General features: G+C 36.1%; 38 protein-coding genes (1 of these 38 only partly in view). 36 read left to right on the top strand and 2 right to left on the bottom strand.

The window, feature by feature from the left end:
• Positions 1-108: 108 nt before the first annotated feature.
• Positions 109-732, bottom strand: coding sequence for a lysophospholipid acyltransferase family protein (locus JUD45_RS01995; protein ID WP_034531706.1), 624 nt, complete (start codon positions 730-732; stop codon positions 109-111).
• An 86-nt stretch (positions 733-818) separates the two neighbouring features.
• Here JUD45_RS01995 and JUD45_RS01990 point away from each other — a divergent pair, with 86 nt between their 5' ends.
• From JUD45_RS01990 to JUD45_RS01820, 35 genes are all read left to right on the top strand, one after another.
• Complete coding sequence (locus JUD45_RS01990) at positions 819-1571, top strand: tRNA1(Val) (adenine(37)-N6)-methyltransferase (protein ID WP_203619546.1); 753 nt, start codon at positions 819-821, stop codon at positions 1569-1571.
• Positions 1561-1845, top strand: coding sequence for a GIY-YIG nuclease family protein (locus JUD45_RS01985; protein ID WP_053791840.1), 285 nt, complete (start codon positions 1561-1563; stop codon positions 1843-1845). Before JUD45_RS01990 ends, JUD45_RS01985 begins: the two co-directional genes overlap by 11 nt.
• Before the next feature lie 58 nt (positions 1846-1903).
• Positions 1904-2902 (top strand): D-2-hydroxyacid dehydrogenase, encoded by a 999-nt coding sequence (locus tag JUD45_RS01980; protein WP_187155330.1) that lies wholly within the window; start codon positions 1904-1906, stop codon positions 2900-2902.
• Positions 2903-3060: 158 nt separating this feature from the next.
• Positions 3061-3807, top strand: a complete 747-nt coding sequence (gene rpsB, locus JUD45_RS01975; protein WP_034533994.1) for a 30S ribosomal protein S2 — start codon at positions 3061-3063, stop codon at positions 3805-3807.
• A 113-nt stretch (positions 3808-3920) separates the two neighbouring features.
• A complete protein-coding gene (tsf, locus tag JUD45_RS01970; protein ID WP_053791839.1) occupies positions 3921-4796 on the top strand; it encodes a translation elongation factor Ts in 876 nt (291 codons plus the stop codon).
• Positions 4797-4929: 133 nt separating this feature from the next.
• Positions 4930-5652 carry a UMP kinase gene (gene pyrH / locus JUD45_RS01965; RefSeq protein ID WP_203619545.1) on the top strand — a complete coding sequence of 241 codons (723 nt, stop codon included), beginning with the start codon at positions 4930-4932 and terminating at the stop codon, positions 5650-5652.
• Between the two features lie 3 nt (positions 5653-5655).
• Positions 5656-6219 carry a ribosome recycling factor gene (gene frr / locus JUD45_RS01960; protein ID WP_041152360.1) on the top strand — a complete coding sequence of 188 codons (564 nt, stop codon included), beginning with the start codon at positions 5656-5658 and terminating at the stop codon, positions 6217-6219.
• 18 nt (positions 6220-6237) lie between these two features.
• A complete protein-coding gene (locus tag JUD45_RS01955; protein WP_187155331.1) occupies positions 6238-6636 on the top strand; it encodes a hypothetical protein in 399 nt (132 codons plus the stop codon).
• Between the two features lie 68 nt (positions 6637-6704).
• On the top strand, positions 6705-7463 hold the full coding sequence (gene uppS / locus JUD45_RS01950) for an undecaprenyl pyrophosphate synthase (RefSeq protein ID WP_138727104.1): 759 nt from the start codon (positions 6705-6707) through the stop codon (positions 7461-7463).
• A gap of 15 nt (positions 7464-7478) precedes the next feature.
• On the top strand, positions 7479-8267 hold the full coding sequence (locus tag JUD45_RS01945; RefSeq protein WP_187155333.1) for a phosphatidate cytidylyltransferase: 789 nt from the start codon (positions 7479-7481) through the stop codon (positions 8265-8267).
• A gap of 19 nt (positions 8268-8286) precedes the next feature.
• Positions 8287-9558 (top strand): RIP metalloprotease RseP, encoded by a 1272-nt coding sequence (gene rseP / locus JUD45_RS01940; protein ID WP_203619544.1) that lies wholly within the window; start codon positions 8287-8289, stop codon positions 9556-9558.
• A gap of 22 nt (positions 9559-9580) precedes the next feature.
• Entirely contained in the window at positions 9581-11290 is a 1710-nt protein-coding gene (locus JUD45_RS01935) for a proline--tRNA ligase (RefSeq protein WP_054608230.1), read from the top strand.
• Positions 11291-11348: 58 nt separating this feature from the next.
• A complete protein-coding gene (locus JUD45_RS01930; RefSeq protein ID WP_236018468.1) occupies positions 11349-15674 on the top strand; it encodes a PolC-type DNA polymerase III in 4326 nt (1441 codons plus the stop codon).
• Positions 15675-15789: 115 nt separating this feature from the next.
• On the top strand, positions 15790-16263 hold the full coding sequence (gene rimP, locus JUD45_RS01925) for a ribosome maturation factor RimP (protein WP_034531677.1): 474 nt from the start codon (positions 15790-15792) through the stop codon (positions 16261-16263).
• A 19-nt stretch (positions 16264-16282) separates the two neighbouring features.
• A complete protein-coding gene (gene nusA / locus JUD45_RS01920) occupies positions 16283-17371 on the top strand; it encodes a transcription termination factor NusA (protein WP_053792782.1) in 1089 nt (362 codons plus the stop codon).
• A 26-nt stretch (positions 17372-17397) separates the two neighbouring features.
• Positions 17398-17697 carry an RNase P modulator RnpM gene (gene rnpM / locus JUD45_RS01915; RefSeq protein WP_203619543.1) on the top strand — a complete coding sequence of 100 codons (300 nt, stop codon included), beginning with the start codon at positions 17398-17400 and terminating at the stop codon, positions 17695-17697.
• On the top strand, positions 17687-17989 hold the full coding sequence (locus tag JUD45_RS01910; RefSeq protein WP_034531672.1) for a L7Ae/L30e/S12e/Gadd45 family ribosomal protein: 303 nt from the start codon (positions 17687-17689) through the stop codon (positions 17987-17989). Before rnpM ends, JUD45_RS01910 begins: the two co-directional genes overlap by 11 nt.
• A gap of 20 nt (positions 17990-18009) precedes the next feature.
• Positions 18010-20250 carry a translation initiation factor IF-2 gene (infB, locus tag JUD45_RS01905; protein ID WP_187155335.1) on the top strand — a complete coding sequence of 747 codons (2241 nt, stop codon included), beginning with the start codon at positions 18010-18012 and terminating at the stop codon, positions 20248-20250.
• 14 nt (positions 20251-20264) lie between these two features.
• Entirely contained in the window at positions 20265-20618 is a 354-nt protein-coding gene (rbfA, locus tag JUD45_RS01900; RefSeq protein WP_041152352.1) for a 30S ribosome-binding factor RbfA, read from the top strand.
• A 115-nt stretch (positions 20619-20733) separates the two neighbouring features.
• Complete coding sequence (gene truB, locus JUD45_RS01895) at positions 20734-21645, top strand: tRNA pseudouridine(55) synthase TruB (RefSeq protein WP_138727111.1); 912 nt, start codon at positions 20734-20736, stop codon at positions 21643-21645.
• 17 nt (positions 21646-21662) lie between these two features.
• On the top strand, positions 21663-22601 hold the full coding sequence (gene ribF, locus JUD45_RS01890; protein WP_138727112.1) for a riboflavin biosynthesis protein RibF: 939 nt from the start codon (positions 21663-21665) through the stop codon (positions 22599-22601).
• 104 nt (positions 22602-22705) lie between these two features.
• A complete protein-coding gene (hrcA, locus tag JUD45_RS01885) occupies positions 22706-23746 on the top strand; it encodes a heat-inducible transcriptional repressor HrcA (RefSeq protein WP_041152349.1) in 1041 nt (346 codons plus the stop codon).
• A 14-nt stretch (positions 23747-23760) separates the two neighbouring features.
• Complete coding sequence (grpE, locus tag JUD45_RS01880) at positions 23761-24333, top strand: nucleotide exchange factor GrpE (RefSeq protein WP_171819660.1); 573 nt, start codon at positions 23761-23763, stop codon at positions 24331-24333.
• A gap of 25 nt (positions 24334-24358) precedes the next feature.
• Positions 24359-26218 carry a molecular chaperone DnaK gene (dnaK, locus tag JUD45_RS01875; protein ID WP_034531659.1) on the top strand — a complete coding sequence of 620 codons (1860 nt, stop codon included), beginning with the start codon at positions 24359-24361 and terminating at the stop codon, positions 26216-26218.
• An 82-nt stretch (positions 26219-26300) separates the two neighbouring features.
• Positions 26301-27458 carry a molecular chaperone DnaJ gene (gene dnaJ, locus JUD45_RS01870; RefSeq protein ID WP_203619542.1) on the top strand — a complete coding sequence of 386 codons (1158 nt, stop codon included), beginning with the start codon at positions 26301-26303 and terminating at the stop codon, positions 27456-27458.
• Between the two features lie 127 nt (positions 27459-27585).
• Positions 27586-29424 carry a translation elongation factor 4 gene (gene lepA, locus JUD45_RS01865; RefSeq protein ID WP_054605632.1) on the top strand — a complete coding sequence of 613 codons (1839 nt, stop codon included), beginning with the start codon at positions 27586-27588 and terminating at the stop codon, positions 29422-29424.
• Between the two features lie 177 nt (positions 29425-29601).
• On the top strand, positions 29602-30852 hold the full coding sequence (locus tag JUD45_RS01860; RefSeq protein WP_138727114.1) for a solute carrier family 23 protein: 1251 nt from the start codon (positions 29602-29604) through the stop codon (positions 30850-30852).
• Positions 30853-31004: 152 nt separating this feature from the next.
• Positions 31005-36044, top strand: coding sequence for a bifunctional glycosyltransferase/CDP-glycerol:glycerophosphate glycerophosphotransferase (locus JUD45_RS01855; protein ID WP_203619541.1), 5040 nt, complete (start codon positions 31005-31007; stop codon positions 36042-36044).
• Between the two features lie 360 nt (positions 36045-36404).
• The gene (locus JUD45_RS01850; protein ID WP_053791825.1) at positions 36405-37145 is read left to right on the top strand and encodes a DUF6198 family protein; all 741 of its coding nucleotides are present in this window, start codon (positions 36405-36407) and stop codon (positions 37143-37145) included.
• Positions 37146-37322: 177 nt separating this feature from the next.
• Positions 37323-37652 carry a hypothetical protein gene (locus tag JUD45_RS01845; protein ID WP_034531650.1) on the top strand — a complete coding sequence of 110 codons (330 nt, stop codon included), beginning with the start codon at positions 37323-37325 and terminating at the stop codon, positions 37650-37652.
• Positions 37653-37727: 75 nt separating this feature from the next.
• Positions 37728-38612: a 50S ribosomal protein L11 methyltransferase gene (prmA, locus tag JUD45_RS01840; RefSeq protein ID WP_203619540.1), complete on the top strand. Its 885-nt coding sequence runs from the start codon at positions 37728-37730 to the stop codon at positions 38610-38612.
• Positions 38613-39356 (top strand): RsmE family RNA methyltransferase, encoded by a 744-nt coding sequence (locus tag JUD45_RS01835; RefSeq protein ID WP_203619539.1) that lies wholly within the window; start codon positions 38613-38615, stop codon positions 39354-39356.
• 43 nt (positions 39357-39399) lie between these two features.
• Positions 39400-41628, top strand: coding sequence for a RelA/SpoT family protein (locus JUD45_RS01830; RefSeq protein WP_138727118.1), 2229 nt, complete (start codon positions 39400-39402; stop codon positions 41626-41628).
• Between the two features lie 10 nt (positions 41629-41638).
• Positions 41639-42085 carry a D-aminoacyl-tRNA deacylase gene (gene dtd / locus JUD45_RS01825; RefSeq protein ID WP_187155344.1) on the top strand — a complete coding sequence of 149 codons (447 nt, stop codon included), beginning with the start codon at positions 41639-41641 and terminating at the stop codon, positions 42083-42085.
• 42 nt (positions 42086-42127) lie between these two features.
• Positions 42128-42757 carry an HAD-IA family hydrolase gene (locus tag JUD45_RS01820; RefSeq protein WP_187155345.1) on the top strand — a complete coding sequence of 210 codons (630 nt, stop codon included), beginning with the start codon at positions 42128-42130 and terminating at the stop codon, positions 42755-42757.
• Here JUD45_RS01820 and JUD45_RS01815 read toward each other — a convergent pair.
• Positions 42754-43602 (bottom strand): fructosamine kinase family protein, encoded by an 849-nt coding sequence (locus tag JUD45_RS01815; RefSeq protein ID WP_187155346.1) that lies wholly within the window; start codon positions 43600-43602, stop codon positions 42754-42756. The genes JUD45_RS01820 and JUD45_RS01815 overlap by 4 nt on opposite strands.
• A 351-nt stretch (positions 43603-43953) precedes the next feature.
• On the opposite strand from JUD45_RS01815, the gene hisS reads away from it, so the two are divergent.
• On the top strand, positions 43954-44996 hold the 5' portion of the coding sequence (hisS, locus tag JUD45_RS01810; RefSeq protein WP_138727122.1) for a histidine--tRNA ligase. Its footprint extends 247 nt past the window's final position; the window shows 1043 of its 1290 coding nt (coding positions 1-1043); the start codon lies at positions 43954-43956; its stop codon lies off the right edge, out of view.

Here is a 44996-nt window from a genome sequence, read left to right as displayed (position 1 = left end):
GCAGCTAATTTTAATTCTTTAGAAAACATAAAAGAACCCCTTAGGTTAGATTTCTCCAACTCAAGGGGTTCAGTTCATTAATTTAATGATTAAGTCTTTTTTTATTGCTTATTTTTCTGATGATGGGTCAACATACTTAAAGTCAGGATTAATTTCTTTATCTAACTTATCGAAAGCATCTTGCATTTGTTGTTCGACTGCTTTTTGACCTTCTTCATTTAGCTTGATTGACTTGTCTAAGTAAATAGGGTCACCAAAGTTGATGACAGCTTTCTTACGTGAGAACAAACTCTTAAATGTAAGTGGACCTTGGTAAACAGCTGGAAGTAAAGGTGCTTTAGAAAGCTTAGCGATTAAAGTAGCGCCACCTTTTAGAGCTTGAGAATGTCTAGTTCCTGAAGGGAAAATGATTAGTGACTTATCAGAGTTTTGAAGAATCTTAACAGGTTCCTTAATTACTGATGGACCAGGATTTTCACGATCAACACTTAATACGTTTGCATGTCTCAATACGTATGCTAAAAGTGGGTTTTTGAATAGCTCCTTTTTAGCTATGAAAGCAAATTCTTTAGGACTTGCTGCTAGGGCAAAGTACAATGGATCAAACCATGTACGGTGCGGTGCAACTAATATGTAATTGCCTTCTGGAATTCTTTGTTTGTTTTCAAACTTAGGCATTCCGTTAATTGGATATAAAATGATTCTACATAAGAACTTTAAAAAAGAATACATTAAATAAACTCCTCTCGTACTTTATTATTTAATAGTATTCTATTATTATTAATTTATGCAAGAAAAAAATAAGGTGGAATATTCAAGTGGACGATTTTTTAAAGGAAAACGAAAGAATAGATCAACTATATAGTAATGATATAAAGATAATTCAAAATCCCGAAGTGTTCTCATTCTCATTGGATGCAGTATTTTTATCAGACTTTGCGAAGTTGCCCAAGAAGAGTGCTTCAAAGACTGTCGATTTGTGTGCCGGCAATGGTGCAGTTGGGTTATTTATGTCACATAAAACCAACGGACATATTTACGAAATCGAACTACAAGACAAACTGGCTGACATGGCAAAACGCAGTGTTAGTTTAAATAACTTAGATGACAAGTTGACCGTGATAAACGATGACCTTGATAATACATTTGATTATGTGGAAAAGGATTCTGTTGACGTGATAACTTGTAACCCACCTTATTTTCCAGATTTAGAGGATAGTAAGAAAAATCCAAATCCATACCTAGCAATTGCTAGACATGAAATCACAACTAATCTAGACAAAATCCTAACCGTGTGTGAGGGACTTTTAAAGACAAATGCTAAAGCGTTCTTTGTTTACCGTCCTGATCGGATGCTAGAATTATTTGATGCTATGCAATCTCATAACGTAATGCCAAAAAGGATTCAATACATTTATCCGCGCGAGGGAAAAGAATCAAACATGATTCTAGTTGAAGGAATTAAAGCCGGTAAGAATGGCGGCACCAAGGTGCTACCACCAATTTTTGTTTATAAAGATAATTCAAACGAATATACAGATTTTGTAAGGAAGATTTTATATGGAGAATAAGTTTTATATGTATGTTTTAAAATGTGGGGATGATTCACTATATGGTGGATACACGACCGATTTGAAACATCGATTAGAACAACATCAAAGCGGAAAGGGTGCCAAGTACACACGCAATCATTTGCCAGTCGAAATGATTTATTCCGAAAGTTTTGACAATAAACATGATGCTTTGAGTGCCGAGTATCATTTTAAACATCAAAGCAGAATCAAGAAGCTAGAATACCTAAATGAAAATGGGGTAAATTTATCTAAATACGGTCTAAGTCTTTAAGACACGGTGTTAAGTGTTATAATTCTACTGTAACGATGAATATTTGGAGGTTTTTGTATTGAAAATTATTGCTTATGGAATCAGAAATGATGAAATGCCATATTTAAAAGAATGGGAACAAAAAAATCCGGAAGTAGAAGTAAAGGTTGAAACCAAATTACTTGATTCATCAACTGTTGAAGAAGCTAATGGATTTGATGGTGTGGTTGCTTACCAACAAAAACCATACACTAAAGAAATTTTAGATAAATTAGGTAGTTTTAACATCAAGTATCTATCACTAAGAAACGTTGGGGTAGATAATGTTGATGCTGATGCTGCAAAAGCAAACGGAATTACTGTAACCAATGTTCCAGCATATTCTCCAAATGCAATTGCTGAACTAGCAATTACTGAAATTATGAGATTACTAAGAAATACAAAACGTTTTGAAGACAAGCAACGTTCAGGAGACTTAAGATGGGCACCTGAGATTGGTCAAGAATTAAATTCAAAGACCGTTGGTGTTTTCGGAACGGGTCGTATTGGTCACGTATTAGTTGATATCTGTCGTGGATTCGGTGCAAAGGTAATTGCATATGATCCATTCAGAAATCCTGAACTAGAAAAACAAGGTATCTACGTTGATACTCCAGACGATTTATACAAACAAGCTGATATCATTTCACTTCATGCACCGGCCGTTAAGGAAAATGAACACATGGTAAACGATAAGACTTTATCAGAAATGAAAGATGGTTCATACATTATTAACGCTGCTCGTGGTTCACTAATTGATACTGATGCATTAATTAGGGCTTTAGATTCAGGTAAACTAGCAGGTGCTGCCTTGGATACTTACGAATCTGAAGTTGGGGTCTTCAATGTTAACTTTGATAGTTTCGATGATATTTCAGATGATCGTCTAAAGAACCTAATGAGTAGAGATAACGTTTTGATTACCCCACACATTGCTTTCTACACTGAAACAGCAGTTAGAAACATGGTTACTTTATCAATGGATGCTAACAAAGACCTTATTAATACAGGTAAATCAGATAAGATTGTTAAATTGTAATATTTAGCTTGATAAATATTGTAGTTTAATATACAATAATATTCGGTATTTATTACCAATTCACACCTGTCATGACAACTCAGATAGTGCTATTTCTTGATAGTTTCTGAATTGATAGATTGACGGGGAGGAAAAACTATTTTTGGAGGGCTATTAAAATGGCTGTTATTTCTATGAAACAATTACTAGAAGCTGGTGTCCACTTCGGTCACCAAACTCGTCGTTGGAACCCTAAGATGAAGAAATACATCTTTACCCAACGTAACGGAATCTACATCATCGACTTACAAAAGACTGTTAAGATGATCGATTCAGCATACAACTTCATGAAGGATGAAGCTGCTAAGGGCGCTACTGTACTATTTGTTGGTACTAAGAAGCAAGCTCAAGACTCAATCCAAGAAGAAGCTGTACGTGCAGGTCAATACTACGTTAACCACCGTTGGTTAGGTGGAACTTTAACTAACTGGGACACTATCCAAAGCCGTATCAAGTACCTAAAGGATCTTAAGAAGATGGCTGAAGATGGTACTTTCGAAAGACTACCTAAGAAGGAAGTTGCTCTTCTAAAGAAGAAGACTGACAAGCTTGAAAAATTCCTTGGTGGTATCGAAGACATGCCTAAGATTCCAGATGTTATGTTCATCGTTGACCCTCGTAAAGAACAAATCGCTGTTCACGAAGCTCACAAGTTAAACATTCCTATCGTTGCTATGGTTGATACTAACACTGACCCAGATGACGTTGATGTTATTATTCCATCAAACGATGACGCTATTCGTGCCGTTCGTCTAATTACTGCTAAGATGGCTGATGCTATCATTGAAGGTAACCAAGGTGAAGAAAATGTTAGCGAAAGCACATTCGAAGACACTAAAGATGAAAATGAAAGTGAAGACAAGTAATATTTTTTAAATATTGATTTTGTTTGAACACTTAGGCTGACTCATGTTTTTGGACCGATAAGGCCTGGGATGAGTCGGCCTTTTTTAATATAAAACTTAAGGAGGCCATAACAATGGCAAAGATTACTGCTGCTCAAGTAAAAGAATTACGTGAAAAGACAAGTGTAGGTATGATGGATGCTAAGAAAGCTTTAGTTGCTTCAGATGGTGACGAAAAGAAAGCTCTAGAATACTTACGTGAAAAGGGTATCGCAAAAGCTGAAAAGAAGAGTGACCGTGTTGCCGCTGCTGGTTTAACTCGTGTTGTTACTCACGGTAACGATGCTGCTATCGTTGAAGTTAACGCTGAAACTGATTTCGTTTCAGGTAACGATGACTTCAAGAACCTAATTGATTTAATCGCAGCTAAGATTGTTGAAGCTAAGCCAGCTGATGTTGAAGCTGCTTTAGCACTTGACGTTGATGGTGAAACTGTTAACGACAAGATCATCAACACTACTCAAATTACTGGTGAAAAGATCACTCTACGTCGTTTCGTTGTTTTAACTAAGAACGATGACGAAAGCTTTGGTCACTACCTACACAACCAAGGTCTAATTGGTGCCTTAGTTCAAATCCAAGGTGTTGACGAAACTGTTGCTAAGCACGTTGCAATGCACATTGCTGCTACTAAGCCAGAATACCTAGACAGAAACGATGTTCCTCAAGACAGACTAGAAGCTGAAAGAGAAGAACTAAAGAAGGAAGCCCTACAAGAAGGCAAGCCTGAAAACATCGTTGAAAAGATGGTTGAAGGTCGTCTAAACAAGTTCCTTGCTGAAATTAGTTTAGCTGACCAAGAATTCGTTATGGACTCAGACAAGACTGTTGCTGAATACGTTAAGGAAAACGGCGGTCAACTAAAAGCCTTTGTTCGTTACGAAGTCGGTGAAGGTATCGAAAAAGAAGAAACTAACTTTGTTGACGAAGTTAACTCACAAATCAAATAATTAATGAAAAAGGATACGGATTCGTATCCTTTTTTTATACATATTTATAATTAAATAATTGCGGCTATAAACTGTTTTTAGATTTAATATTATGCTAAAATTAAACTAACGATCATGTAATGGAGGAAATTCGATGTCTGACTTAAAATATAAGCGTATTGTTTTAAAGCTAAGTGGTGAAGCACTTGCTGGTGATGAAGGTCACGGTATTAACCCACCTGTAATCAAGAAAATTGCGCAAGAAGTAAAAAATGTTTACGAACTAGGAATTCAAATTGCTATTGTTGTCGGTGGAGGTAACATGTGGCGTGGAGTAGCTGGTTCAAAAATGGGCATGGAAAGAACACAAGCTGATTACATTGGAATGTTAGCAACTGTTATGAACGGTTTAGCATTACAAGAAAACTTAGAATCACTCGGTGTTCCAACAAGAGTTCAAACCTCAATCGAAATGAGACAAATTGCTGAACCATACATTCGTAGAAAGGCAGTTCGTCATCTTGAAAAGAATCGTGTAGTTATCTTCTCTGGTGGAACAGGTAACCCATTCTTCTCAACAGATACAACTGCAGCTTTACGTGCTGCTGAAGTACATGCAGATGCTATTCTAATGGCTAAAAATGGAGTTGATGGTATTTACTCAGCTGATCCTAACAAGGATCCAAAGGCTGTTAAATTTGATGAATTAACTCAAATGGATATTATTAACAAGAACCTACAAGTAATGGATACTACAGCAAGTTCATTATCAATGGATAATGATATTCCATTAGTTGTGTTTAACTTAAATGAATCCGGCAACATTGAAAAAGTTGTTAAGGGTGAAAAAATCGGAACTACAGTTAAGGGGAAATAAGAAATGGCAACTCAAAATGAAATTTTAGATACTGCAAAAGACAAAATGCAAAAATCAATTGCTTCATTGAGACAAGAATTGGCAAGTATTAGAGCAGGTCGAGCTAATGCCAGTCTTTTAAATGGAGTTACTGCTGAATACTATGGTGCACCAACACCATTAAACCAAATCGCTTCAATCACTGTTCCAGAAGCTAGAGTTATTATGGTTACTCCATATGACAAGTCAGCTCTAGACGATATTGAAAAGGGAATTCTTGAAGCTGATATTGGTATTAACCCAGCTAACGATGGTGACAACATTCGTTTGGTTGTCCCACAATTGACTGAAGAACGTAGAAAAGAAATTTCTAAGAAGGTTAAGGCTGCTGGTGAACAAGGTAAAGTCGCAATTAGAAATGTTCGTCGTGAAGCTATGGACGCTGTAAAGAAGGGTAACAAGAACGATGACTTTACAGATGATGAAACTCACGCACTAGAAGACAAAGTTCAAAAATTGACAGATTCACAAATCAAAGATTTAGATGACGTTATTGCTGCCAAAGAAAAGGAAGTACTAAACGGATAAATAGTTAGGAGGGGCACCATGCAAGTACATGAAGTTACTCCAGGTACTGATGAATTCAATAAGATGGTATTTAAGCTATCTGAAGATATGAATGAAGACACTAAGCAAGCATTATCATTTAATGGTAATCAACTGGAAGAAATTCAAGATGGTGTTTATGTAATGCCAATTTATGTTGATGAAGAATTCAACATCTTTTTAGTGGTTACAAAATTAATTGAAGATGATTGGATTGTCGCATTTACCGAAGCAACATTTGAAAGCGAAGATGTAATAAATGATTTAAGTGATCCGATTCCTACGGGTGAGGGATTAAATCTTTTAGGTGAACACAGTCCAAATGACGCGAACCAATTGTTAAAATACTTCGAAACTTTAGTAGAAGCTAAACGTGGTGAATGGAGATTAATCCAATAAAATAACTTTGCAGATGTGGGATGAGGATTGTTTCTCATCCTTTATTTGTATTAATAGGTGAGGTATAAATGTTTAAGTTTAAGAAAAAAACTACCACAGAACTTGACTACAATAATATTCCCAAACATATCGCTATTATTATGGATGGTAATGGAAGATGGGCTCAACAAAGACATTTGCCAAGAATTGCAGGTCACAAAAAGGGAATGAACGTGGTAAAGGATATCACGAAAGCAGCTAGTGATTTGGGCGTGAAGGCACTTACTTTATATGCCTTTTCTACTGAAAACTGGAAGCGTCCAGATCAAGAAGTTAATTACTTGATGGATTTACCCGAAAAATTCTTTTCAACTTTTGTGCCCGATTTAGTTAAGAATAACGTTAAAGTTAATGTTATGGGATATGTTGACCAATTACCTAAGTCAACGCAAAATGCTATCAATAATGCAATTGAAGATACTAAGGATTGTGATGGTATGATTTTGAACTTTGCTTTAAACTACGGAAGTCAAGATGAAATAGTTACAGCAGTTCAAAACATTGCTAAAAAAGTATCAGACGGTATTCTAAATGTTGAAGATATCAATAAAGAAGTAGTTAGCGATAATTTAATGACTTCATCACTTGGTGAATTTGCTAATCCAGATTTATTAATTAGAACAAGTGGGGAAGAAAGATTGTCTAACTTCTTATTATGGCAAGTTGCATATAGTGAATTCGTTTTTGATGATACTAAGTGGCCTGACTATACTAAAGAAGATTTAATAAATTGTATTGCTAAATTCCAAGGACGTCACCGTCGTTTTGGGGGATTAAAAAACAAGTAACATTAGGAGATTATTATGAAAACAAGAGTATTAACGGCAATTATTGCCTTATTATTATTTGTGCCAATAGTTTTATTGGGCGGAATTTTTATTCAAATTGGTGCAATTGCATTAGGAATTGTTGCGATGTCTGAAGTACTAATTATGAAGAAAAAGTTAGTGATTTCACCGGAAGCAATCTTATCGTTTGTTGGGGTGACGTTATTAATCGCACCAAGTAACTGGTTTAATGGGCTACCATCATTTTTATCAGTTAACTTTTTATTCTATTTAGTATTAATGCTATTGATGCTAAGAACTGTAATTACTAAAAATATTTTTTCATTTGATGATGCAGGAGTGATTACTATCGCAATGCTTTACATTGGAATGGGATTCCATTACTTTGTTACCGCAAGACACGTTGGTATTGCAGTGTTATTCTACGCATTATTTATCGTTTGGTTAACCGACTCAGGAGCCTACATCTTTGGTAAGCAATTCGGTAAACATAAGTTAGCACCACATGTAAGTCCTAATAAAACATGGGAAGGATCAATCTGTGGATCATTATTAGCAACTATTATTGCTACTGCATGGATGTACTATTTCTCAATTGGTCATACATCACTATTTGTTGCTGCTATCGTAACTCTTGTATTATCAATTGCTGGTCAATTTGGTGATTTAGTTGAATCAGCTCTTAAGAGATACTACCAAGTTAAAGATTCTGGAAAGATTCTACCGGGACATGGTGGAATTTTAGATAGATTTGATAGTTTACTATTTGTTTTGCCGCTTCTTCACCTATTTGGCATTATTTAGATGTAAGGGAGTGATTTAATTGATTATCACAATACTAGCTTTCGTTATTGTTTTTGGAATTTTAGTGTTTGTTCATGAATTTGGCCACTTTATCGTTGCCAAAAGATCAGGAATAATGGTTAGAGAATTTTCTATTGGAATGGGTCCGAAGATTTTCTTTTATCGTCACAATCAAACCACGTATACAATTCGTATTCTTCCTTTAGGTGGATATGTTCGAATGGCTGGGATTGCCGATAACGATTCACAGGAACTAGATCCTGGTACTCCAGTTACACTTAAATTTAATGAACAAAATGAAGTTATTTTAATTAATACCAGTCAAAAGCAAAAGACTTTAGATGGACTACCTCTAGAAGTTTCAAATGTTGATCTTGAACACGAGTTATTTATCGAAGGTTACCAAGATAGCAATGAAGAGGTTAAGAGATTTAAAGTTAACCACGATGCTTTAATGGTTGAACATGATGGAACAAAAGTTCAAATTGCTCCAGAAGACGTTCAATTCCAAAATGCACCAGTATTAAAAAAACTATTAACTAACGCAGCTGGAATTGTAAATAATGTTATATTAGCAATTGTTGCATTTACAATTTTGACATTTATGCAAGGTGGAGTGGCTTCAACTCAAAATACAGTTACTCCAATTTCAGGACATTCAGTTGCAAGAGATGCCGGAATTAAGAATGGCGATAAAATTGTTCAAGTCAACAATCAAAAGACTAACAATTGGAATGAATTGAGCTCAGCAATTCAAGATAGACCTGACCAAAAGCTAACCTTGGTAGTTAAACGTGATGGTCAAACTAAAGTAATTAAGCTAACCACTGAATCTCAAAAGAATAATGGAAAAAAATATGGATTAATTGGAATTAAGAATACAGTCGATTCCAGTTTTACAACCAAGTTATTCTCTGGATTTATTAGGACCTGGAACATGACTAAGCAACTTGTTTCAGAATTAGCTTATATGGTAACAGGGCACTTTAGTTTAAATGACTTAGGTGGACCGGTTGCAATTTACGCTAAAACATCACAAGCTACTAAGTTAGGGCTACAAGGAGTTGTTTATTTTATCGCATTCTTATCAATTAATTTAGCGATTATGAATTTAATTCCAATTCCAGTCCTAGATGGTGGTAAAATATTAATGAACATAATTGAGGCCGTTAGAAGAAAACCAACTTCTGAGAAAGTTGAGACAGTTGTTACCCTTATTGGTTTTGCATTCTTAGTTGTATTAATGCTACTGGTAACAATTAACGACATTCAAAGATACTTTATCCATTAAGAACATATTTAAGGAGATTTTTATGAAGCAATCAAAAATGTTAATCCCAACGCTAAAAGAAGCACCTAAAGGTGCTGAAGCTCTTAGTCATAAGTTAATGTTAAGAGCTGGATACATTAAGCAAATTTCAGCAGGGATGTACGCTTACTTACCTTTGGCATACAAAGTAATTTCAAAAATTGAAAACATCATTCGTAAAGAAATGGACGAAATCGATGCGAATGAAACTCTTATGCCGGCAGTATTACCTGCAGAGCTTTGGGAAAAATCAGGAAGATTACAAACTTATGGTCCAGCTTTATTTAAACTAAAGAACAGACATGATACTGATTTCATTCTGGGACCAACTCACGAAGAAACTTACACAGAAATAATTCGTGATTCAGTTAAGTCATATAAAAAACTTCCTTTAGTGTTATACCAAATTCAACCAAAATATAGAGATGAAGAACGTCCAAGAAACGGTTTACTACGTGGACGTGAATTTATCATGAAAGATGGATACTCATTCTCAATTGATGATGCTGACCTAGATCGTATCTATAACCAAATGGAAGATGCTTATCGTAAGATTTTCGACCAAGTTGGTTTAGATTACCGTACTATCATTGGTGATGGTGGAGCTATGGGTGGTTCAGACTCAATTGAATTCTCAGCCCCAGCTGCCGTTGGTGAAGACACAATCGTTTACTCAGACGATAGCGAATATGCTGCTAACCTTGAAATGGCTAAGAGCATGTACGTACCTGAAAAGTCTAACGAAACTCAAAAAGACTTAGAAAAGATTAGTACTCCAAACGTAAAATCAATCGAAGATGATGTTGAATTATTAGACACAGATGCTTCAAATGTTATTAAGAGTGTTCTATTCATTGCTGACGAAAAACCGGTTATGGTTTTAGTTAGAGGTGATCACGAAGTTAACGACGTTAAGGTTAAGGGTCAACTTGGTGCTTCATTCTTTGACTTGGCAAATGATGAACAAATTAAAGAATTTACTAATACATCAAGAGGATACGTTGGTCCATTTAACCTAGATGAATCTGTTACTGTATTAGCAGATAACTACGTTAAAGATATGACTAATGCATTTGCTGGTGCTAACGAAGATGGTTACCACTTTGCTAACGTTAACCCAGAACGTGACTTTGAAAATGTTACTTACGGGGACTTTAGAGAAGTTGAAGAAGGCGAAATCTCACCAGACGGTTCTGGTGTATTGAAGTTCACTCGTGGTATTGAAATTGCTCATATCTTCAAGCTAGGAACTAGATATTCAAAGGACTTAGATGCAAACGTCTTGGATGAAAATGGTCGTCAAAAACCAGTTGTAATGGGTTGTTACGGTATCGGTATTAGTAGATTACTAACTGCTATTGCTGAACAACAAGCTGATGACAATGGTTTAATTTGGCCTAAGTCAATTTCACCATTTGATATTCACTTGATTCCTGTTAACACAAAGGATGAAACTCAAGTTAGTGTTGCTGATGGTATTGAAAAAGAACTTAAGGATGAAGGCTTTGATGTTTTAACTGATGACAGAAAAGAAAGAGCCGGAGTTAAGTTTGCTGATTCAGATCTAATTGGATTACCAATCAGAGTTACTGTTGGTAAGAAGGCTAGTGAAGGAATCGTAGAAATTAAGATTAGAAAAACTGGCGAAACTGTTGAAGTTAAGCAAGAAGAAGTTGTTAACACTGTAAAAATCTTACTTAAAGATTTGAAATAAAAAAGGGTCAGTTGAAGAGACTGACCTTTTTTAGCTGACTTAGGATGGAGGTATTAGATTGTCTAACCAAGAAGAATTATTTACAAAATTATTGAATCAATTACAGTTAAAAGACCAAATTGATTCCGATAATTTTAAAGGCGGTCAGATTGAGAAGATTGATATCCACAAACGTTCCAAAATTTGGGAATTCCACCTTACACTTCCACGAATTTTAGATTACGAAGTCTTCTTGGATTTTTATAGTCGTATGCAAGCGACTTTTGATGAAATCGCTACTACTAAAATTAATATCAAAGCAAACGACAATCAATTTGATAACAAGCAGTTAGGCAATTACTGGGAATGGATTGTTAAACATGCTGATATCACTGATGCCATTAAAAATGAACTATTAAGACGTGATGCACCAAAGATTGTTGATAATAAAATCGAGCTTAGTGCTGATAACGAAATCGTTAAGAACTTTCTTGTGGATAAAGCGGTTAGTCCAATTGAAGATTTGTATGAACGTTTAGGTTTTCCACACTTTACTATTTCTGTTTTTGTTGATGAAACTGCTTCTCAAGAAAAAATCAAAGATTTTAAAGCCGAAAAAGAAAAGAAGGATGCTGAGCTAGCTCAAAAGGCGATGCAAGCAATCCAAGAATCATCAGCTAAACGCCAAAAGAACTCAAAGAATGCAGTTCCAAAGGGTAAAGTACAAATTGGTAAGAAAATTAAGGATGACCTAGAAGTTACTAAACTAGTTGATATTGTTCAAGAAGAAAAACTAGTGATTGTAAATGGTCACATCTTTAGTAAAGAAATTCGTTCATTAAGATCAGGTCGTCAATTGATGATCTTAAAGATTACCGATTATTCATCATCAATCGAAGTTAAGAAGTTCTCTAACAATGAAAATGATGAAGCTAACTTTGCCGCATTGCAAGAAGGTGACTGGATTAAGGTTCGTGGTGGTATCCAAGAAGATAACTACAGTCACGAATTAACATTGAATGCCTATGACATTAATCCATTGCACCATGAAGGTCGTCATGATGATGCAGATGAGAAACGTGTTGAGCTACATTTACACACTAAGATGAGCCAAATGGATGCAACAAACAGTATTGAAGAATACGTGGCTAGAGCTAAAGAATGGGGTCACCCGGCATTAGCAATTACCGATCACGCTGCTGTTCAAGGTTTTCCATTTGCCTATACCGCTGCACAAAAGAATGACATTAAGATGCTATATGGTGTTGAGGCAAATGTTGTAGACGATGGTGTGCCAATTACATTTAACGAAGATGACCGTGATTTAGCAGATGCTACTTATGTTGTCTTCGATATTGAAACAACTGGGCTATCTGCAATTTACGATAAAGTAATTGAAGTTTCAGCCGTTAGAATGCAACACAATAATGTCTTAGACCAATTTGAAGAATTTATTGATCCTGGTTTCCACTTGTCAGACTTTACAACTGAACTTACATCAATTACTGATGATATGGTTAGAGGTTCAAAGTCTGAAGAAGAAGTCTTTAAGCTATTCAGAGAATTCTGTGGTGACTCAATTGTTGTAGGTCACAATGTTACTTTCGATGTTGGCTTTATGAATGTTGGTTATCAAAGATATGGGATGGAAGAAATCCAAAACCCAATCATTGATACATTACCATTGGCAAGATTCTTATATCCAAACTACAAGAGCTATCGTTTGAATACATTAGCTAAGAAGTTTGATGTTGCTTTGGAACACCATCACCGTGCTGTATACGATGCCGAAACAACAGGTCACTTGAATTACTTGTTCATCAAGGATGCCGAAGAACGTTACAACATTACCAAGGTAAATCAACTAAATGAACACATGTCTGATAACGATGCATACAAACATGCTCGTCCATTCCATGCCATCTTGATGGCTCAAACACAAGCCGGATTAAAGAACATGTTCAAGTTGGTATCATTATCCAATGTTGAATACTTCTACAGAGTGCCTAGAATTCCACGAAGCGTGCTTGAAAAGTACCGTGAAGGAATCCTGGTTGGCTCTGCCTGTGCAAACGGTGAAGTATTCACCGCAATGCTACAAAAGGGTAAGGAAGAAGCGAAGAAAAAGGCTGAATTCTATGATTACCTAGAAGTCCAACCAAGTGCTGCTTACCAACCAATGATTGATTCAGAATTAATTCACGGTAAGAAGCATTTACAAGAACTAGTACAAAACATGGTTGATATGGGTCACGAAATGGATAAACCAGTTGTTGCAACTGGAGATGTTCATTACATGGATCCACAAGATTATATTTACCGTAAGATTTTGATTCATTCACAAGGTGGGGCTAACCCATTAAACAGACAAGAATTACCTAAGGTGCCATTCTTAACCACAGACGAAATGTTGAATGATTTTGAATACTTAGGAGAAGATGTCAGCAAGGAAATCGTTGTTGATAATACCCAAAAGATTGCCAACATGGTTGATGATGGAATTCATCCGGTCTTAGATCGACTATACACACCACACATGAAGGGTGCCGAAGATGAAATCAGAAACTCAACAATGGATATGGCCCATAAACTTTATGGTGATCCACTACCTGAATTAATTCAGGCACGTTTGGACCGTGAGTTGAAGAGTATTATCGGTAACGGATTCTCAGTTATTTACTTAATCGCTAAGCGTCTTGTAGCAAAGAGTAACAAGGATGGATATCTGGTAGGTTCCCGTGGTTCTGTTGGTTCCAGTTTAGTAGCCACAATGGCGGGGATTACTGAAGTTAATCCATTGCCACCTCACTATCGCTGTCCAAACTGTAAGTATTCTAAGTTCTTCACAAAGGGTGAATATGGTTCAGGATATGATTTACCACATGAGAATTGTCCAGAATGTGGAACATTAATGATTGGTGACGGTCATAATATTCCGTTCGAAACATTCCTTGGATTTAGTGGTAACAAGGTTCCAGATATTGATTTGAACTTCTCTGGTGACTATCAACCAATCGCCCATAACTACCTAAAGGTATTGTTCGGTGAAAATAATGTATACCGTGCCGGAACTATCGGTACGGTTGCCGATAAGACTGCTTATGGATACGTAAAGGCATACGAAAGAGATACTCAACAAACTATTCGCTCTGCTGAAATTGATCGTTTATCAAAGGGTGATACTGGTGTTAAGAGAACGACTGGACAACATCCTGCCGGAATTATCATTGTTCCAGACGATATGGATATCTTTGATTTCACACCAATCCAATATCCAGCTGATGATCAAAACGCGGCTTGGGAAACTACCCACTTTGATTTCCATTCTATCCATGACAACATCTTGAAGATGGATGTGCTGGGACATGATGACCCAACCATGATCAGAATGCTTCAAGATTTATCAGGTATCGATCCTCAATCAATTCCAATGGATGACCCTGGAGTTATGGGATTATTCTCCGGTACAGATACAATTGGTGTTACTCAAGACCAAATCCAATCAAAGACAGGGACACTAGGAATTCCTGAATTTGGTACTAAATTCGTTAGAGGGATGCTAGAACAAACTAATCCAGCAAACTTCTCACAACTACTACAAATTTCAGGTCTATCCCATGGTACCGATGTTTGGTTAGGAAACGCCGACGAATTAATAAAGGAAGGTAAAGCAACCATCGCCAACGTTATTGGTTGTCGTGATAACATCATGACCGACTTGATTAACTGGGGACTAGACTCAGAAACATCATTCCAAATCATGGAATACGTTCGTAAGGGGCGTGGAATTAAGGACGAATGGCAAAAGAAGATGCACGAAGCCAATATTCCACAATGGTACATTGATTCATGTCTAAAGATTAAGTACATGTTCCCACGTGCCCATGCGGCAGCCTACGTTTTAATGGCCCTACGTGTGGCTTACTTTAAGGTATACTTCCCATTGGTATACTACTGTGCATACTTCTCAGTTAGAGCCGATGACTTTGATATCGTTTCAATGTGTCATGGTAAGGATGCCGTTAAGGCCAAGATGAAAGAAATTAACGATCTTGGAAACGATGCATCTGCCAAGGATAAGAACCTATTAACTGTTCTAGAATTAGCAAACGAAATGATTGAAAGAGGTTTCGAATTCGAAATGGTTGATTTAAATCGTTCCGATGCCGAACAATGGTTAATTGATGGTAACAAGTTAATCGCACCATTTAGAGCCATTCCTGGACTTGGTTTAAACGTTGCTAAACAAATCGTTGCAGCGCGTGAAGATAAAGAATTTATCTCTAAAGAAGACTTATCCAAACGTGGAAAGGTTTCTAAGAAGTTAATCGAATTTATGACAGAAAACCATATCATTGATAACTTACCTGATGAAAACCAATTAAGTTTATTTGATATGATGTAGTATGTATTGAACAATCTCAGATAGTATGGTATGATACATTATGATTTATATCTGAGAGAAAGGAGTGAGCAGAAATGCTCGCTCTTTTTATTGGATTTTTTTAGGAGGCGTATCATTGAGCGAAGTTACAGAAGTGGTAAAAGAAGTAGTAACTCCAATTCTAGATAGTCATGACTTTTATTTATATGACATCGAATTTGTAAAAGAAAGCAAGAATTGGTATTTAAGGGTTTATGTCGATAAGGACGGCGGTATCAATATTGAAGACTGTGCGTTAGTATCTGACGAACTAAGTGAAAAATTAGATTCAATGGATCCGGATCCAATTCCACAAGCTTACTTTCTAGAAGTCTCATCTCCAGGAGCTGAAAGACCTCTAAAGAAACCAGAAGATTATGAAAAAGCTGTTAATGAATACATTCATGTTTCATTGTATGCACCAATTAACGGTGAAAAAGTCTACGAAGGGACTTTAAAAGAATTAAGCGAAGATGAATTAGTTTTGACTGTTAATTTAAAAGGTCGAATTAAGGATCTAACAATACCAAGAAAATCAATTGCCAAAGCAAGATTAGCAATTAAATTTTAGCTAAGGGAGACAATCAAAAATGAGTAAAGAACTTTTAGGTGCACTAGATGCCCTAGAAAACGACAAAGGGATTTCTAAAGAAACTGTTATCGATGCTTTAGAAGCTGCATTAACTTCAGCATACAAGAGAAACTACAACCAAGCACAAAACGTTGAAGTTGCTTTTGACGACAAGAAGGGTAACATCCATGTTTATGCTGTTAAGACTGTTGTTGAAGATGTAGTTGACCCAAGACTAGAATGCAGTCTATCAGATGCATTACAATTAAACCGTGGTTACGAATTAGGTGACGAAATTAAGTTTGAAGTTACTCCTAAGAACTTTGGTAGAATTGCTGCTCAAACTGCAAAGCAAGTTATCATGCAAAGAGTTAGAGAAGCTGAAAGAACTATCGTTTACAACAAGTACAGCAAGTACCAAGACGAACTAATCACTGGTGAAATTGAACGCCAAGATGATCGTTTTGTATATGTTGATTTAGGCAAGGTTGAAGCAGTTATGCCTAAGAACGACCAAATGCCAAATGAAACATACAGACCACAAGACAGAATCAAGGTTTACGTTAACCGTGTTGAAGACGCTACTAAGGGTCCTCAAATCTTCGTTAGTCGTACCGCTCCTGGTTTATTAAAACGACTATTTGAAGAAGAAGTTCCTGAAATTTACGATGGAACTGTTGAAGTCGTATCAATCGCTAGAGAAGCCGGAGACCGTGCTAAGGTAGCCGTTAGATCTAACAATGATGATATTGACCCAGTTGGTACAACTGTTGGACCAAGAGGTCAACGTGTTCAAACTATCGTTAACGAATTAGGTGGCGAAAACATGGACATCGTTCAATGGACTGAAGATCCTGCCGAATTCATTGCTAATTCATTAAACCCATCAGAAGTAGTTGATGTTATCTTTGATGAAGAAAATGAACGTGCATGTACAGTTATCGTACCAGACTACCAACTATCATTAGCAATTGGTAAGCGTGGACAAAACGCACGTCTAGCTGCTAAGTTAACTGGTTACAAGATTGATATCAAATCTGAATCAGAAGCTGATGGCCTAACTGAAGACGTCCAAGAAGATAGTGACGACGCAATAGATAACGAATAATAACAAGTTTAAGGAGTGTTAATTCAATGAGAACAAGAAAAATTCCAATGAGAAAAGATATTGTTACTGGTGAAATGGCTCCCAAGAAAGATTTAGTTAGAATCGTTAAGGACAAAGAAAATAACGTTACTATCGATGAAACTGGAAAAAAATCAGGTAGAGGGGCATACGTTTCAATTGACGTAAAAGTTGCACAAAAAGCCAAGGATGAAAAGAAACTAAACGAAGTATTTTCAGTTGACTTAAGTGATGAATTTTACGATGATTTAATTGCTTACGTAGACCACAAACAAGCCAGAAAAGAACTTTTCAAAAATGACAAATAAAGAACAAATATTAAACTTTATTGGTTTAGCAAAGCGAGCCGGAAAGATAACTACTGGTGAAGACATATTGCTCAACGCAATCAAGAAGAATAAAATTAAATTTCTGATTATCGCTACTGACTCTGGAAAAGCCAGCTTGAAGAAATTTACAGATAAGGCAAATTCATATAACATTCCTACCAATCAAATGTTTACTAAAGTAGAGATAAGTGATGCAATTGGGATGCCGCGGACCATTATTGGGATCGCAGACAATGGATTTGCCAAACGTTTGAAAGAAATGACAAATTAATTGTAAAGGAACGTGATGGTATGGGTAAGAAAAGAATTTATGAGTTATCTAAAGAGATAAATGTAGCTAGTAAGACAATTATTGATGAAGCAAAGAAGAAGGGATATGACGTTAAAAATCATATGTCTGGTTTAGATGCTAACGAAGAAAAGGCTATCAGAGACCACTTTGCTCCAAAGAAAAAGCCGGTTAGTGCAACCAAACCAGCTAACAATAATTCTAAGAAACCTGCCGAAAAGCCACACAAGACTTTAAATAAAAATTCTAACAATAAGGCAAAGCAATCTATGAACAATAACAACAGTAATAACAGTAACAACACAAACAAACCAAACAACAATGGTTCTTCAAACTTCAAAAAGGGTGGTAAGAAGAACAAGAAGAAATTCAACAAGAAAAATAACCGTGGTAACAACAAGTTTGCTGGTATGTACACTAAGAACCAACGTATCAGACAAAACCACAAGAACAACAAAGCACCAGAAAGAAAAGAACGTCCATTGCCAGAAACATTGGTATACACAGTTGGTATGAACGCTCAAGAAATTGGTAAGATTATCCATAGAGAACCAGCTGAAATCGTTAAGAAGTTATTCCTATTAGGAGTAATGGTTAACCAAAACGTTTCATTGGATAAGGATACAATCGAACTTCTAGCTGCTGACTACGGTATTAAGGCTGAAGAAAAGGTTGAAGTAAATGTTTCTGACATCGATAAGATCTTCGAAGAAGAAGCAGAAAACACTGACTACCTAGAAGACCGTGCACCAGTTGTTACTATCATGGGACACGTTGACCATGGTAAGACAACATTATTGGATTACTTGAGAAACTCACACATCACTGCTGGTGAAGCTGGTGGAATTACTCAAGCAATCGGTGCCTACCAACTAGAAAGAAACGGTAAGGTTATCACATTCTTGGATACTCCAGGACATGCTGCCTTTACTGCTATGCGTGCTCGTGGTGCTGATATCACTGATATCACAATCCTAGTTGTTGCCGCAGATGATGGTGTTATGCCACAAACAATTGAAGCTATCGACCATGCTAAGGCCGCTAAGACTCCAATTATCGTTGCAATTAACAAGATTGATAAACCAGGTGCAAACCCTAACCATGTTATCGAACAACTAGCAAGTTACGAATTAATCCCAGAAGACTGGGGTGGAGACACTATCTTTGTTGAACTATCAGCTAAGATGGGTACCAACGTTGATGAATTACTAGACATGATTCTTCTACAATCAGACGTGATGGAATTAAAGGCTAACCCTAAGCAACATGCTGCCGGTTCAGTTATTGAAGCTCGTCTAGATCGTGGTAGAGGTCCAGTTGCAACATTACTTGTTCAACAAGGTACTATGCATGTCGGTGACCCAATCGTAGTTGGTGACACATTCGGTCGTGTTAGAACTATGACTAACGAAAAGGGTAAGGACTTAGATGGTGCTAAACCATCAACTCCTATCGAAATTACTGGTTTAAACGATGTTCCAGAAGCTGGTGACCGTTTCGTAGTATTCGATGATGAAAAGACTGCCCGTGCAGCTGGTGAAGAAAGAGCTAAAGAAGCTCAAATGGAAGAACGTAAGAAGAACAACAGTGTTACTTTGGATAACTTATTCGAATCTCTAAAAGAAGGAGAAATGAAGGAAGTTGCCGTAATTATTAAGGCTGACGTTCAAGGTTCTGTTGAAGCACTTGCATCAAGTCTACAAAAGATTGATGTTGAAGGTGTTAAGGTTAACATCGTCCACAGTTCTGTAGGTGCAATTAACGAAAGTGATATTGCATTGGCTGAAGCAAGTAACGCTATCATCGTTGGATTTAACGTTCGTGCTACTCCACAAGCTAAGGCTCAAGCTGAAACTGATAACGTTGACATTCGTCTACACCAAGTTATCTACGATGCTATTGATGAAGTAGAATCAGCTATGAAGGGTATGCTAGCACCTAAGTACAAAGAAGAAGTTACTGGTGAAGTTGAAGTAAGACAACTTTACAAAGCTTCTAAGATTGGTACAATTGCAGGTGGAATGGTTACCGATGGTGTAATTAAACGTGATAGTAAGATTCGTTTAATTCGTGATAACGTTGTTATCTACAATGGTGAACTAAATAGTTTGAAGCGTTTCAAAGATGATGCTAAGGAAGTTAAGCAAGGATTTGAATGTGGACTTACTATTGAAAACTACAATGACATCAAGGAAGGTGACGTTGTAGAAGCCTACGAAATGAAAGAAGTTCCTGCTAAGTAAAGGAGTGAATTGATATGGCTCAATACAGAGTTGGAAGACTAGAACAAGAAATTCAAAAAGAAGTTAATGACATCTTATTAAAGCGTGTGAGAGATCCACGAGTTCAAGGTGTAACTATCACAGGTGTTGATGTAACTGGTGACTTACAACAAGCTACTATTTACTACAGCATTCTATCTGATAACGATAATGATGAAGAAACTACCCAAAAAGGTTTGGATAAGGCAACATCATTAATCAGAGGTGAATTAGGTTCTCGTTTGAGCATCTACCGTACACCTGAATTAACATTTAAATTGGATGAATCAATTCAATATGGAAGTAAGATTGATCAATTAATCAACAAGTTAAAACGAGAAGATCGTTAATAAAAAAGAACCCGTAACTTATGTTATGGGTTCTTTTTTGTTTGCTCTGATTTAGTGAAAAAAGGCGTCTATGATATAATTTAAGATATAAATAAGATTTGAGGAGTCGTGTAATATGGACGGAATTATCCCATTATATAAAGAAAAGGGTATGACCAGTTTTGCCTGCGTTAGTCAATTACGAGGTATTTTAAAAATGAAACGAATTGGTCACAGTGGAACACTAGATCCAAACGTACAAGGAGTTTTACCAATCTGTCTTGGTAAGGGTACTAAGCTAGTTGAATATCTAATGAAATCAGGAAAGGTATATCAGGGAAGCATTACCTTAGGTTTCGATACCACTACCGAAGATTTAGACGGTGAAGTAGTTAGCACTAAGCCACTAGAAAAACCACTAACAGACGATGAAATTGATGAACTACTTAACAGTTTTGTTTCTGAAGATTTAATTCAGATTCCACCAATGTATTCAGCTGTGAAGGTGAATGGAAAAAGACTTTATGAATATGCAAGAAATGGTGAAGAAGTAGAACGTCCAGAAAGACACGTTCAAATTCATTATTTCAAACAAATTAAAGACAGCGTTTATGATGAAGACAAAAAACAACAAACTATCTTCTTTGAAGTTGGTTGTGGTAAGGGAACATATGTAAGAACACTTGCTGTGGACTTTGGTAAAAAGATTGATATGCCAGCCGTAATGTCTAGTTTGACTAGAATTAAGAGTGGTGGTTTTACCATTGAAGATACTTTTAAGATTAGCGACGTAAAATCAGCCGTAGAAAATGGCACTATCGATGATATCGTCAAATCAATTGATTACGCATTGACAGACTTTAAGCACATCGAACTAAATGAAAGCCAATGGAAAATTGTCCAAAATGGTGGTTTCTTGGATTCAGGTGTTTTAGGTATAAATGACGATAAATGTGTGTTAACGTTTAACAACGAAGTTAAGGCTTTGTACTTCTTTGACGAAAACAAACAAATTTACAAACCAGAAAAAATGTTTAGCAATCAATAATCGAAAGGCATGAAATTATGGAAATAATCAAATTACATCATCCATTGAGTTCTGATTTTCATCAATCAGAAAAGCTAGTTTTAGCGATGGGATACTTCGATGGAATTCACTTAGGCCATCAAAAGGTATTGGAAAAAGCGCGCGATATTGCCATGCAAAAGAACCTACCTTTGGCAGTATTAACTTATGACCATAAACCTGCTGTAGTTTATAAGCAATTATCACCTCATGACAGAAGAAACATCATCATGCCGGAAAGTAAAAATGAAATGTTTGAATCATTGGGTGTTAATAAAGTGTTCGTTGTTAACTACAGTTTTAGTTTTCAAAACCAAACACCACAAGAATTTGTTGATAACTACCTTGTTAGATTTAATGCTGACACCGTGGTAGCCGGTACAGATCATACCTATGGTGCCAAGGATGCGACAATGGATTTACTACCAAACTATGCGAAGAATCGATTTGATGTGGTTTCCGTTGATTTAGCTGATTACCACTTGGAAAAAATCAGTTCAACTAGAATTAGAAAGAATTTAGATGAAGGACACATTCAAACAGTTAACCATTTGATGGGTAGACCATTTCAAACTGGTGGAACCGTTGTCCACGGATTTGCTCGCGGTCGTGAATTAGGTTATCCAACTGCTAACATCGAACATGATGAATTACAATGGCTACCCACTATCGGTGTCTACGTAGTTGATGTCTTTATTGGTGACAAGAAGTTTCATGGGATGGCCTCAATTGGGAGAAACGTAACCTTTGGTGATAAGAACCCAATTACAGTTGAAATTAATATTTTAGACTTTAATGACAATATATATGGAGAAGTATTAAAGGTAGATTGGCTATACCGCATTCGTGGTGAAGTGAAGTTCGAAGGGATTGATAAACTAATTAAGCAGCTTCAATCCGACGAAGATTTTACCCGTCAATATTTCGAAAATAACTAGTCTTTTTCTTGACTTATATAGATGGCTTTGGTAAATTAATAATTGTGGTTAGCACTTAATACAGAAGACTGCTAAAGGTGCTAATCGATAAGGAGTGATCGGGTATGCTTACTGAAAGAGAAAAAATGATTTTGAAAATCATCGTCAATGATTACACAAAATCAGGTGTTCCTGTTGGTTCAAAGGCATTATCCAGTCAATTACCAATACATGTCAGTTCAGCAACCGTAAGAAATGAAATGGCATTTCTAGAAGAAATTGGTTTAATTACCAAAAATCATTCTTCATCGGGACGTGTTCCATCAATCGAAGGTTATCGCTACTACGTTGATAACTTGTTAAATCCAAATCCAATTGATAACAGTGATATGATGATTATTCAAAATTCACTATCAGGGAGATTTAGACAAATTGATGAAATCGTTCAACAATCAGCTGACATTCTATCTAACTTAACAAATTACACTGCATTGACTTTAAAGCCGGAACAAGAAACAACTCCCATTTTGGGGAGCTTTCGTTTAGTTCCACTTGGCAATCATAAAGTGATGGCAATTCTAATTACTGATAATGATGAAGTTGTTAACCAAGTTTTCCATATTGATGGTGACTTGGGCGGTGACAAGTTAGATGCCGTTGTCAGAATGATAAATGACAAGTTAGCAGGGAAGCCTTTAGACGAAGTTATCACTAAGTTGAAGACAGAAATCGTACCTGAAATTCTTAAGTACGTGAAGAACCCTGATAGCTTAGTTCAAACTCTTGATGATGTTTTGATGCAAGCTTCTACTAATCAGTTTTATATCGGTGGTGAATTGAATCTATTGAGTTTTACTGATAATAATGACATCAGTTATCTAAAGCCAATTTACTCATTGTTAAATGATACTGATGATGCTGCGAAGTTCATCAAGAGTTCTGATAATTCGATTTCCGTTCAAATTGGACCGGAATTAAGCAATGATCTATTAAAGGATTACAGTATTATTACTGGTTCCTATGATGTTGGACCATATGGGAAAGGTGTTATCGCCGTTCTTGGTCCTACTAGGATGCCATATTCGAGAGTAATTGGAATCGTTGATGGATTTAGAAATGAATTATCAAAGAAACTGAGAAATTATTATGATAAATATAATCAGTAAAAGGAGGCATTCATTTGGCTAGCAAGAAGGATGATGAAAAAGACCTAGAAAAAGCAACTTCAAAAAAAGAAGCTGCTAAGGACAAAGGCGCCGACAAAAAGAAGGACGCTAAGAAAGATAAAAAGGATTCATTAGAAAAGCAAGTTGAAGAACTTCAACAACAAGTTGAAGATTTCTCTGACAAGTATCTTCGTGCTGAAGCAGAAATGCAAAACATGCAAACACGATTCAAGCGTGAACGTGCAGATATCTACAAGTATGATGGTCAAAAACTAGCAACTAGTATCTTACCTGCAATGGATAACTTGGAACGTGCTTTGGGTGTTGAGGTTTCAGATGATAGTGGAAAGCAATTAAAACAAGGTGTTGAACTTGTTCTAAAGCATTTCAACAAAGCGTTATCTGAAAATGGCATTGAAGAAATTGATGTCTTAAACAAACCATTTGACCCAAGCGAGTGTCAAGCGGTTCAAACAGTTCCTGCAGATGATGATCATCCAGCAGATACTGTTGTAGAAATTTTACAAAAAGGCTACAAACTAGCTGATCGTGTTATTCGACCATGCATGGTTGTAGTTGCTCAATAAAAAATAATCAAGGAGATAATAAATTATGGCAAGTAATAAAATTATCGGTATCGATTTAGGTACTACTAACTCAGCTGTTGCTGTTCTTGAAGGTAAAGAACCAAAAATCATTACTAACCCAGAAGGTTCACGTACAACTCCATCTGTTGTTGCATTTAAAGATGGCGAACCACAAGTTGGTGAAGTTGCTAAGCGTCAAATGATCACTAACCCAAACACCATCGCTTCAATTAAGAGTCACATGGGTGAAGAAGGTTACACTGTAGATGTTGATGGTAAGAAGTACACTCCACAACAAATCTCAGCAATGATCCTACAATACATCAAGGGATTCGCTGAAGACTACTTAGGTGACACTGTTAGCGAAGCCGTTATCACTGTTCCTGCATACTTCAATGACTCACAAAGACAAGCAACTAAGGATGCTGGTAAGATTGCTGGTTTAGATGTAAAACGTATCATCAACGAACCAACTGCTGCATCATTAGCTTACGGTCTAGACAAGCAAGACAAAGACGAAAAAGTCCTTGTATATGACCTTGGTGGTGGTACTTTTGATGTTTCCGTTCTTGAATTAGGTGACGGTGTATTCCAAGTACTATCAACTAATGGTGATACTCACTTAGGTGGGGATGACTTTGATAAGAGAGTTATGGACTACCTAGTAGAACAATTTAAGAATGAAAATGGCATCGACTTATCACAAGACAAGATGGCATTACAAAGACTAAAGGATGCTGCTGAAAAGGCTAAGAAGGATCTATCAGGTGTTTCTGAAACTGAAATCAGTCTTCCATTCATCTCATCAGGTGAAAATGGTCCACTTCACTTACAAACTACACTATCACGTGCTAAGTTTAACGAATTAACTTCTGACTTAGTTGACAAGACTAAGGTTGCTTTTGACAACGCCCTAAAGGATGCTGGTCTAAGCACTTCAGATATTGATGAAGTTATCCTAAATGGTGGTTCAACTCGTATCCCAGCCGTTCAAGAAGCTGTTAAGAGCTGGACTGGTAAGGAACCAAACCACTCAATCAACCCTGACGAAGCCGTTGCTTTAGGTGCCGCTGTTCAAGGTGGTGTTCTAACTGGTGATGTTAAAGACGTTGTATTACTTGATGTTACTCCATTATCATTAGGTATCGAAACTATGGGTGGTGTGTTCACTAAGTTAATCGATAGAAACACAACTATCCCAACTTCTAAGTCACAAGTATTCTCAACTGCCGCTGATAACCAACCAGCCGTAGATATTCACGTACTACAAGGTGAACGTCCAATGGCAGCTGACAACAAGACTTTAGGTCAATTCCAATTAACTGACATTCCTGCTGCACCTCGTGGTGTTCCTCAAATCGAAGTTAAGTTTGATATCGATAAGAATGGTATCGTAAACGTTTCTGCTAAGGATAAAGGTACTGGTAAGGAACAAAAGATTACCATTAAGGATTCAAACGGTCTATCAGATGATGAAATCAACCGTATGATGGATGAAGCTAAGAAGAACGAAGAACAAGATAAGAAGCGTAAAGAAGAAGTTGATTTGAAGAACGAAGTAGATCAATTAATCTTCCAAACTGACAAGACTCTAAAGGATGTTGAAGGTAAGGTTTCTGAAGATGAAATCAAGAAGGCTAAAGAAGCTGAAGATGCATTGAAGAAGGCTAAAGAAGACAACAACTTAGACGAAATGAAGGCTAAGAAGGATGATTTGAGTCAACAAGTTCAAGCACTTGCTGTTAAGTTATACCAACAACAACAAGAACAAGGTTCAGATCAACAAGGTAACGCAAACGATTCATCAGACAACAAGGGTAAAGACGACAACACTGTTGACGGCGATTTCCATGAAGTTCATGATGATGACAAAAACAATAAGTAATTAGATTACTTTAAAAAGGGTCAAAGTCTGACTTGTTGGGCTTTGGCCTTTTATTTCAAAATGAAGGTTATGGGGGATAAAAATGGCAGATAAGGATTACTATTCAATTCTGGGAATATCAAAAGACGCCAGTCAAGATGACATTAAGCACGCTTACCGTAAAATGTCTAAGAAGTATCATCCTGATATCAACAAAGAACCCGGTGCTGAAAAGAAATTTAAGGAAATTAACGAAGCTTACGAAGTACTAAGTGATGAACAAAAACGTAGTAACTACGACCAATTTGGTTCAGCTGATGGCCCTGCCGGTGGATTCGGCGGAGGTGCCGGAGGCTTCGGTGGCGGAGCTGGAGGCTTCTCTGGTTTCGGTGGCGGCGGCTTCGACGACATTTTCAGCCAATTCTTTGGTGGTGGAGCAAGAGGTGCTCAAAGAGATCCAAATGCTCCAGTTAAGGGTCGTGATCTTCAATACCAAATGACAATCAATTTTGAAGATGCCGTTTTCGGTAAGAAGACTACTATCAGATATGATCGTGAAGCTAAATGTGATACCTGTGATGGTTCAGGTGCAAAGCCAGGAACCAATCCAGAAACTTGTCACCAATGTAACGGTAGTGGTTACGTAACATCAGTTCAAAATACACCATTAGGTCAAATGCAAACTCAACATCCATGTCCTACTTGTGGTGGAACTGGTAAAGAAATTAAGGACAAGTGTCCTAAGTGTGGTGGCTCAGGTCACATGCACGAAAGTCACAAGGTAGAAGTAAACATTCCTGCCGGTGTTGATGATGGACAACAAATGAGATTACAAGGCCAAGGTGAAGCCGGTGAAAACGGTGGACCTTACGGTGACTTGTTCATTGTATTTAGAGTAAAACCAAGTCGTGACTTTGAACGTGACGGCTCTGATTTGCATTACTCACAAAACATCTCATTTACTCAAGCTACTCTAGGTAGCACCATCAAGGTTAAGACCGTGTATGGTGATGTTGAAATGAAGGTTCCAGCCGGAACTCAATCAAACACTACCTTCAGATTAAGAGGTAAGGGAATGCCTAAGATTAACAGTAGTTCAAAAGGTGATGAACTAGTTACTGTTAAGATTGTCACTCCTAAGAGTTTAAACAAACAACAAAAACAAGCTCTAAAAGCTTTTGCTGAAGCATCTGGTGAAGAAGAATACAAAAATGGTGGATTCTTCGAAAAAATGAAAGATGCAATGAACGGCAAGAAATAAATTAAGGGTCGCTTATGCGACTCTTTTTTGTTACCTAAAAGAATTTTGATAGCATGATTTAGTTTGTGCATTGTCTTTTTGGTTGTTATAATTGTATTAATACATTACGTTGAAAGTAGGAATAAACATGGACATAGCAAAAATGAAGGAACATCAAAAATACATTCGTAACTTTTCGATTGTTGCTCATATTGATCATGGTAAATCTACTTTAGCCGATCGAATCTTAGAAATGACAGATACTGTCGCAAAAAGAGATATGCAAAACCAATTATTGGATGACATGGAACTAGAAAGAGAACGTGGAATCACAATTAAGTTGAATGCAGTGGAGCTAAAGTACCATTCTAAGGATGGTCATGACTATGAATTTCATCTTATCGATACACCGGGACATGTCGATTTCTCATATGAAGTATCAAGAAGTTTGGCAGCCTGTGAAGGTGCCGTTTTAGTTGTCGATGCCGCTCAAGGTGTTGAAGCACAAACTTTAGCCAATGTTTACTTGGCAATCGATGATGATTTGGAAATTGTTCCTGTAATTAATAAGATTGATTTACCTTCTGCACAACCAGACATGGTTAAAAAAGAGGTTGAAGATATTATTGGTATCGATGCCGAAAACGCCGTTTTAGCTAGTGCTAAAAAGGGAATCGGAATTGAAGATTTATTGGAAAGAATCGTAGAAGAAGTACCTGCTCCTCAAGGTGATTTGGATGCACCACTAAAGGCACTTGTCTTTGACTCTGTTTACGATGATTATCGTGGAGTTGTTTTGAGTGTTCGTTTACGCGATGGTGTTGTCAAACCAGGAGATAAGATTCGCTTAATGAACAGTGGTAGTGAATACGAAGTTACCGAAGTTGGTGTTAACTCACCACATCCTGTTCAAAGAGAATACCTAATGGCAGGTGACGTTGGATACATCACCGCAAGTATTAAGGATATCAACCAAACTCGTGTTGGGGATACTGTTACTAATGCTGATAACCCAGCCGATGAACCATTACCAGGTTATCGTGAGATGGAACCAATGGTTTATTCTGGTTTATACCCAACCGACAACGCTAAGTTTGGTGATCTAAGAGAATCACTTGAAAAGCTTAAGCTAAACGATGCTGCCTTGGAATTCGAACCAGAATCATCTCAAGCACTTGGATTTGGTTTTAGATGTGGATTCTTAGGAATGCTACACATGGATGTTGTGCAAGAACGTTTAGAAAGAGAATTCAATCTAGATCTAATTACCACTGCACCATCCGTTACTTATCATGTCTTTACTACCGATGGTCAAAGAAAAGACGTGGAAAACCCATCTGAAATGCCTGATGCTTCTGAAATCAAAGCAGTTGAAGAACCATACGTAAAAGCAACTGTAATGGTGCCTAATGATTATGTTGGTGCCGTGATGGAACTTTGCCAATCACGTCGTGGTCAATTCGAAACAATGGAATATATCGATGATTACCGTGTTAACATCATGTACTCAATTCCATTGTCTGAAATCATCTTCGACTTCTTCGATAAGTTGAAGTCAACCACCAGAGGATATGCGTCACTTGATTACGAATTAGGGGACTACAAGCCTTCTGATTTGGTTAAGATTGATATCCTATTGAACGGTGAAAAGGTCGATGCATTGAGCTTCATCTCTCACCGTCAATTCTCAGCTAGTCGTGCTCGAGTAATTGTTGAAAAACTTAAGAAGATTATTCCACGTCAAAACTTCGAAATTCCTGTCCAAGCCGCAATTGGTGCTAAGGTAATTGCTAGAACTAATATCAAGGCATACCGTAAGGATGTTACTGCTCACCTATACGGTGGTGACAGAACCAGAAGAATGAAGCTTCTTGAAAAGCAAAAAGCTGGTAAGAAACGTATGAAGGCCGTTGGTAAGGTGGAAATTCCACAAGCCGCATTCATGGCTGTTCTACAAACTGATGAAGAAGAAAGCGATAAAAAGTAATTGACTTCATAAGAAATTATCAGTATGATATATTAAAAATATAGAGTCTTTAATTTAGTCCCGTGAGGCTGATAAGATTTGCGAATTTAATAAAAATTTGTGAAGGTCTATTCGTCTATGGATGAATGGACCTTTTTTGCTAGATTAAAGCTCTGAAATCATTTAGGGGGATTGGTTATGAATAAAAATTCAGACACCATTTTAGATGTTAACGATAAACCAGGATTCTGGCTTTGGGTCGGTTTATCACTACAACACATGTTTTCAATGTTTGGGAGTACAGTAATCGTACCGCTATTGGTTGGATTGAGCCCAAGCATCGCTTTGTTTACTTCAGGAGTGGGGACTTTAATTCACATTCTAGTAACACAAAAGAAGATTCCAGCATACATGGGATCTAGTTTCGCTTTCATCGTACCTATGAAGTACTTGATGCAAGTAACTGGTTATCCTGGAATTGCTCAAGGAGTAATTGCGGTTGGTGTAATTTACTTAATTGTAGCGCTTATTATTGCCATGATTGGTTCTGAATGGATTGATAAATTGCTTCCAGCAGTCGTAGTTGGTCCAGTTGTAATCGTAATCGGATTATCACTAGCATCTAGTGCTGCCAATGATGCTATGTTAAACAACGGAAATTACGACTACAAGTACGTGTTCGTAGCATTGGTAACATTATTATTAGCAATTTTCTTTAATATGTACCTAAAGGGATTTTTAGGCTTTATGCCAATTCTACTAGCCATTGTTTGTGGATATGTTTTATCAATTGCGATGGGATTAGTTAACCTAGGTACAATTGCAAATGCACCATGGTTTGCAATGCCAAAATTTGAAATTCCATTCGTTTCATACAATGTGAAATTTGAATGGGGTGCAATCATAGCAATTGCTCCAATTGCATTCGTTACAATTACAGAACACTTAGGTCACTTGATGGTATTAGACGAATTAACTGGCAGAAATTACTTTAAGGATCCTGGTTTAAACAGAACATTAACAGGTGATGGTTTAGCTTCAATGTTTGCCGGATTAGTGGGTGGACCAGCCGTAACTAGTTATGGTGAAAATATTGGAGTTATGGCAATTACTAAGATTCACAGTGTCTATGTATTGATTGGTGCCGCTATATTTGCCATTTTGTTCTCATTTGTGAACAAGTTAAACGTGTTAATTATGCAAATGCCTTTACCAGTAATTGGTGGAATTAGTTTCCTATTATTTGGAACAATTGCATCAAGTGGGATTAAAATTATGATTGAAAACAAAATTGACTTAGCTAATAAACGTAACTTAATGATTGTTTCAACCATCTTGGTCATTGGAGTTGGTGGATTTATGATTAAGATTGGAACATTGCCATTAAACGGCCTAGCTGTGTCTGTTATATTAGGAATTTTGTTGAATATTATCTTGCCTAAAAATTAGTAAAGATTAATAAATACCAATTAAAAACGTTGGTTTTAGTGATATAATGCAAATAGGTAAATTAGAGAGAGTTTGCCGCATTATTAGACTGACATACCATGTTTTTAATTGGTATTTTTTATTTGAAAATATTATGAGAGAGGCACTTAAATATGAATGAACCTTATCTATCCGTGATAGTGGCCTGCTATAACGTACAAGATTACATTGAAAAATGTCTGTCATCCATTGCTAATACTAATTTCCCTATGGAAAGCCTTGAAGTGTTGATGATTGATGATGGTTCAACTGATAATACAAGCAAAATAATTGATGAATTTGCAAATAAATATGATAGCTTTAGAGCTCTACATAAGGAAAATGATGGAGTAAGTAACACCAGAAATTATGGAATGAAGCATGCTAGAGGAAAATACATTGCGTTTGTTGATGGTGACGATATTGTTCCAGCTAATGCCTATCCATCAATGGCGTTTAAAGCACGCCAAAATGATTCAGATTTAGTAGTGGGTTTCGTTAAACGTTTTGATAAAAATCGTTACGAAAATTCCTACTTACATTCTTTTGCTGTAAAAGATGATTATGATAATACACATATTACAACCAATCATGATTTAATGTATGACACAACAAGTTGGAACAAGCTATACAAGCGTTCTTTCTTGCTGGATAATAGCATTAAATTTATTGAAGGAATTATCTACGAAGATATTCCATTTACAATGGAAGTCCATTTAAAGTCACGCAAAACTTCTGTTATTGAAGATAACGTTTACGAATGGAGATGGCGTGAAAGCTCAGATTCTATCACGCAAACCAGAAGTGCTTTATCTAACTTTGAAAGTAGATTAAGCGCACTTAGAAGAACATTACAGATTATAAAGGACAATGGATTTAATGAAGATGATTCATTTGTTCAAGATTTTAAATATAAGGCATTATTTCTAGATTTGTTTATATTTACTGAAAGTCTAGGGGATAATAGCAGTGACTACATTTACCAAGCTCAAGAAATGGTTTACAAGTTTTTAAGAGATTGGAATTTATGGGATTCAGAAATTTTTAATCATTTGCCAGTTAAACAACAAATTCTATATTCAGCAATTAGATGTAACGATGTTGATATGATTAATGACATTTCATATCGTAAACAAATTGGAGAATTTAGACATTCAATCGGTGGTTCAAACTACAGATTAGTTTCGCCAGAGTTGGATGATAAAAATGGATTAGTTGCTAATGCTAATTTAAATGATAATAACAGTCGATTTATTCAAAAGATTAAAGACGTTGAAGTTACTAATGTTGATAACGGTGATCTTAACATTCAAGGAGCTTTTAAGATTAATAAACTTCACCTTGTAAAACAAACATTTGGTAGTGGTAACAAGAATGAATTGATACAAGCAAGTTTAATTAATGTTAAGAATAAAAAGACAACTAAAGTTCAAATTAAGAGAATCGAAAGTCCTTTTATTAGAAGAACATTGAAGCCAAATGCAAAGTTTAACAATGCTGATTATGAGATTAAATTCAATATGAAAAAAGCCATTGATACTTTAGGTGTAGGAACTTGGAAGGTTCAAGTTAAAGACACCGTTGATAATCACATTATGGTAAAAGATTTTATAAGTGAACCAATTGAAAAGTTGACACAAAAATCAATCTTACCTTTTGAATACAACGGAGTAAAAATAATCACTAGGTTTAATAGTGTTGATTCACTTGTATTCGAAGTTATTGATTTAAACTCTGATAATGATAGAAGACCAGTCGTTAGTTACCCAACTGTAAGTGATGATAAGCAGATATTAACTTTTGATGTTAATAATATGGATGTATCTGGTTATAATGCTGTATTGATGTCTGGTAACGGTGAAAAGATTCATTCAATTGATCAAAGTAAAAATAGCTTTTCGTTCAATATACAAGATTTAAATACTAAAGCACGTAACCATGAACTGAAACTAATCATATTAGATAATTTCACTCTTGCTGAAATGAACTATTCGTTCTCTTCTAACAAAATTAATCAACAGATTAATTTGAAGAATGGCGATGCATTATCAATGTTTTATGGTGATACTAATAATATGCAATTAGTGCTTGAAGAGGCACCTTTCGTAGCTCAAAAAGTTACAGTAGATGCAAATAACATCCTTCATGTTTCATCTAAATTGAATAAATCAATAGATGTTAATGGTGTTTTGATGTCTCAAACACACGTTGAATTGATTAGTGACGATAAAGCAACTAGAAAAGTATTAAATCCAAAAGACAACCATTTCAAGATCAATGGTGATGTGTTTACTTTTGATTTTAATCTTACCTCCGATGATAAGGATCAATTAGATCTACTGGAAGGAGATTACCAATTTAAGGTTTATCTTCAAGTAGATGGTAAAGCTCACACTTATCGTATTAAGTACTCAAAGAAATGTAGGATTAAGACTACCGAATTACCATTTAACGGAAAATCAAAAATTTTCTATTCGGTAAAAAAAGATAAGGGGATGAATCTTATCTTTAAGGTAGTTCAACCATTCTTTGGCGTTATTGATTCTAAAAAGGGATTACGTTCAATTTCATACTCAGTTTTATATCCATTGATGAGATTATTACCACTTAGAAATGTAATGGTTTTTGATGCTTACTGGTCAAGTAAGTTTGATAGTAACGAAAAATTGATGTATGAATATGTTGAACAAAATCATCCTGAAATTAAACCGGTATGGATTTTTAATAATATTGAAACCAAAATTACTGGTGATGGTGAAAAGGTTAGAGTAAATACTTTCAAGTATTGGTACTACTTGGCTGTTGCTAGGTATATTATTCAAAACACTAATATGCCTAATCGTTATGCCAAACGTAAGGGACAAATTGAAGTAGAAACTCTACATGGAACCTTCTTAAAGCACATGGGATTTGATGAACCTCACTTTAGGTTTGCGCCAAACAAAGTACAAAATCGTTTTGCAAAAAGAAATCGTCGTTGGGATTACCTGGTGGTTCCGTCTGATTACATGGAAAAAACCGCTAAACATGCATTTAATTACGGCCAAAAAGTTATCAAGTCAGGATTTCCAAGAAACGATGAATTATATGCTAATAACAACACTGATTACATTAATTCAATTAAGAATAAGCTTGGTATTCCATTAAATAAGCGTGTTATTTTGTATGCACCAACGTATCGAGCTGATGCTGGTTTTGAATTTAAACTAGACTTGGATAAAATGCAGGAAAAATTAGCGGATGGATACGTATTATTGGTTCGTTTACATTACTTTGTAGCTCATTCAAATAGCTTCTATAGTAATCCTGGTTTTGTATATGATGTTAGTGATTACGAAAACATTAATGACCTATACTTAATCAGTGATGCGATGATAACGGACTACTCATCAGTTATGTTTGACTATGCTCATCTAAAACGTCCAATGATATTTTATGCATACGATGCTGATTGGTACTTAGATGAAGAAAATCGTGGTGTGTACTTGGATTACTATAAGCAAATGCCAGGACCAATCGTTAAGACTGAAGATGAGTTAATTGATCGTATAAGACATCTTGATTCTGTGGAGGATAATTACTCTGATCAGATGGAAGTATTCTGCAATGAGTTTGCTCAATATGGTCGAAGCGGGGATGCTACTCAACAAGTAGTAGAGACAGTATTAGCTACCCAACAAGATGAATTGAATCAAGAACCAGCTAAGAGCTTACTATTCCAAAAAATGGGACATTTCTGGGATACTAACTTCTTCCAAGCTAAGTTATTAAATGAATTATCAAAACGACTTTCTAAGAAAGATATTGTTATCTTTGATAGTTTCTTTGGAACACAATACTCTGATAATCCTAAAGCTATCTACGAGTACATGAAGGCTAATTATCCAGAATTTAAACTATATTGGAATGTTAATAAAGATGATCGTGAATTCTTCGAACTTAATCAAATTCCATATGTAAATAGATTTGGATTTAAGGGAATCTTAAAACAAGCTAGAGCTAAGTACTGGGTTACTAATTCACGTAGACCATTTAGATGGCATCCAAGTAAGGATACTGTTGTCTTACAGACTTGGCATGGAACACCATTAAAGACAATCGGTGCTGACGTGATGAAAGTGACAATGCCGGGTGTAGATGTCGCTAAATATCACAAACAAGTGTTTAAAGATAATAGAAGATGGACTAGATTAATTGCACCTAATATGTATTCCGCAGAAATTATGCAACGTTGTTTTAGAATGCAAGCTAGTCAAATTCAACTAGATGGATATCCAAGAAATGATATTTTAGTAAATCATACTGTTGAAGATGTTAACGAAATTAAAGAAGACTTGGGCATTGACGATAGTGTAAAAGTTATTTTATATGCACCAACTTGGCGTGATAATGAATACATTAAAAATGATAGATTCACTGCCAAGCTACATCTTGATTTACAAAAGCTAAGAGATCGTTATGAGGGTAAAGCTGTTGTCTTAGTAAGAACTCATTATTTGATTTCCAATAGTTTGGACTTGAGTGATTATGAAGGATTTGCGCTAGATGTCAGTGATTATCCTGATATTGCAGAATTGTATTTAGTTAGTGACGTATTAATTACTGATTATTCATCAGTAATGTTTGATTATGCAACGTTAAAACGTCCAATGATTTTCTTTACTTATGACTTAGAAGATTATGCGAACGCAATCCGTGGGTTCTACTTTGATTTTATTAAAGAAGCACCAGGTCCAATCGTCAGGACTAATGATGAAGTAATTGAAAGTCTTGATGATATATTCGGAAATGATTGGAAACCAGATGATAAGTATGAATATTTCTACAAGAAGTATTCAGCTTGGATGGATGGAAAATCATCTAAACGTTCTGTTGAAAAGATGCTAAGTGATCACAGTCTTGAAACTTTCTATAGTGATGATTTATTATCACAAGGCTTAAGTGAACAGATGGTGGCTAAAGATTCTGCTACATTATGGGCAAAGGAAAAAGACTTTGCTAACTATCGTGACAATCATTTTGTTAAGTATCTTGATGGTGATAAAGAAGTAAAAGTAATTAAGACAGCACAATTATGTGATAGAGAGTTCAAAGAATTCTTAGGTTCTAAATATGCACTAGTTAGTTTAGATAATCATAATTACTGGATTAATACAGAAGAATTAAGTAAATAAGATTGAGGCATCAACGGTTTGTCGTTGATGCTTCTTTTTTTTATTAAAAAAAGATTGAGCTTTTTTATGAAAGGGGTTTATTTTATTTTTAAAATGGTTTATAATTTATTTTGTTATAAAGTTCACAAACAAAAAACAAGTGATGATTATTACAAAAATCATTTACAAAGACATATCAAACCAATTGATATTCAAGGCAATTAACTTGATTTTGTAATATTTCATGTTATTATTTATTTGTTAATTAAGTTTGTGCTTTATTGCACTAAGTTTTTGATGGCTGATTAGCTTTCAAATGCTAGATAAATTTTTCACAATTAAAAAATAATATTAAAATTACAGGTAAGGGGTATTTCTATCATGCAAATTAGTGCAAGTGCTACTAAGTCAAAAAGAACCATTTCTTGGACAAGCTCTATTGTTTACTTTTTAATCTCACTAGTTATTAACTCATTGGGGAATGTTTTAACACTAGTAACTAGTGCCAAAATTCATCCATCATTTCTAGGATCAGCATACTGGACAGCTGCTGAAAACAACTTAGGATATGCCGTTTTAGGTGATGGTAAATGGGTCTTATTCTGGGCATTCTTTGGACTAGGAATGTTAATTACAGTTCTTAACTCAATTCTAGTTGGAAAATGGAGCTGGAGTAGAGTTATTGGTAACGCAGCTTTCTTAGGACCATTCTCATTATTGATTAACTATTTCAACGGTGTTGTAAGTAATTGGTTACCAGAAGCACACGGAATTGGAATGACATTAGCATACGTATTACTTAACTTCGTTGGTGTTGCATTCATTGCAATCGCAATTTCAATTTACCAAAGAGTTAACATTGCGCTACATCCTGCTGATGACTTAATGCAAATTTTAAGATTTAAATACTGTGATGGAAATGCCTCAAAGGCAATGTGGTTCTCATACATTCCACCAACTATCATGGCAATTATCGCTATTGTAATTACTCACCAATTTAATAACTTTGGATTAGGAACCTTGTTCGCATTCTTCTTCCAAGGAGGAATTACAGGGATTGCTGATAAGCATGTCTTTACCAAACTAAAGCATCAAGCTCTTGATGTTGGAGAAGTAAAATAATAAATCTTAAACGCCTAATTTCTGTGTAAATAACAGACATTGGGCGTTTTTATTTATATCTAATATAGGTAGACAATTTAGCAAAGTTAATATAAAATTTATATAGAATGATTTATGGACAGATTATGCTTTATTAAAAAGCAATTGCAAAATATTAAAAATGGAGGTGTACAAACAATGCTTAATCGAACTAAAAAGTTTTTAAGAGATAATGGATACTACTACAAAAAGACTTACATTAGACCATTGCTTACTCCAGATAACGTTTACGTGTTTAGATTCGGAAAAAAACATTTAGATAACCGTTTAATCATCAGATACGGTCACAAATGGACAGGTAGACAAAAAATTAATGAAATTGATTTAAGACTTCATAAACAAAAACATCCACGAATTTTTAAGGATGAAAATTCATTGATGCTTTATTTGGAATCTCACTTGCAACAACATGAGGAAAAACTTAAGCAGCTAAAGATTCAAGAAAAAGAAAAGACAGAATCGAAATAGTACGCTAAATTAATAGGGGGTGTGTCCTATAAGAGGGATGCACCTTTTTTGTAAAAGTTAACAGGGGTGTTTGAAATGGAATGGACTGAAATATCAGTATTAACAAATGATGAATCTCAAGATGCAGTTATTAATATCTTGATGGAATTTGGATCTCTAGGTGTGGAATTAGACTCAAGAGATGATGGAGTGTTGAGTATTAACTCATATTTCCCAGAAGACTTTGACATTAAATCAAAGGTGCCGGCAATCCAAGAAAGAGTCGATCAATTAAAAGAATTTGGACTAAACCCAGGAATGGGTAAAGTTATTACCAAGGATTTAAATGATGACAAGTGGAACACTGAATGGGAAAAGTACTACCATGCAAAACGAATTACCAAGTTCTTAACAATCTCACCAGTATGGGAAGATTACAAGAAAGAATCAGATGATGAATTGGTGATTAAATTAGATCCTAAAAAGGCCTTTGGAACAGGGGTACATCCAACCACTGTTTTATGTCTTCAAGCAATTGAAAACATCATTAGAGAAGGTCAAAGCATTCTAGATATTGGAACTGGTTCTGGTGTTTTGAGTATAGGTGCCAAACTTTTAGGTGCCGCCTATATTGAAGCCTACGACTATGATGATGATGCTGTTACATCTGCTAAACAAAATATTGCCTTAAATGGCTTTTCTGAAGACATTAAGGTTGGCAAAAACAGTTTGTTAGATGGTATTACTAAAAAGGTTGATATTATTTTTGCTAACATGCTTCCAGAAGCGGTATTACCATTAATTCCACAAGCGGTTAATAATCTAAATCCTGGCGGACAAATTATCATTTCCGGTATTATTAAGGAAAAACTTGATATTACCAACCAAACGCTTAAGGACAACGATTTCGTGATTGATCAAGTATCAATGTTAGGCGATTGGTGCGGAATTACAGCACATTTAAGAAGGGATGATGAATAGATGCAACACTACTTTACAGACCAAATATTGAGTAATGATACTGAATTTGAGGTTAGTGCTGATATCGCTCATCACTTCATGGGTGTTTTACGTTCCACAGAGGGAAATCGTTTTGAAATAGTTGATGGTAACAATCAACTATTTGTTGCTGAATTAACTGATAATGAGAATAATCTAGCTAAAGTAGTGGAAACTTCTGAAAAGAATGTCGAACTACCAGCTGATGCGGTTATCATTAGTGGTTTGCCAAAGAAGGAAAAGGCTGAATTAGTGGTCCAAAAAGCCACCGAATTAGGTGTTAAAAAGATTATCTTTACCCCAACAGATTGGGCCATTGCTAAATGGAACAATAAAGCAGAAAAGAAATTACAACGTTTTAGAAAAATCGCTAGAAGTGCTTCTGAACAATCACACCGAAATGTGATTCCAGAAGTTGAGTACATTAACTCAATCAAGGAATTAGCTAACTACGACTTCGATCACCGTTTAATTGCTTATGAAGAATCAGCCAAGCATGGTGAAAAATCAGATTTAATTAAGACACTAGATCAGACCAAACCGGGTGAAAGTGTCGCAATGTTCTTTGGACCTGAAGGAGGCATATCTCCTAAGGAAGTTGAAACATTACAGTCAATGGGATATTTGACCTGTGGATTAGGCCCTAGAATTTTAAGAACTGAAACAGCACCATTTTACTTTTTATCAGCTTTATCAGTTCATATGGAATTAAACTCATTAAATTAATGATAGAATATAGAAAATAAATGATTGGAAGAAGGTTTTGGAAATGTCTGAACATAAGATTTGGTCTAAAGAAGACTTATTTAAAGAAATTTCCAGTTACATGAATGAACAACATGTAGGAATTGTTAAAAAAGCATACGAATTTGCGTCAATTTGTCATAAAGACCAATTTAGACAATCCGGAGAACCTTATATTGTTCATCCAATTCAAGTAGCTAGTATTCTAGCAACACTAAAAATGGATCCAGAAACCGTTAGTGCGGGTCTATTGCACGATGTTGTTGAAGATACCGGAGCAGAATTATCGGATATCGCTGAATTATTCGGTGACGATATCGAATTAATCGTAGATGGAGTTACCAAGCTTGGTAAGATTAAATACAAATCGAACCAAGAACAATTGGCCGAAAACCACCGTAAGCTATTACTAGCAATGTGTAAGGACATTCGTGTCATGATTGTTAAATTGGCTGACCGTTTGCATAACATGCGCACCCTAAAGCATTTAAAACCTGAAAAGCAACGTCGGATTTCTAATGAAACGTTGGAAATCTACGCACCACTTGCCGATCGTTTGGGGATTGGGACAATTAAGTGGGAACTAGAAGATATCTCACTTAGATACCTTAACCCCCAACAATACTACCGCATTGTTCACTTAATGAACTCTAAGCGAGACGAACGTGTTTCATACATTAACGAAGCCGTTAAAGAGGTTAACCAACAGGTTAAACAAATGGGCCTTAAGAATGTGGAAGTCTACGGTAGACCTAAGCACTTATACTCCGTTTACCACAAGATGGTCATTAAAAAGAAGCAATTCGAACAAATCTATGACCTCTTGGCCGTTAGATGCATTGTTGATTCCATTAAGGACTGTTATGCAGTTTTAGGTGCCATCCATACTAAGTGGTCACCAATGCCTGGTCGTTTTAAGGACTACATTGCAATGCCTAAGGCTAACATGTACCAATCTTTGCATACGACTGTTGTTGGACCTGGTGGACGTCCATTGGAAGTTCAAATCAGAACTAAGGAAATGCATCAAATCGCTGAATACGGGGTTGCTGCTCACTGGGCCTACAAAGAAGGAGCTACAGATGAAGTTAAGGAATCTTCAGACAATAACCGTTTGAACTGGTTTAAACGTATTATTGAACTACAAGAAGATACCGATAGCGCGTCTGACTTTATGGACGGCGTAAAGGGTGACCTATTCGGTGATCACGTATATGCATTCACTCCTCAAGGGGATGTTTTGGAATTACCAAAGGGTGCCGGACCACTTGATATGGCATACCTCATCCATACAGATATCGGTAATCATACCGTTGGATCTCGTGTTAACGGTAAAATCGAACCATTGGATTACCAAATCCAAACCGGTGATATTGTTGAAATCATGACATCATCTAGTTCTGCTGGTCCTAGCCAAGACTGGATTAGTCTGGTATCTACCAGCCGTGCTAAACACAAGATTCGTCAATACTTCAAGACACGTGATCGTGAAAAGAACGTTAATGCCGGAAGAGAAATCTTGACCAAGGCGGTTAAGGATGCCGGTTATGATGTTAATGAAATCATGACCAAGGAACATCTTGAAGATGCAATCAAGGGCACGTATTACAATCAAGTTAATGACATGTTTGCTGAAATTGGTTTTGGTAATAAACAACCAAACGGAATTGTTAACATTCTAACTGCCAGCATTAGAGATGAAGCTGAAAAGAAGAGAATTGAACAACAACAAAAAGATATTTTGGAAAACCACCAAACAATCGAAAAGACAACCGATGAAGTTAACAAGACTAATAAGAATAAGAAACCTTCTGATGGAATCGTAATTGAAGGTGTCGATAATCTATTAGTTCGCCTAAGTCACTGTTGTTCACCTGTTCCTGGTGATGAGGTAGTTGGATACATTACCAAAGGTCGTGGGGTATCCGTTCATCGCAAGGAATGCCCAAATATTAACGACAATGATGAACGTTTGGTAAGTGTTACTTGGAATATCGCTTCAGATAATCATGCTTCATTTAGTGCTAACATCGAGGTGCAAGGATATAACCGTAATAACTTGTTAAATGATGTTATCAAGAAGGTCAGCACAATTTGTAAACAAATTAATTCAATTGAAGGAAAAGTGGATCACGATAAGACAGCCGTCATTTCATTGAAGGTAGGAGTTCGTAACCTAGAACAATTGGATATGATTATTGACCACTTGAAGAATATTCCTGATGTTTATGTAGTAAAAAGACCATTTATGTAAGGAGCTAATTATGCGAGTTGTACTTCAAAGAGTTAGTCATGCGAGCGTATCAATTGATAATGAGCAAGTTGGTAAGATTAATCATGGGTACTTGCTATTAGTTGGTATTAAAGATGGCGACACCAAAGATAATATTGATTACCTAGTTCGAAAGATTAGTAATTTACGCATTTTCGCTGACGAAGATGGTAAGACTAACTTGAGCTTACAATCAATTAACGGTGAAATCTTATCAGTATCTCAATTTACTTTGTATGCTGATACTAAGAAGGGAAATCGCCCTTCATTCACTAAAGCGGGAAAACCTGATTTTGCATCAGATATGTATGACCAGTTTAATCAAGCATTAAGGGATGCTGGTAATCATGTTGAAACTGGACGTTTTGGCGCAGACATGCAAGTTGATTTGCAAAACGACGGTCCGTTTACAATTATTTTTGATACAGAAAACAAATAAAAAGAGCTTGTGAAAGCTCTTTTTTAATTAGGGGAGAAAGACATGGATTTAATTTGGGATTTTGATGGAACGATTATGGATACATATCCAATTATGGTAGAAGCATTTGTTGATGCTTTAATTGATATGAGAATTGATGAGTTTGAAATTGATGATTATGAAATCAATCAGGTGATGCGTCGTCATTCTCTGGCTACATGTGTGCAAAAGTACGCTGCTCATTTCAATATTGATGCAGACACAATTAATGACAAGTATCGCCAATACGAAAAACAAAATGTCAAAGACGCCAACATCTTTATGAATGTAGATAAGGTGTTAGCGCAAAATGTCGATGATGGCGGGAGAAACTTTTTACTAACTCACCGTGATGATGATGCCATTGCAATGTTGGAAGATGCCGGATTAAAGGATTACTTCACCGAAATGGTAACAAAAAATCAGGCTTTCAAGAGAAAACCTGATCCAGAAGCGGTTAATTATTTAATTAAAAATAATGATATTAATCGTGATGATTGCATGTTCATGGGTGACAGAAAGCTAGACGTTGATGCCGCTCATAATGCTGGAATCAAAGCCTGTTTATTTGATCCAGATGGAATGATTAATTCCACTGGGAACCCCGAAATGACAATCAACAACTATTATGATTTCTTACATCGTAATGACTAGTATTGGCTTAGAATACTCTTTACTTCTAGTCCATATCCGCCACCAAACATGACGTAGTGGGCAAGTAGATAGAAGAATTGATAGTATTGAATTCTTCTCTTCCATCCGGTGTCTAGTGGATAGGTATCGTTGTAACCTTCGTAGAAGTCGGCATTGAAGCCACCAAATACGGTAGTCACACCAATGTCGAATTCACGGTCACCATAGTAGACATCCGGGTCAATCAAGATTGGATTTCCGTCTTCTAGAAATGAGAAGTTTCCACTCCATAGGTCACCATGAAGAAGGGATGCATCACTATGATGGCTATCCATATCCTTTTTGAAAGATTCTTTTAGATTATCGAAGTGGTTTAAATCTTCTTTGGAAATTTCACGGCTTTTAATGGCCATATCCATTAAAGGATTCAAACGTTGTTTGATAAAGAAGTCGGTCCAATTATCTTGCCAGGTGTTTGTCTTTGGCACACGACCTAGCTTAAAGTCTTTGTCTAGACCAAAACGGTCATTGTGGTGCTTGTGAACGTTAGCTAACATTTGGCCTAATTGATATTGATTGCCAAATGGTGATAGGTTCATCCATTTTTGAATTAGAAAACCATCGCCATCAATTTCACCATAGTCAATGATAGTTGGTACGGTTGCGTATTTACCGATAAGTTTGATTCCTTCAACTTCGTGTTCGAAGAATTCCTTTCCTTTATTGGGTTGGACTTTCATAAAGTATTTTTGATTATCAGCAATGATTTCGTATGAGTCATTGATATCACCACCTGAAACAGGGGTTAGTTTAGTTACATTTTTAATTGGTAATTGTTCAAGCCATTCTTGTGTTAATTGCTTCATATATATATCACCTCGACTCCATTCTACAATGGATTTAGAATGAAGCAAAATATGTGAGTTCTTGACTTTTTAAGTAAATTACATTAATCTAAAACATGAATAGAATACTCGCTGATGAAAAAAGAAGAGTACGGAATTTTCTTAGGTATAAGAGAGCGTTAGTTTGGTGAAATAACGACGAAAGAAATCCTGGAAAGACACTTTTGAGGCTAATGGCTAAGCCATTCGTAATTATACGTTACATAAGAGTTAAAAAAAGGTGGTACCGTGCTTTTTGCGCCCTTGTCTAAATGATTTTATTTAGACAGGGGCTTTTTTTATTCAGTTATTAAAGTTTGCGGAGGGATTATCATGCGATATCAACGTCCAAAAGGAACCGCAGATATTTTGCCAGGAACTTCTGAAAAATGGCAATTTGTTGAAGAAACAGCTAGAAAGTTGTTTGCGGCTTATCGTTATCAAGAAATAAGAACACCAATGTTTGAAAGTTTCGATGTTTTCTCAAGAACATCAGGAGAAACTTCAGATATTGTTACAAAAGAAATGTATGACTTTCACGATAAAGGAGATCGTCATATTACATTAAGACCAGAAGGAACTGCTGGTGTAGTTAGAGCATTTGTTGAAAATAAACTTTACGGTCCAGACACACCTAAGCCAGTTAAGATGTACTACATGGGACCAATGTTTAGATACGAACGTCCTCAATCTGGTCGTCAACGTCAATTTCACCAAATCGGTGTTGAAGCATTTGGTAGTGAATCACCAGAATTAGATGTTGAAGTTATTTCAATGGCCGTTAACTACCTACAAAATCTAGGAATTAATGACTTAAGAGTGGCTATTAACACTTTAGGTGATAAGCAAACTCGTGCTGACTACCGTCAAGCATTGATTGACTACTTGGAACCACACTTTGAAGAACTAAGTGATGATTCTAAGGAACGTCTACACAAAAATCCACTTCGTGTGCTAGATAGTAAAGCACCAGAAGACCAACTAATCGTTGATGGTGCTCCTTCAATTCTAGATTACCTAACTGATGATGCTCAAAAGCATTTCGATAAGGTAACTAGACTATTGGATGACTTAGGCATCAAATACGATGTTGATCACACTATGGTTCGTGGATTAGATTACTACAACCACACAATCTTTGAAATCATGGCCAACGCTAAGGAATTAGGTGAAGGCTACACTACAATCTGTGCCGGTGGTAGATACGATGGATTAGTTGAAGAACTAGGTGGTCCTCAAATGCCAGGTGTTGGATTTGGTCTAGGGGTAGAAAGATTACTTCTACTTATGGATTCTAAGAACTTCCAATTCCCAGATACTTTTGGTTTAGACGCTTATGTAGTTGGAATTGGTGACGATGCTAGTGTTGAAGCACT

Origin of the sequence: Apilactobacillus nanyangensis, from assembly GCF_016861915.1 — a bacterium.
In the GTDB taxonomy this organism is placed as follows: Bacteria; Bacillota; Bacilli; order Lactobacillales; family Lactobacillaceae; genus Apilactobacillus; species Apilactobacillus nanyangensis.
This window is presented reverse-complemented; position numbering and strand designations above follow the sequence as displayed.

Excerpts from the sequence above, each read along its gene's own strand:
- rpsB (WP_034533994.1), top strand. The coding sequence starts at position 3,061 with ATGGCTGTTATTTCTATGAAACAATTACTAGAAGCTGGTGTCCACTTC.
- truB (WP_138727111.1), top strand. The coding sequence starts at position 20,734 with ATGGACGGAATTATCCCATTATATAAAGAAAAGGGTATGACCAGTTTT.
- dtd (WP_187155344.1), top strand. The coding sequence starts at position 41,639 with ATGCGAGTTGTACTTCAAAGAGTTAGTCATGCGAGCGTATCAATTGAT.
- dnaK (WP_034531659.1), top strand. The coding sequence starts at position 24,359 with ATGGCAAGTAATAAAATTATCGGTATCGATTTAGGTACTACTAACTCA.
- prmA (WP_203619540.1), top strand. The coding sequence starts at position 37,728 with ATGGAATGGACTGAAATATCAGTATTAACAAATGATGAATCTCAAGAT.
- JUD45_RS01850 (WP_053791825.1), top strand. The coding sequence starts at position 36,405 with ATGCAAATTAGTGCAAGTGCTACTAAGTCAAAAAGAACCATTTCTTGG.
- JUD45_RS01855 (WP_203619541.1), top strand. The coding sequence starts at position 31,005 with ATGAATGAACCTTATCTATCCGTGATAGTGGCCTGCTATAACGTACAA.
- tsf (WP_053791839.1), top strand. The coding sequence starts at position 3,921 with ATGGCAAAGATTACTGCTGCTCAAGTAAAAGAATTACGTGAAAAGACA.
- frr (WP_041152360.1), top strand. The coding sequence starts at position 5,656 with ATGGCAACTCAAAATGAAATTTTAGATACTGCAAAAGACAAAATGCAA.
- lepA (WP_054605632.1), top strand. The coding sequence starts at position 27,586 with ATGGACATAGCAAAAATGAAGGAACATCAAAAATACATTCGTAACTTT.
- JUD45_RS01860 (WP_138727114.1), top strand. The coding sequence starts at position 29,602 with ATGAATAAAAATTCAGACACCATTTTAGATGTTAACGATAAACCAGGA.
- JUD45_RS01935 (WP_054608230.1), top strand. The coding sequence starts at position 9,581 with ATGAAGCAATCAAAAATGTTAATCCCAACGCTAAAAGAAGCACCTAAA.
- JUD45_RS01955 (WP_187155331.1), top strand. The coding sequence starts at position 6,238 with ATGCAAGTACATGAAGTTACTCCAGGTACTGATGAATTCAATAAGATG.
- pyrH (WP_203619545.1), top strand. The coding sequence starts at position 4,930 with ATGTCTGACTTAAAATATAAGCGTATTGTTTTAAAGCTAAGTGGTGAA.
- hrcA (WP_041152349.1), top strand. The coding sequence starts at position 22,706 with ATGCTTACTGAAAGAGAAAAAATGATTTTGAAAATCATCGTCAATGAT.
- JUD45_RS01830 (WP_138727118.1), top strand. The coding sequence starts at position 39,400 with ATGTCTGAACATAAGATTTGGTCTAAAGAAGACTTATTTAAAGAAATT.
- uppS (WP_138727104.1), top strand. The coding sequence starts at position 6,705 with ATGTTTAAGTTTAAGAAAAAAACTACCACAGAACTTGACTACAATAAT.
- JUD45_RS01835 (WP_203619539.1), top strand. The coding sequence starts at position 38,613 with ATGCAACACTACTTTACAGACCAAATATTGAGTAATGATACTGAATTT.
- nusA (WP_053792782.1), top strand. The coding sequence starts at position 16,283 with ATGAGTAAAGAACTTTTAGGTGCACTAGATGCCCTAGAAAACGACAAA.
- ribF (WP_138727112.1), top strand. The coding sequence starts at position 21,663 with ATGGAAATAATCAAATTACATCATCCATTGAGTTCTGATTTTCATCAA.
- JUD45_RS01820 (WP_187155345.1), top strand. The coding sequence starts at position 42,128 with ATGGATTTAATTTGGGATTTTGATGGAACGATTATGGATACATATCCA.
- dnaJ (WP_203619542.1), top strand. The coding sequence starts at position 26,301 with ATGGCAGATAAGGATTACTATTCAATTCTGGGAATATCAAAAGACGCC.
- JUD45_RS01945 (WP_187155333.1), top strand. The coding sequence starts at position 7,479 with ATGAAAACAAGAGTATTAACGGCAATTATTGCCTTATTATTATTTGTG.
- rbfA (WP_041152352.1), top strand. The coding sequence starts at position 20,265 with ATGGCTCAATACAGAGTTGGAAGACTAGAACAAGAAATTCAAAAAGAA.
- infB (WP_187155335.1), top strand. The coding sequence starts at position 18,010 with ATGGGTAAGAAAAGAATTTATGAGTTATCTAAAGAGATAAATGTAGCT.
- JUD45_RS01985 (WP_053791840.1), top strand. The coding sequence starts at position 1,561 with ATGGAGAATAAGTTTTATATGTATGTTTTAAAATGTGGGGATGATTCA.
- rnpM (WP_203619543.1), top strand. The coding sequence starts at position 17,398 with ATGAGAACAAGAAAAATTCCAATGAGAAAAGATATTGTTACTGGTGAA.
- JUD45_RS01995 (WP_034531706.1), bottom strand. The coding sequence starts at position 732 with ATGTATTCTTTTTTAAAGTTCTTATGTAGAATCATTTTATATCCAATT.
- JUD45_RS01845 (WP_034531650.1), top strand. The coding sequence starts at position 37,323 with ATGCTTAATCGAACTAAAAAGTTTTTAAGAGATAATGGATACTACTAC.
- JUD45_RS01815 (WP_187155346.1), bottom strand. The coding sequence starts at position 43,602 with ATGAAGCAATTAACACAAGAATGGCTTGAACAATTACCAATTAAAAAT.
- JUD45_RS01910 (WP_034531672.1), top strand. The coding sequence starts at position 17,687 with ATGACAAATAAAGAACAAATATTAAACTTTATTGGTTTAGCAAAGCGA.